The sequence below is a fragment of the Cohnella herbarum genome, from assembly GCF_012849095.1.
Classification (GTDB): Bacteria; Bacillota; Bacilli; order Paenibacillales; family Paenibacillaceae; genus Cohnella; species Cohnella herbarum.
Genome location: NZ_CP051680.1, coordinates 5,076,542 through 5,134,212, shown reverse-complemented (window position 1 = coordinate 5,134,212; position 57,671 = coordinate 5,076,542). Strand labels below are relative to the sequence as shown.

At 50.9% G+C, this 57,671-nt stretch carries 50 protein-coding genes and 3 pseudogenes (2 of these 53 running past the window's edge); 27 read left to right on the top strand and 26 right to left on the bottom strand.

Annotated features, from left to right (window positions below; translation table 11 throughout):
• On the bottom strand, window positions 1-879 hold the start of the coding sequence (locus HH215_RS22010) for a sensor histidine kinase (RefSeq protein ID WP_169281852.1). 963 nt of this gene lie to the left of the window's left edge; only the first 879 of its 1,842 coding nucleotides appear in the window; the start codon lies at window positions 877-879; the stop codon falls past the left edge of the window.
• 186 nt (window positions 880-1,065) lie between these two features.
• Between HH215_RS22010 and HH215_RS36470 the strand changes: the two are divergent.
• The 4 genes and pseudogenes from HH215_RS36470 (at window position 1,066) to HH215_RS21985 (ending at window position 5,942) form a co-directional block, all read left to right on the top strand.
• Window positions 1,066-2,238, top strand: a pseudogene (locus HH215_RS36470) (ABC transporter substrate-binding protein).
• Between the two features lie 149 nt (window positions 2,239-2,387).
• Complete coding sequence (locus HH215_RS21995) at window positions 2,388-4,082, top strand: extracellular solute-binding protein (protein WP_169281849.1); 1,695 nt, start codon at window positions 2,388-2,390, stop codon at window positions 4,080-4,082.
• A 69-nt stretch (window positions 4,083-4,151) separates the two neighbouring features.
• A complete protein-coding gene (locus HH215_RS21990) occupies window positions 4,152-5,048 on the top strand; it encodes an ABC transporter permease (protein WP_169281848.1) in 897 nt (298 codons plus the stop codon).
• An 18-nt stretch (window positions 5,049-5,066) separates the two neighbouring features.
• Window positions 5,067-5,942 carry a carbohydrate ABC transporter permease gene (locus HH215_RS21985; protein WP_169281847.1) on the top strand — a complete coding sequence of 292 codons (876 nt, stop codon included), beginning with the start codon at window positions 5,067-5,069 and terminating at the stop codon, window positions 5,940-5,942.
• A gap of 90 nt (window positions 5,943-6,032) precedes the next feature.
• Here the strand turns inward: HH215_RS21985 and HH215_RS21980 are convergent, their stop codons facing one another.
• The 6 genes from HH215_RS21980 to HH215_RS21955 are packed head-to-tail and all read right to left on the bottom strand — an operon-like array spanning window position 6,033 to window position 12,218.
• A complete protein-coding gene (locus tag HH215_RS21980; RefSeq protein WP_169281846.1) occupies window positions 6,033-6,869 on the bottom strand; it encodes a carbohydrate ABC transporter permease in 837 nt (278 codons plus the stop codon).
• A complete protein-coding gene (locus tag HH215_RS21975; protein ID WP_169281845.1) occupies window positions 6,866-7,795 on the bottom strand; it encodes a carbohydrate ABC transporter permease in 930 nt (309 codons plus the stop codon). Before HH215_RS21975 ends, HH215_RS21980 begins: the two co-directional genes overlap by 4 nt.
• 18 nt (window positions 7,796-7,813) lie before the next feature.
• Entirely contained in the window at window positions 7,814-9,139 is a 1,326-nt protein-coding gene (locus HH215_RS21970; protein ID WP_169281844.1) for an ABC transporter substrate-binding protein, read from the bottom strand.
• A gap of 46 nt (window positions 9,140-9,185) precedes the next feature.
• Window positions 9,186-10,214: an NAD(P)-dependent oxidoreductase gene (locus tag HH215_RS21965; protein WP_169281843.1), complete on the bottom strand. Its 1,029-nt coding sequence runs from the start codon at window positions 10,212-10,214 to the stop codon at window positions 9,186-9,188.
• 20 nt (window positions 10,215-10,234) lie between these two features.
• A complete protein-coding gene (locus tag HH215_RS21960) occupies window positions 10,235-11,080 on the bottom strand; it encodes a DUF6807 domain-containing protein (protein WP_169281842.1) in 846 nt (281 codons plus the stop codon).
• A 13-nt stretch (window positions 11,081-11,093) separates the two neighbouring features.
• Window positions 11,094-12,218, bottom strand: coding sequence for a Gfo/Idh/MocA family protein (locus HH215_RS21955; RefSeq protein ID WP_254450182.1), 1,125 nt, complete (start codon window positions 12,216-12,218; stop codon window positions 11,094-11,096).
• Between the two features lie 181 nt (window positions 12,219-12,399).
• On the opposite strand from HH215_RS21955, the gene HH215_RS21950 reads away from it, so the two are divergent.
• Complete coding sequence (locus HH215_RS21950; RefSeq protein WP_169281840.1) at window positions 12,400-13,602, top strand: AraC family transcriptional regulator; 1,203 nt, start codon at window positions 12,400-12,402, stop codon at window positions 13,600-13,602.
• Window positions 13,603-13,637: 35 nt separating this feature from the next.
• Entirely contained in the window at window positions 13,638-14,510 is an 873-nt protein-coding gene (locus HH215_RS21945; protein WP_169281839.1) for a helix-turn-helix transcriptional regulator, read from the top strand.
• Between the two features lie 73 nt (window positions 14,511-14,583).
• Here the strand turns inward: HH215_RS21945 and HH215_RS21940 are convergent, their stop codons facing one another.
• Complete coding sequence (locus HH215_RS21940) at window positions 14,584-15,729, bottom strand: Gfo/Idh/MocA family protein (RefSeq protein ID WP_169281838.1); 1,146 nt, start codon at window positions 15,727-15,729, stop codon at window positions 14,584-14,586.
• Between the two features lie 184 nt (window positions 15,730-15,913).
• On the opposite strand from HH215_RS21940, the gene HH215_RS21935 reads away from it, so the two are divergent.
• Window positions 15,914-16,651, top strand: coding sequence for a uracil-DNA glycosylase family protein (locus HH215_RS21935; RefSeq protein WP_169281837.1), 738 nt, complete (start codon window positions 15,914-15,916; stop codon window positions 16,649-16,651).
• Window positions 16,652-16,774: 123 nt separating this feature from the next.
• Here the strand turns inward: HH215_RS21935 and HH215_RS21930 are convergent, their stop codons facing one another.
• From HH215_RS21930 to HH215_RS21920, 3 genes are read right to left on the bottom strand one after another with little or no spacing between them, the layout of a single operon-like run.
• On the bottom strand, window positions 16,775-17,887 hold the full coding sequence (locus tag HH215_RS21930) for a Ger(x)C family spore germination protein (RefSeq protein ID WP_169281836.1): 1,113 nt from the start codon (window positions 17,885-17,887) through the stop codon (window positions 16,775-16,777).
• On the bottom strand, window positions 17,884-18,984 hold the full coding sequence (locus HH215_RS21925; protein ID WP_169281835.1) for a GerAB/ArcD/ProY family transporter: 1,101 nt from the start codon (window positions 18,982-18,984) through the stop codon (window positions 17,884-17,886). Before HH215_RS21925 ends, HH215_RS21930 begins: the two co-directional genes overlap by 4 nt.
• Entirely contained in the window at window positions 18,981-20,510 is a 1,530-nt protein-coding gene (locus HH215_RS21920) for a spore germination protein (RefSeq protein ID WP_169284521.1), read from the bottom strand. The genes HH215_RS21925 and HH215_RS21920 overlap by 4 nt, the downstream gene beginning before the upstream one ends.
• A gap of 97 nt (window positions 20,511-20,607) precedes the next feature.
• Between HH215_RS21920 and HH215_RS21915 the strand changes: the two genes are divergently transcribed.
• Window positions 20,608-22,356 (top strand): sulfatase family protein, encoded by a 1,749-nt coding sequence (locus HH215_RS21915; protein WP_169281834.1) that lies wholly within the window; start codon window positions 20,608-20,610, stop codon window positions 22,354-22,356.
• 40 nt (window positions 22,357-22,396) lie between these two features.
• On the opposite strand, the gene HH215_RS21910 is transcribed toward HH215_RS21915, so the two are convergent.
• The 9 genes and pseudogenes from HH215_RS21910 to HH215_RS21870 all read right to left on the bottom strand — a co-directional run bounded on the left by HH215_RS21910 (window position 22,397) and on the right by HH215_RS21870 (window position 30,312).
• Window positions 22,397-23,248: a metallophosphoesterase gene (locus tag HH215_RS21910; protein ID WP_169281833.1), complete on the bottom strand. Its 852-nt coding sequence runs from the start codon at window positions 23,246-23,248 to the stop codon at window positions 22,397-22,399.
• 24 nt (window positions 23,249-23,272) lie between these two features.
• Complete coding sequence (locus HH215_RS21905; RefSeq protein WP_169281832.1) at window positions 23,273-24,658, bottom strand: sensor histidine kinase; 1,386 nt, start codon at window positions 24,656-24,658, stop codon at window positions 23,273-23,275.
• Window positions 24,651-25,301, bottom strand: a complete 651-nt coding sequence (locus tag HH215_RS21900) for a response regulator transcription factor (protein ID WP_169281831.1) — start codon at window positions 25,299-25,301, stop codon at window positions 24,651-24,653. The genes HH215_RS21905 and HH215_RS21900 overlap by 8 nt, the downstream gene beginning before the upstream one ends.
• A gap of 346 nt (window positions 25,302-25,647) precedes the next feature.
• Window positions 25,648-25,788 (bottom strand): annotated as a pseudogene (locus HH215_RS21895) (glycosyltransferase); the annotation flags it as partial.
• Window positions 25,785-26,771 (bottom strand): SDR family NAD(P)-dependent oxidoreductase, encoded by a 987-nt coding sequence (locus HH215_RS21890; RefSeq protein WP_169281830.1) that lies wholly within the window; start codon window positions 26,769-26,771, stop codon window positions 25,785-25,787. The gene HH215_RS21890 and the pseudogene HH215_RS21895, both read right to left, overlap by 4 nt.
• Before the next feature lie 120 nt (window positions 26,772-26,891).
• Window positions 26,892-27,641 (bottom strand): ABC transporter permease, encoded by a 750-nt coding sequence (locus HH215_RS21885; RefSeq protein WP_169281829.1) that lies wholly within the window; start codon window positions 27,639-27,641, stop codon window positions 26,892-26,894.
• A complete protein-coding gene (locus HH215_RS21880; RefSeq protein WP_169281828.1) occupies window positions 27,634-28,554 on the bottom strand; it encodes an ABC transporter ATP-binding protein in 921 nt (306 codons plus the stop codon). The genes HH215_RS21885 and HH215_RS21880 overlap by 8 nt, the downstream gene beginning before the upstream one ends.
• 118 nt (window positions 28,555-28,672) lie before the next feature.
• A complete protein-coding gene (locus tag HH215_RS21875; RefSeq protein ID WP_169281827.1) occupies window positions 28,673-29,608 on the bottom strand; it encodes a sensor histidine kinase in 936 nt (311 codons plus the stop codon).
• On the bottom strand, window positions 29,608-30,312 hold the full coding sequence (locus tag HH215_RS21870; protein WP_169281826.1) for a response regulator transcription factor: 705 nt from the start codon (window positions 30,310-30,312) through the stop codon (window positions 29,608-29,610). The genes HH215_RS21875 and HH215_RS21870 overlap by 1 nt, the downstream gene beginning before the upstream one ends.
• 155 nt (window positions 30,313-30,467) lie before the next feature.
• Between HH215_RS21870 and HH215_RS21865 the strand changes: the two genes are divergently transcribed.
• The 3 genes from HH215_RS21865 to HH215_RS21855 all read left to right on the top strand — a co-directional run bounded on the left by HH215_RS21865 (window position 30,468) and on the right by HH215_RS21855 (window position 34,404).
• Window positions 30,468-31,943 carry a protein adenylyltransferase SelO gene (locus HH215_RS21865; RefSeq protein WP_169281825.1) on the top strand — a complete coding sequence of 492 codons (1,476 nt, stop codon included), beginning with the start codon at window positions 30,468-30,470 and terminating at the stop codon, window positions 31,941-31,943.
• Window positions 31,944-32,115: 172 nt separating this feature from the next.
• Window positions 32,116-33,147: an ROK family transcriptional regulator gene (locus HH215_RS21860; protein WP_169281824.1), complete on the top strand. Its 1,032-nt coding sequence runs from the start codon at window positions 32,116-32,118 to the stop codon at window positions 33,145-33,147.
• A 27-nt stretch (window positions 33,148-33,174) separates the two neighbouring features.
• Window positions 33,175-34,404 (top strand): MFS transporter, encoded by a 1,230-nt coding sequence (locus tag HH215_RS21855; protein ID WP_169281823.1) that lies wholly within the window; start codon window positions 33,175-33,177, stop codon window positions 34,402-34,404.
• On the opposite strand, the gene HH215_RS21850 is transcribed toward HH215_RS21855, so the two are convergent.
• The gene (locus HH215_RS21850; RefSeq protein WP_169284520.1) at window positions 34,354-35,433 is read right to left on the bottom strand and encodes a saccharopine dehydrogenase family protein; all 1,080 of its coding nucleotides are present in this window, start codon (window positions 35,431-35,433) and stop codon (window positions 34,354-34,356) included. The genes HH215_RS21855 and HH215_RS21850 overlap by 51 nt on opposite strands.
• 74 nt (window positions 35,434-35,507) lie before the next feature.
• Window positions 35,508-35,963: a MarR family winged helix-turn-helix transcriptional regulator gene (locus HH215_RS21845; RefSeq protein ID WP_254450180.1), complete on the bottom strand. Its 456-nt coding sequence runs from the start codon at window positions 35,961-35,963 to the stop codon at window positions 35,508-35,510.
• 163 nt (window positions 35,964-36,126) lie between these two features.
• Here HH215_RS21845 and HH215_RS21840 point away from each other — a divergent pair, with 163 nt between their 5' ends.
• The 4 genes from HH215_RS21840 (at window position 36,127) to HH215_RS21825 (ending at window position 40,212) form a co-directional block, all read left to right on the top strand.
• On the top strand, window positions 36,127-36,552 hold the full coding sequence (locus HH215_RS21840) for a MerR family transcriptional regulator (protein ID WP_169281822.1): 426 nt from the start codon (window positions 36,127-36,129) through the stop codon (window positions 36,550-36,552).
• A 19-nt stretch (window positions 36,553-36,571) separates the two neighbouring features.
• On the top strand, window positions 36,572-37,834 hold the full coding sequence (locus HH215_RS21835) for an MFS transporter (protein ID WP_169281821.1): 1,263 nt from the start codon (window positions 36,572-36,574) through the stop codon (window positions 37,832-37,834).
• A gap of 111 nt (window positions 37,835-37,945) precedes the next feature.
• On the top strand, window positions 37,946-38,413 hold the full coding sequence (locus tag HH215_RS21830; RefSeq protein WP_169281820.1) for a heme-degrading domain-containing protein: 468 nt from the start codon (window positions 37,946-37,948) through the stop codon (window positions 38,411-38,413).
• Between the two features lie 299 nt (window positions 38,414-38,712).
• Window positions 38,713-40,212 carry a GNAT family N-acetyltransferase gene (locus HH215_RS21825; RefSeq protein ID WP_169281819.1) on the top strand — a complete coding sequence of 500 codons (1,500 nt, stop codon included), beginning with the start codon at window positions 38,713-38,715 and terminating at the stop codon, window positions 40,210-40,212.
• Window positions 40,213-40,292: 80 nt separating this feature from the next.
• On the opposite strand, the gene HH215_RS21820 is transcribed toward HH215_RS21825, so the two are convergent.
• Window positions 40,293-41,141, bottom strand: a complete 849-nt coding sequence (locus HH215_RS21820; protein WP_169281818.1) for an alpha/beta fold hydrolase — start codon at window positions 41,139-41,141, stop codon at window positions 40,293-40,295.
• Window positions 41,142-41,404: 263 nt separating this feature from the next.
• Here HH215_RS21820 and HH215_RS21815 point away from each other — a divergent pair, with 263 nt between their 5' ends.
• The 5 genes from HH215_RS21815 to HH215_RS21795 all read left to right on the top strand — a co-directional run bounded on the left by HH215_RS21815 (window position 41,405) and on the right by HH215_RS21795 (window position 46,214).
• Complete coding sequence (locus tag HH215_RS21815) at window positions 41,405-43,054, top strand: FAD-binding dehydrogenase (protein WP_169281817.1); 1,650 nt, start codon at window positions 41,405-41,407, stop codon at window positions 43,052-43,054.
• Window positions 43,055-43,348: 294 nt separating this feature from the next.
• Window positions 43,349-44,059, top strand: a complete 711-nt coding sequence (locus HH215_RS21810; protein ID WP_169281816.1) for a hypothetical protein — start codon at window positions 43,349-43,351, stop codon at window positions 44,057-44,059.
• Window positions 44,056-44,508, top strand: a complete 453-nt coding sequence (locus HH215_RS21805; protein ID WP_169281815.1) for a hypothetical protein — start codon at window positions 44,056-44,058, stop codon at window positions 44,506-44,508. The genes HH215_RS21810 and HH215_RS21805 overlap by 4 nt, the downstream gene beginning before the upstream one ends.
• A 93-nt stretch (window positions 44,509-44,601) precedes the next feature.
• On the top strand, window positions 44,602-45,369 hold the full coding sequence (locus HH215_RS21800; RefSeq protein WP_169281814.1) for a DeoR/GlpR family DNA-binding transcription regulator: 768 nt from the start codon (window positions 44,602-44,604) through the stop codon (window positions 45,367-45,369).
• A 548-nt stretch (window positions 45,370-45,917) separates the two neighbouring features.
• Complete coding sequence (locus HH215_RS21795) at window positions 45,918-46,214, top strand: transposase (RefSeq protein WP_169281813.1); 297 nt, start codon at window positions 45,918-45,920, stop codon at window positions 46,212-46,214.
• Window positions 46,215-46,301: 87 nt separating this feature from the next.
• On the opposite strand, the gene tnpC is transcribed toward HH215_RS21795, so the two are convergent.
• Window positions 46,302-47,774, bottom strand: a complete 1,473-nt coding sequence (gene tnpC, locus HH215_RS21790) for an IS66 family transposase (protein ID WP_169281269.1) — start codon at window positions 47,772-47,774, stop codon at window positions 46,302-46,304.
• Between the two features lie 119 nt (window positions 47,775-47,893).
• Here tnpC and HH215_RS21785 point away from each other — a divergent pair.
• Together HH215_RS21785 and HH215_RS21780 are read left to right on the top strand one after the other, a co-directional pair.
• Window positions 47,894-48,691, top strand: a pseudogene (locus tag HH215_RS21785) (IS3 family transposase); the annotation flags it as partial.
• Window positions 48,692-49,326: 635 nt separating this feature from the next.
• Entirely contained in the window at window positions 49,327-50,184 is an 858-nt protein-coding gene (locus HH215_RS21780; protein WP_169281812.1) for a DMT family transporter, read from the top strand.
• An 80-nt stretch (window positions 50,185-50,264) separates the two neighbouring features.
• Here the strand turns inward: HH215_RS21780 and HH215_RS21775 are convergent, their stop codons facing one another.
• Together HH215_RS21775 and HH215_RS21770 are read right to left on the bottom strand one after the other, a co-directional pair.
• Window positions 50,265-51,230 carry a metallophosphoesterase family protein gene (locus HH215_RS21775; protein ID WP_169281811.1) on the bottom strand — a complete coding sequence of 322 codons (966 nt, stop codon included), beginning with the start codon at window positions 51,228-51,230 and terminating at the stop codon, window positions 50,265-50,267.
• Window positions 51,223-52,071: an alkaline phosphatase family protein gene (locus HH215_RS21770; protein ID WP_169281810.1), complete on the bottom strand. Its 849-nt coding sequence runs from the start codon at window positions 52,069-52,071 to the stop codon at window positions 51,223-51,225. The genes HH215_RS21775 and HH215_RS21770 overlap by 8 nt, the downstream gene beginning before the upstream one ends.
• Before the next feature lie 201 nt (window positions 52,072-52,272).
• On the opposite strand from HH215_RS21770, the gene HH215_RS21765 reads away from it, so the two are divergent.
• From HH215_RS21765 to HH215_RS21745, 5 genes are all read left to right on the top strand, one after another.
• Window positions 52,273-53,238, top strand: coding sequence for an ABC transporter permease (locus tag HH215_RS21765; RefSeq protein WP_254450179.1), 966 nt, complete (start codon window positions 52,273-52,275; stop codon window positions 53,236-53,238).
• 20 nt (window positions 53,239-53,258) lie between these two features.
• The gene (locus tag HH215_RS21760; RefSeq protein WP_169281809.1) at window positions 53,259-54,149 is read left to right on the top strand and encodes a carbohydrate ABC transporter permease; all 891 of its coding nucleotides are present in this window, start codon (window positions 53,259-53,261) and stop codon (window positions 54,147-54,149) included.
• A gap of 52 nt (window positions 54,150-54,201) precedes the next feature.
• Window positions 54,202-55,734, top strand: a complete 1,533-nt coding sequence (locus tag HH215_RS21755; protein WP_375140456.1) for an ABC transporter substrate-binding protein — start codon at window positions 54,202-54,204, stop codon at window positions 55,732-55,734.
• Window positions 55,735-55,866: 132 nt separating this feature from the next.
• Window positions 55,867-57,624 (top strand): cache domain-containing sensor histidine kinase, encoded by a 1,758-nt coding sequence (locus HH215_RS21750; protein WP_169281808.1) that lies wholly within the window; start codon window positions 55,867-55,869, stop codon window positions 57,622-57,624.
• Between the two features lie 25 nt (window positions 57,625-57,649).
• Window positions 57,650-57,671 carry the 5' end (the start) of a helix-turn-helix domain-containing protein gene (locus tag HH215_RS21745; protein WP_169281807.1) on the top strand. It continues 1,574 nt past the right edge of the window, so 22 of the gene's 1,596 nt are visible here — the first part of the coding sequence; its start codon is at window positions 57,650-57,652; its stop codon lies off the right edge, out of view.

Here is a 57,671-nt window from a genome sequence, read left to right as displayed (position 1 = left end):
AGCGAAGCGGGACGTCGACCGGGCTTCGCCGGTAACCGCGTCCAGCGATACGGCGATGACCATATGCCAGTCGTATTCCGAGAACGTATTGTTCAGAACGAGGGTGTTGCTTCCGGTGTCTATTCGGTTTCCGGCGCCAACGGAGGCAGTTGCCCATTTGTCGACGAACTCGCCCTCTCCGAATAGCCGGTTTCCAATGCCGTTGAGGAGAAAAATCCGTTGCTGGGCAAGCATTCCCTCCTTAAGCTCATCGAAGAGGTTCAAGCTGCAATTAATAAGCAGGACCCCGATCCGACGATTGGTTACCGGTTCGTACAGAGCTCTTGAGAAAGCGATGGATGGATTGCTTGATAGCAGAAAATCCTGACGCTCGACCTCCCCGACGATCATCTTGCCTTTCGCGCGAATCGTATCGCGGTACCAGGAAGACGAAAGAGGGAGATAGTCGGTTTTGAGCTCGGAACCTTTGGTATTGGCGAATACCGTGCCGTCTTCCGCGAACACGTAAAGGCCTTCGATATAGTCATGGTTGAGCAACAAGCTCTCGGTTGCCGCCTTGAACTCGCGCGTATGGCGCAGCCGGTCGTAAGGGAGGATATTATTCCCCTCGGCATGCTGCCCGAGGAAGGAAAGCACCGTATCCGAGTCGGACGTCTGCCTATAGGCTAGATAGGAGGAAACCCTCCCGATCTCTTCGAGCCGGTTCGTCATCCGGATGGAAGAACGGTCCAGCAAGTTAAGAGAGACTTCCTTCACTTGGCTCTCCACGAGAGCGGCGTAATTCCGGTTCGTTACGACGACGACGATGACGATCGGAATGAGGGAGAGCAGCAGGAGTGCGACCAATAATCGGTTTTTGAGTCCCCAGGCAAACTTCATTCTTATCTTCTCCGACCTAGCATTTTTAATTATAATAGTAGCATATTTCGAGTCTGCCGAGGTGAGACATTGAAACGAACATGGACGAGCCTTCTCCAATTGATTATAGGGTTGTCCGTCGTAACCGGTTGCGCGGAGCAATCTGGAGAGAACCGTCCGGAGCCGAACCCCGTTACGTTGAAATTCATGCATATGGGCGTTTCCTCCGACGGTAGGGACAACAATCGGTACGTGATGCAGTTGTTCCCTACGCTAGTCGAGGAGCGCTTCCCGAATATCCGAATCGAGACGGAGATGCTGCCAGAAGACGCCTATACCAAATCTTTGCTCATGCAGCTCTCCGCGGGCGAAGGTCCGGATTTCTTCGAGTGGTGGCCGATGCAACAGCTGGAAGGTCTGGCGCGCGCGGGATACTTGCAAGACTTGACGGGGCTCGAGATTCTCGAATCCTTCTCCCCGGAAGCGCTCGAAGGCTTCACGGTCGACGGCCGGGTATACGGTCTCCCCAAGGGCTTCAGCATGATGGGCGTATGGTACAACAAGGATGCTTTGGAACGTTACGGTATCTCGGATTGGCCGAAGGATTGGAGCTCGTTTCTGGTCGCGTGCGAGAAACTAAAGCGGGCAGGGATCACGCCGATCGTTATGCCGGATAAGGATTGGTGGTTTTTGTAGTTCGGCTTGTATCCGCTCGCGGCTTCGATCGTCTATCCTGACGATCCCGACTTCGACCGGCGCCTGCTTGACGGCACCCGAACGTTCGCCGGATCGAAATGGCGAGACGTCCTGAACATGTACAAGTTGTTGTACGATCGCGGATATATAAGCGAAGGTTCTCTCGAGACCGGCGAGGCCCAGGCGGCCGCTTGGTTCAACGACGGCCGGGCGGCGATGATCTTCGGCGGCAATTGGGACTATGGCAGCCTCACCCAGCAGGGAGCCGACACGTTCGAGAGGGGTTTCATGCCCATGCCCGGCAACGCGCCGGGAGCGGACTTAATCCTGTCGGTAGGTCCCGCGGGAGGCACGGTTATTAACAAGAATACCGGCAATCTGCCCGAGGTGCTTGACGCGATGGCCTACCAATTCAACAGGACTTCCCCTTTGTACCAAGAGTTCAAACGGCAGTATCAAGTGTTCCCCGCGTTCAAGGGGGAAGACGTCGGAATAGCGGAATTCGATGAGTACGCGGCGCTTATGCAAACGAACGAGTCCGTGGTCTTCAGCAATCAGGCTTGGCCGGTCGGGGTAGCGGAGGCTTTGTGTACCGGATTTCAGGACTGGATCGCCGGACAAGGGGACGCGGACGACATTCTGGCCGCGATGGATCGCGTGCTGGATCGCGCTAGAGAGAAGTGACCTTTGGAAAGTATACTTCAACTCCTTAAAAGAATAGACTCCCGTCCTTTTATAATGATGACCATGAACACGTTAACGTGTTTGCGGTCATCTTTCGTTAAGAGGGGTCGGAATCCAGTCTGAAAAAAGAACATAACGGAGGTAACGGTATGAGAGGTCAAAAGATTCGCGGCATGATTATGGTAGCAATGGCATTGCTGTTGGTTTTCGCTGCAGCCTGTTCGAAGAAGGACAATACCCAGGCAAGCGGTTCGCCCGCGGCGCAAACCGGAAGCGCTTCCCCGAGTGCGGAAGCGACGACGCCCGCGGCGGAAGTAAAGGCGGAGGACCCGCTCGGCAAATTCGATCCCCCGATCGAAGTATCGGTCGTCGGTACGACGGGTACGAACGTCCTGTTCGCGGACGGAGAAAGCATCAACGACAATATCATGACCCGTACTTACAAGGACATTCTCGGTATCCAGTTCGTAAACAAGTGGGTATCGGACGCTTCTCAAACCGTAGAGAAGATGAACTTGTCCATCAACACGAACAATTTTCCGGATATTTCGAAGGTGGACGTGAACCAGCTGCACCGAATGATCAAACAGGATCAACTGGCGGATCTGACCGAAGCCTACGAGAAATACGCGTCTCCTTTGCTGCGCAAAGCTATGGAGTATGGTGGAGGAGAAGGCTTCGAGGCAGCGAGCGTAGACGGCAAAATCTACGGAATGCCGGTACCGGTCGACTATTTCGAGAACGCGGCGATCATGTATATCCGTCAGGATTGGCTGGATAAGCTGAAGCTCCAAGCGCCGAAGACGATCGATGAGCTTGTGACAGTCGCGACCGCTTTTGCTCAGCAGGATCCCGATGGCAACAATAAAGCAGACACATACGGCATCGCGTTGGACAATACGTTGGGAATGGCTTTCGATGGAGTAGCCGCCGCCTATAAGGGATATCGGGCGATCTGGATCAAGGACGGCGAAGGCAAGCTAGCCTATGGAAGCGTCCAGCCCGAGATGAAGGCCGCGTTAGCGAAGCTGCAAGAGCTTTACAAGGCGAAAGCGATCGATCCCGAATTCGGAGCCAAGGATTGGGGCAAAGCGGCGGATGATATCGGCGCGGGCAAGGGCGGCATCTATTTCGGAGCCTTCTGGCAGCCGCTGTATCCGCTCTCGACGACCAAGACGCATACTCCCGAATCGGACTGGACAGCTTATCCGATTCCGGCCGGAGCGGACGGAACGATCGTTCCGAAGCGACCGACGAACGTCTATAACTGGATGGTTGCCCGGAAAGGCATGGCTAACCCCGAAGCTCTCGTGAAGTCGATGAACTTGTGGGCGGAGATGTGGATCGAAGGCGGCAAGTACAATGATTTGTTCTATAAAGAAATCCAGGGTAGCGATAAATACAAGGGCAAAGAAATCCACCAATACGCCAAACCTTACTTCTTCGACGATCCCGGCAAGAACATGGTCATCGGGAAACAATTCAGAGCGGCCATGGAGAAGGATGACGGTTCTCTCGTCACTCATCCGGACGGCAAATGGAAATGGGACGCTTATAAGAACAACGAGCCGAACGGCTGGGCGTTCATGAAGTATCTCTCCGAGTCGGAAGCGGTGCTGGAGCAATACGGCGAGAACTTCGTTCACCAATCGTTCCTCGGAGCGCCTACGGACACGATGGTCAAGCGACTGGCGAATCTGAACAAGATCGAGTCCGAGACGTTCACCAAGATCATTATGGGCACCTCGAACATCGATGAGTTCGATAAGTTCGTCAAGCAGTGGAAACAGTTGGGCGGAGACGCCATTACGGAAGAAGTCAACGCTTGGGCGTCGGCCAAGTAACGGGGAGAGGAAGCGCGGGACTTGCCGTCGGGCAGGTCTCCGCTTCGCTGCTCGCGGGAGGTACTGTACATGAAGATCACGAGGAAAGACAGGGCGTTCTTCCATTTGCTGCTGGCGCCCGGAATGCTCATTCTGTTCGTATTCGCCTATTTGCCGATGGTGGGCATCGTTATCGCTTTCCAGGAATTTAATCCGACGAAGGGTTTTTTGTTTTCCGAATGGGTCGGGCTCGAGCATATTCGCTTTTTGTTCGAGTTGCCGGACACGATGCAGACCGTTAGGAACACCGTTGAGATCTCGCTGATGAAGATCGCCGCCGGGCTGCTCGTGCCGATCGTCTTCGCTTTATTGCTGAACGAAGCGAGAATCGTATGGTTCAAGCGCACGGTGCAAAGTCTCGTTTATTTGCCGCATTTCCTATCTTGGGTCATTCTGGGCGGCATCCTGATCGACGTTCTCTCCATTAACGGAGGAGCGTTTAACCAAGCCCTGGGGACGCTGGGCATTCAGCCGATCTTCTTCTTCGGCAACGAAGCTTGGTTCCGCGTCATGCTGATCGCCACCGACGTCTGGAAGGAATTCGGCTTCTCGACGATCGTCTATCTAGCCGCGCTTACGGGAATCAATCCCGCCTTGTACGAGGCTGCCTCGATCGATGGCGCAAGCCGCTGGCAGCGCGTCGTCTATATTACGTTGCCCGGGATTCTTCCCGTCGTGGTGCTCATGTCGACCTTGAGTCTCGGCAACGTGCTCAACGGCGGCTTCGATCAAATTTTTAACCTATACAACCCGATGGTGATAAGCTCGGCGGATATTATCGACACCTATATTTACCGGATGGGACTTATTCAGGCGCAGTACGGACTCGCCACCGCAATCGGATTGTTGAAGTCGCTGATCGGTTTCGCCTTAATCGTGACCTCTTACCGGTTGGCTTACCGCTACGCGAACTATCGCATTTTCTAAAGGACGGAGCGACTCGTTATGAGAATACGCCTGCAACGCTTTCAGGCTTTCGATATGTTGAATTACGTCGTTCTAGCCGCCGTCTCGCTGCTCTGCTTGGTCCCGATCTGGCATATCGCCATGGTCTCGATAAGCGGAGAAGGACCGGCGAACCAATACATCGTCGGATTAATTCCGATCGAATTCAATTTAAGCTCTTACGCGAACATATTGCGGTTGGATAAATTCTGGGACGCGTTCGGCGTGTCCGGTCTGCGGGTCGTTCTTGGCGGATTGCTGAACTTCCTTCTTACGGTTATGATGGCGTACCCGTTGTCGAAGGAAAGCTCTTACTTTAAAGGCCGGAGCGTGTACGTCTGGGCGCTCGTCTTTACGATGCTCTTCAGCGGCGGACTCATTCCAACTTATATGATTATTAACGAGCTTCACTTGATCGATACGATCTGGGCTCTTATCATTCCGGGAGCCGTACCGGTGTTCAATGTCATTCTTATGGTTAATTTCATGCGCCAGTTGCCCAAGGAGCTGGAGGAAGCGAGTCTCGTCGACGGGGCGCCCCAGTGGACGATCATGACGCGGATTTACGTCCCGTTGTCCTTGCCGGTCATCGCGACCGTAACGCTGTTCAGCGTTGTCGGTCATTGGAACTCCTGGTTCGACGGGCTGATCTACATGAATCAGACGGAGAATTATCCGTTGCAGACTTACCTGCACGTCGTGCTCGCTTCTCGCAATCTGGTGAATGCCGACGAGAACTCCGTTATGGCTTCGCTCACGAATCGATCCGCCATTTCGGCTCAGATTATTCTTGCGTCGTTGCCGATTCTCATCGTATATCCGTTCCTTCAGCGGTTTTTCATCCACGGCATCGTGATGGGGTCGGTGAAGGAATAATCGACCGCGTCGCTGCACGGAAAAAGGCCCGATTAGCCAATAGGAGCTAATCGGGCCTTTGGTGCAACTATCGAAAGTAAGAGAACGATGTTACCCTTTAACGCCCATGCTGGCAATGCCGCCAATCATGTTTCTCTGAGCGTAGTAGTAGATCACCAGAAGCGGCAAGACAATTACGGTGGACGCGGCCATTAAGAGATTCCACTCGGCGCCGCGGCTAGACAAGAAATTGGCCAAACCGACGGCGATCGTAAACTTCTCCGACGAGTTCAAATAAATCAACGGTCCCATAAAGTCGTTGTATACGTTAGTGAACGTAAAGACCACGATAATCGTCATGGACGGGCGCAAGATGGGAACTAACACCTTCCACAAGATTTGCAGTTCGTTTGCTCCGTCTATTTTGGCCGCTTCGTCTAGATCCTTAGGAATGGTCAATAAATACTGTCTCATTAGGAATACGAAGAACGGACTGGCGAAATAGGCAGGCACGATGAGCGGTAAATAGGTGTCGATCCAATTGAGCTCGCTATACAGCAAGAAGGTCGGAATCATCGTTACCTGTTCCGGAATGAGCATGGTCGCGAGCATAACCATGAACAGGACTTCCCGTCCGCGAAACCGGAATCGGGAAAAGCCATAGGCGACAAGCGTACAGGACACCACCTGGCCGACGATGACGAACACCGCGATCGTCATCGTATTCGTAATATAGGTACCGAACGGCGCGAAAGAAAACGCATCGACGTAGTTGCTCCATTTCGGATCATCCGGAATCCATTGCGGCGGAATCTGGAAGGTTGTCGCCTTCGTCTTCAGGGAAGTCGAGATCATCCAGAAGAAGGGGATCAGGCATACGAACGACAGCGCGATCAAGACAACATACGTCGTTCCCTTGGTCAGCGATTTGTAACTCTTCGTATTCATTTCTCCACCTTCTTCCGTTGCGTAGGCTGTTCCGCTTCGTAATAGACCCATCTGTTTTGCGTCGTATACACGACTAGGGCCAATACGAGCGACAACAATCCGCCGATCCACGCCATTGCCGAAGCATAGCCCATATCGAACTGTTTGAAAGCGTTCTGGTACAAGTAAAGCATATAGAAGAGTCCCGCATTATCCGGTCCGCCCGCGCCTCTGCCGTTAATCACATAAGCCTGCGTAAATACTTGGAACGAATCGATAATGCCCATTAGCAATAGGAAAAACAATGTCGGAGTCAGTAGGGGAAGCGTAATTTTCCAGAATCGTCGGAAGGTTCCGGCTCCGTCGATCTTTGCCGCTTCGTAGAGGTGCTCGGGAATGTTCTGCAATCCGCCTAGAAACAGAATCGCGCTGCCTCCGACTCCCCATAAACTCATAACGACGTAGCTGGGAAGGATCCATTTCGGATCTTTAAGCCATTGAGGTCCTTCAATGCCGATCCAGCTTAGAAAGTTGTTCAACAAACCGTACTCCGCGTTAAGGATCCATAACCATATCATGGACACCGCAACGCCCGTTAGCACGGACGGCAAATAGAAGAGAGTGCGGAAGAAGTTGATCCCTTTTAACTTCAGATTAAGCATCAGCGACAGCATTAAGCCTAATATCAAGCTAAGCGGAATGGACATCGCGCTATAGGTCAACGTCACCTTCATCGATTTGTAGAACAACTCGTCCCGAAATAATCGGGTGAAATTATCGAGTCCGATCCAACTCGGCGGCTGATAGATATCCCAATGCATAAAACTCAGAGCCAATGATGCGATAATTGGGAATGCGGCGAAAGTCAGAAAGCCGACGATCCACGGTGAAATGAATGCATATCCCAATCTCTGCTCTCGCCGGGCACTTTTCGAAAGATTCGCCATGGCTAGTTTGCCTCCTAATTATTTGCGACCCTTGGTCTCGTCCAGCGTCTTCTGGATTTCATCGGCCGCTTTCGACAATACTTCCTGCGGGTTCTTCATCGGAGTCCCCTTGAGCGGAAGCAAGGTGTCGGTTACAATCCCGAGTATGGAGTTCTCGATCGCTTGCCAGCTGTTGCTTCGGACATAAGTGGGCGTTTTTGTCGGCCTTTTTCCTTGTTCGTAGAATACTTTCAACACTTCGTCTTCGACCAGCTTCTGATCTTCCCAGATGCTAGGGATCGGAGGCCCCCATGTCATCTCTTCTACGACTTCTTGGGCAATTTCCGTGCTGGACATAAATTTCATGAATTGCCAGGTTTCCTGTTTGTGTTTCGATTTGGAGTTCATAAACCAGCTGACGATATCCGACCAGCCGTAATTCTCGACTCCGGGAATTTGCGGGTACGAAACGGCGCCGAATTTGAACGGCAGATCTTTAAGCGAGTTATATCCCCACATGGAGCCTATGGATATGGCGACTTTTCCGGAACCGAAGGGACCGTTATCCCCGGTCATCGTCTCGGCTATGGACGAGGGCAGGTTGCTGCCATCATTGACGATTTGCTGACCTAACTCGAACCACTTCACCGTCTGCGGCGAATCCAATATCCCTTTCACCGTCCAGCCGTCATCGCTAATCATATCGCCGCCCAGACTCCATAACAGAGGCGAATCTCCCCATCCGTCGGTAACGATATCCGTGCCGTATGTTTTGCTGTCCGTGTCGGTAAGCTGTTTCGCTATCCTGCGGAAGTCGTCGAACGTCCAGTTATCCGTCGGATAAGGAATTTGGGCTTTATCGAACAAATCCTTGTTGTACAGCATGACGTAATTGGAAAAATCGCGCGGCAAGCCGTAGTATTTATCGTCCGATCCCTTGAGCCTTAAATCGGTGATCGGTTGAAAGTATTGCGACATATCCCAATTGTCGGCCTCGATGAATTCATCGATCGAAGCGATATATCCGCGATCGAATTCATCGGTTGCATACCAACCGACCCAGAGATCGGGACCTTTTCCTGCAGCGAATGCCGTGTTTAGCTTCTCGAAATAGCCTTCCTCCGGAATATTCGTCATTTTGACCTTGATATTCGGATGGCTTTCCTCGAACTTCTTCACTAATTTGTTGTAGAGCGGTTGCCAGTTAGCCAGATCCGGTTGCCAAAATACGATTTCGGTTTTACCGCCTGAATCATTCGAGGAATTGCCTGAGTTTGAACCGCTTTTGCCGTTCGAGCAGCCAGACAATGTTCCAAGGACTAGAGCAAGGATGAGAAGCAGGGCGAACCCCATTCTCTTCTTCATTGAGTACATCCCCTTTTTATCGATTTTAGGTGTTGGGTAACCGCTTTCATTTCGCAACCGGAAGAAACTGTTCGGCAAGCTTCTCGGCCCAGCTATAGTTGGCATCGATCGTCCGTCCGGCATTATGCGGCGTATGCACCACGTTGTGCCTTCCAAGCAACGGATCGTCCAGCGTCACCGGCTCAATATCGAATACATCCGCCGCAAGGCTGATCTCATCGTTAAGCACTCTTCGACGAATGGCGTCCATGTCGCATATCGTCGCCCGGGTTACGAGGACGACCAGACATCCTTTAGGTAACGCATTAATCTGTTCCGCCGTTATAAGTCCTTCGGTTTTCTCCGTTAGAGGAAGCATAGGGACGAAGATTTCCGCATCCTTAATCAACTGATCCAGATGATGCTCTCTTCGAGCACCGGCTCTGTGGAAGGACGGTTCGGTTGCAAACGGATCCCAAGCGGCAACGTCCGCCCCGATCATGTGGACGAAGCTGGCGTATCGCGATGCGATATTACCGGCGCCGACGATGCGGATACGTTTGCCCGCAATCGTACCGTTCGTGAAATTCGCATCGTCCCCGAATTGCTCGCCTCTCGTATGAGGGCGGCCGATGCCGTCTGCCGGGTTATAATCCCAAGGGGCGAGGCTGCTAATCATCTCCAGATGCGTTTGAGGAATTCTGCGCAAGCCGCATAACGTTAGCGCAAGGCCGAACTCGGATACGGATTGCCCCCAGAAGCCTTCGCTGAGTTGGGTGTAGGCTTTCACTCCCGCATCCTTCAATAATTGCCCCAATTCCTCCGGCATTTTCAGTTGATAGGGCTCGGTAATGATAGCGGTTTCGCGCAAGCGGACGAAAGACCGCAAGCAGTCCGCCGTAGCGGGGACGGCAAGCGAAACCAATCGAGTAACCTCATCCTGCCGAGTTACGATCTGTCCTAGCGTTCTTTCGTCCCCGGGCGACAGTCGAATAAATTCCACCGGACCTTGCGCTTGCCATAATGCATGTAGATGTCCAGCGGCCCACGGCCAGGTGACTTCAAAATTCGGATGTACAACGATAACGCTGCTCATGTCGATTCCCCCATTGGTGATTAATCTATGAATTGACTGAATGATAACCAGCTATCATTTAACGACTGCGAATTAGCGGCGCCGGAGAATACGACGATTCGATAACGATATTTCTCCGAATTTCCCCGTTTAAGCTCCCGCGACCCTACGATGCATGGGCTTGGCGCAATTCCCATCTGCCCGTCGACGCGCCAGGGAACGGGATGCTCCAAGTTGCCCGAATGATCCATGAAGGCAATGCCCGCCGGTCCGTCTCTGCCCTCGATCGGCATGCTGCATGCCACCCAACGGGCGCGTAGCCCTTCGGCCTCGCTATTCTTCAGACCTTCGCTATTCAGCGCCTCGCCTCCCCATTCTTGCCGGTAAGGCATGCGAAGGAATAATCCGCCATACTCGTATTGGCCGAAAACCAGGTCGATCTCCGCCCGCAGCGTCCACTCGAGGTCAAGCTCGTAGGTGTCGCCCAGGTCCTTCAGCTTCCATTGCTGAAGCTCCGTCAGCATGGAGCCGCCTTGCGGATCTTGCCAATCCGTCTCGACCTCCCAGCTTACCGTGTTTCCCTTCACGATGGCTTCCTTCAAGGTTTTCGGATGGAAGCTGCCGTCCGCCGGATTGCCGCGTATGCCCTCTTCCCAGAAACCGACGCCGTTCACATCGTTCAGACCGACGTAAATGCCATGCTGCCAAGGATGGTGCGGCGGAGCGTTCTCGGTGAGAATCCCTTGGCCATCCGGAGCGACTACCGGATGGATGTACGGGCGGCTATTCGGCTGCGCCTGCTGTACAAGGAACGGCTCCGTCTGATCGGCGCGATAAATCCGGATGCTGCTGTCCGAGCTTGATGCTTTAAGCTCTGCAATGCTCATGCTGATCATCTCCTTACTCTGGGATTATACTGCCTTGCCGATAATCGGGGATCCTAACTTGCTTTCCTTCGTTCATCGCCGATTCATGCGCGCATATGCCGGCGGATGTCCAGTTTGCGGATGTATATACATCCGGGAAAGGAGCCCTCTGCTCAATGATACTCATAATGAATTCATGGGCAAGATGCGGATGGGAGCCTCCGTGTCCGCTTCCCTGAGCGAAGGATAAGTGCACGTTCTCCGCGGCATCGTAAACGCCTTCCGTCGTATACTTGCGAATGCCTTCCGGCAGTAATCCCGCATAATCGGGAACCTCGACCCGCTCGGCTTGCTCGCCGCGGAAGACGACGGGATGTTCTTTTTCCGTCTGTTGCCATTCGAAGCTCATAAGATCGCCGTATACATTAAAGCTTTCTACGTATTCCCGCGCGGTTTCGAACAACGAACGGGAAACTTCCATCGCCAAGTTGGAATCCCGCAAGCGGAAGGATGCCGACTCTACCGCGAAGGGAGATCCGTACTTGGACGCGAGCTGATCGGCAATCTGGCCCGAGCCTAGGCACGATACGAAATCCGCTTCTTTGCCTGCGAGCGCGAGCAACGGACTGAGGGCGTGCGTGGCGTAATGCATCGGGGGAAGCCCTTCCCAGTAACCCGGCCAGCCTTTCATTTCCTGATGATGCGCGCCGCGCAGGAATTGAATTCTTCCTAGCTGGCCGGAGTCCCGTAATTCCTTCACGTACAAGTATTCTCTGGTGTACACGCAGGTTTCCATCATCATATAGATTTTTCCCGATTCCCGCTGCGCTTCTACGATCCGCCTGCAATCCTCTAACGTAGTCGCCATAGGCACGGTACAAGCTACGTGCTTACCCGCTTTTAATGCGGCAATGCTTTGTTCGGCGTGATTAGGAATGGGTGAATTAATATGGACGGCATCGATCTTATCGTCCTTCAGCATTTCGTCAAAGCTGGTATATCTGGCTTGAATGCCGAAATGATCGCCGATTTGATTTAATTTTTCCTCCGTTCTCTGACAGATCGCATACATTTCCGCATGGGGATGGTTCTGATAGATCGGGATGAATTCCGCTCCAAAGCCTAGTCCGACGATGCCGACTCGAATTTTTGTGCCCACGGTTGTAGCCTCCTCTTGTAATCGATAGCATGAGTGTAATTTGATTATATTTACAGACATGCCGATAGTCGATGCGAACTCTCGTTATTTAAATGAGAATTTTCACCGTACATTTCTTCTCGAAAACAGGCGTAAATCGCACTATAATTGCAGTATAGCTATTAAGAAGGGGGAGGCCACCATGGAATTATTTCCAGCGAACGAGAGCAAGAAGCGGTCGAGATCGAGCTTGCAGAGGAAACATGTCGCGCTCTTAATAGAAACCTCGAACGAGTATGCCCGAGGCTTGCTTAACGGCATACGGGCTTTTACGCGAGAACGGCGTCTTTGGTCCATTTATTTGAACGAATACAGCAGAGACAATACGGATTTAACTTGGTTGAACGACTGGCGGGGGGACGGGATTATTGCCCGGATAGAGAATGAACAGACCGCTAGTTACATTCTGGATGCCGGTTTTCCGACGGTTGATCTTAGCGCGTTCAGAATCATACCGAGTTTGCCCTATGTCGAAACCGACGACCGAGCCATTGCGAAGCTCGCGGCCGAACATTTTCTCGAACGCGGATTTAAGAACTTCGGATTTTACGGGGATTCCCGCTTTCCATGGTCTAAGCAACGAGGCGCTTATTTCGAAGACGAGCTCTCCGCGCAACAGTTTGACTGCCACACCTTCATATCCCAACAATCGCTCGAAAGAACCTCTAGGGTTTCGGAGAGAAATAAGTTGATTCAGTGGTTGCAAAGCCTTCCCAAGCCGATCGGCATTATGGCCTGTTACGACAGCCGCGGACAGCAGCTTCTGGAAGCTTGCCGATTCGCCGAAATTGCCGTGCCGGATGAAATCGCGGTGATCGGCGTGGATAACGACGAAGTTCTGTGCGAGCTTTCGGATCCTCCCCTCACCAGCATCCAGTCGAATGCCGTAAGAACGGGATATGTGGCGGCGGAATTGCTTGAACGCATGATGTCCGGCGCCGATATCGGCGCGGAAGCCCATTTAATCGAACCGTTAAGCATTCAAGTCCGGATGTCGACGGATGTGCTTGCCGTAGAAGACAAGGTCGTCTCGGATGCCGTACGGTTTATTCGGGAGCACGCCCATGAGGACATACAAGTTCAAGATATTCTTTCCGAGTTGTCCATTTCCCGCCGTATGCTGGATAGCCGGTTTATTAAAGCGTTGGGTAGAACGCCGCATGAAGAGATTATCGCGGTTAAAGTCAAAGACATCAAAAAACTGCTCGTCGAAACGAAGCTTCCCCTTTCGTCCATCGCCGAAATTACCGGATTCAAGCATACGGAATACATGAGCGTCGTTTTTATGAGAACGACCGGGATTAGACCCGGCCAATATCGGGAAGAGAATCGGCTGTCTAATTGACGTTAGATCAATCTTAGCGAGGGAGAATGTTGCGCATGCATGAAGTGTGTCTATCGGCCAGTCATTACCCGTATATTCGCGACGTCGGAACGACGCTTACGACACCGGGATGGATTCATCCGAACCGAATAACGGACTATCACGTTCTCATTTATTGCGTTACGGGTCAAATGCAAGTGGTCGAAGACGGAATTGCGTACGTACTGCGCGAAGGAGATCTTTTTTTTCTGAAAAAAGGCGTCCATCACTACGGAGAAGAAGGGACATTGACCGGTACGACGACTTTTTGGATTCACTTTTATGATGGGATGCATGATCTACCGGAGTCAAAGAGCGATTTACCTAACGCCCTGTCCGCTTCTTCTTCCTATCCGATATCGCCCAAGGATTACGAGTTGAGGATCGCTCTGCCCAAATCCATTAACCTTATCGCCCATCCCTCGATTCGGAAAAAACTCGCGTCGATCCACGAGTCGTACCGTACTTCTCGTCCTCTCCGTCACGTCCATCTCAGCATGGAGACGATGGGGTTGTTGCTTGAAGTGTTCGGGTATTCGCAGCAGAAGCAGTCCCAGAGCAAGTCCGATCTTCTAGTATTGAAATTGGCTCGCTTTCTGGAGGAACACTGCGAGCAACCGCTCGATACGAATCGAATCAGAGAAACGTTCCAGCTGAATTATGAATATTTGAGTACGCTGTTCAAAACGAAGTTAGGCACGAGCATATTCAAGTACCATGAGCAGCGGCGTGTTCAGAAGGCGGCCGAGCTGCTGAAGTATACGACGCTAAACGTAAGCGAAGTGAGCGATCGGCTCCAATTCAAGAGCGCTTATTATTTCAGCCGCGTGTTTAAGAAAGTGATGGGCGATTCTCCTTCCGACTACATGAAAAATATATACCGGGTCTAACAACCCGACATGCAAAAAACAGCCTCTTAGCGAGACGCTCCGGTACGGAGCCCCGACAAGAGGCCGTTCTATGTTAGATTTCGTCAAATGACGGAATCCTTACTTCCTGGCCGTCTTTCATGGCCGATTCGTGAGCGCATATCCCTGCCGCGGTCCAATTGGCCGCGGTTATCGCATCGATAGCCGGCCTGCGTTCTTCGACGATGCTACGGACGAATTCATGAACGAGATGAGGGTGGGAACCGTGGTGCCCGTTCCCTTGCAGCACGGATTGATGCGGATTGTCGGGATCAAGCTCGATCTGGTGCGTAATATAACGCGCAAGCTCCGGCGGGAGCAAATCCGGTCGGGATGCCGGCTTAATCCTCTCCGACGACATCGATCGGCCTCGCCCCTCCATGAGCGCCCCCATCTTAAACAAGATTTGCTCCTCGTCTTCCATGTGCCATTCCATGGATGCCCGTTCGCCATAAATGTTGAAGCTCTCCATGTAACTTCTAGCGGTATGGAACAGGGTACGCGTTACTTCCGCGCTCAAGTTCGGTTTGTCCAATTGGTAAATAGCCGTTTCTACCGGGTACGGATTGCCATATTGGCGACGAAGCTCTTCCCGCATGACGCCGGATCCGAAGCAGTGGACTTTAGTTGCGCGCGCGCCAGATATAGCGAGAAGCGGCGCGATCGCATGAGTGGCGTAATGCATCGGAGGCAAGCCCATCCAATAGGCCGGCCAGTTCTCCATGTCTTGATAGTGAGCCCCGCGCAAAAATTGGATACGGCCGAAGTCCCCTTGCTGCAGCATTCTTTGCGCATGCAAGAAGGGATACGTGTAGACTGCGGTTTCCATCATCATGTAGTTTTTATTGCTTTGTTTCTGCGCTTGGACGATCGATTTCAGCTCCTCGATCGTCGTAGCCGCGGGTACCGTGCAAGCGCAATGCTTGCCGGAGCGAAGGACGTCGACGGCTTGCTTGCCGTGTTGAGGAATCGGAGTGACGAGATGGATCGCGTCGTATTCATCCGATTGCAGAAGCTCATCCAGATTCGAGTGTCTGCGTTCGAACCCGAACGTATCGCCGTATTTCTTCAATTGTTCTTCATCGGGATCGCAAATCCCTACGTATTCCACGTCGGGATGAGCATGGTAGATAGGAGCGAACGCACCCCCGAATCGCAATCCTGCGACGGCGACTCTTATTTTTTTGCTTTGTTCTGCCATAAGTAGAGTTCTCTCCTATTCGTCATCAATGTTGTCCTGTAATCATTATGAGTAATCCAGGAGAGGCCGTGAATGAACTGGAAAGGAGAAAAGCTGTAATCTGTTCAGGTTTTGGGCGATACTTGTTTATATGCTTCCAAAATTAACGGGAGAAACCGGACGACTCTGGCGGGAGAGGGAACAGATGCGCAGTCAGTTGGAAAAATATAAATCGGCTATTCTTTCTCTTCCTAAGGATAGAATTCTATCCAAAGAAGATTTGCTGGTCGATGATTTCCTGATAGCTCGCGACGGCAAGCTGGAAATGTACTATGCGCCGCACAACGAGTATATCAACTCTTCGGCGAAGGTGATGATCATCGGATTAACGCCCGGTTTTACGCAAATGAGAACGGCCATGCAAGTAGCCAAAGCAGCTTTGGAACAAGGGCTACCCGACGAGGAAGCTTGTAAGCAAGCGAAAGAGGCGGCGAGATTCGCGGGGACGATGAAAGAGAATCTGATTCGGATGTTGAACGGAATCGGCCTGCACCGTCATTTGAACCTGTCCGGCTGCGAACAGTTGTTTCGGGAGCATCAGACGCTGCTGCACACGACTTCCTTGTTGCGGTTTCCGGTGTTCGTCGAGAAGAAGAACTATAGCGGAACGCACCCGAATCTTCTCTCTACCCCGTTTCTTAAGAATGCGGCGATGCCGTCTTTGCATGATGAGCTAGAAAGGATGAAACAGACGCTTATTATCCCATTGGGCAAAATAGTGGAGAGCGCGTTATGCGCGTTTGTACGTGAAGGAAAGCTGGATGACAAGCAATGCATATGGGGATTTCCTCATCCGTCAGGAGCCAACGGGCATAGACACAAGCAGTTCGCGGACCATCAAGAGCGGATGAGGAATCAATTGAAGGGTCTTAACTTACCTTAAATCATAGGCTGTGGGGGGATTCGCGGTAGCTTCAACGAATTTCCGCGCTTCGGGTTCAAGTATGATTTTATATGTTTATTACGGGTTAATCCATTAGTACCCGTAACGGAGAACCCTTAATCCTTATGTAGTCGAGCCGTTTGCCCGTATTTTGACTTTGACCTTTACGTTCACTGTCGCCTTCGAGAACGCTTCTTCCCAAGTGTCTTGAACCTTCTTCCATTCGGCATACTCGTAGGCTCTTGCGTACAGGCCGAGTCCGATCGGATCGATTTTGGCCGATTGGATTTTTTTGAGGAACTCTCGAAATTGATTTTGCAGCTCCTCCTGAAGTTGCTTTTCCAATTCGGGAGTGTTCTTGTTGCCGTTAAAGCGAAATAGGCGTTCGGATACGATGATTCCCATACTAACCTTAATATCGAAGACGAATCCGTTGTCTTTATAATCCGTCTTTGTCTTAACGCGAATGAAATCCGGAAAGAAGCTCATTTTGTTTTTTTGAAAAAAACCATCGCTAGGTTGATCGGGGAGGGTGACGGTAAAAGAGAATTCTCCCTTTGTTTCATGCTGCAGGATTCTTAACAACTTGGTTTGATCGGCGTTAAGCGTCATTTTGTATTGGCCGGAACGATTCAAGAGAGCCGTACCCGTTATTTTTATTTGATCGTCTTTTTTCAACTCCGTAATGCTAGGACTCATCCCTTTCTCCGTATATTGACGATGAAGCTCTTGAAGCGACGTTTTGACCGAAATATTCTGATCGCGGGCGGTATCGATTAGGGTTAACAAATATAAAGGCAGTCGCGGCTTATCCGCGGGCGTGAACTTGACCAGATCGCTAACCGAACCGTCTACGAGGGCGACCCTGGACATTGTCGTATTTTTACCGTCGCGATAGCTGGCGTCTAGGAGGCTATACCAGTCCGAATGCTCGACAACTCGTTTGCCGATGAGCATCACTTGGACTTTGCCCCGGCTAGTCAAAGCGGTAATCGTAGCGTCGAATTTGTCTCTAGATTGTCTAAGGGTGGAAGCTTGAACGACGCTTTTTTCATCTTTCTCTTTCGCTTCTTTATTAAAGATCGGATCCGATGAGGAAATAACGAGATGATCGTTCTCATCGAGATCGATTCCAAGCAGCAAGGACAGCGAAATGTCTTCGATGTTGGTTTGATCCCAGCAACCCGGCAGAATGGAAAGCGACAGCAGCAGACAAACGAGGTAAACGCGTTTCACAAGGACTCACTCCGTCGCAGTCGATTAAATACAAGAACATAGAGGTAAAGAAAAACCGGAAATACGTAAGCGAACCCGATTCCTGCCGTACCGATGAATAGCATCCATTCGGCGTTCTGATTCCAAGAGGGGTGAATGAAGAAGACGAGCACGACGATCAGCAGGAACAAGACGGAGGCGGAAGGCGCCGTATTCTTTGTTCCGAACAGAAGGCCTAGGCTTAATAACGTTCCGAACGTAAAAGGAAGCCAAGTCGTCGAAACTTCAAACAAATAAATGGCCAAAAACAACATGTCGATCCGTTCCAAAAAGTCAAAATCAATGATTTTCAATAAGTTGAATACGGGCTGGTTATATTCCGTGATTCCGTCGGGACTGAAGAAGGCGAAGCAAATGAGGGTGACTTCCAAGTAGTAGAGTAGCGTAATGGTGTTGGCGATGACGACTCCGCGTATCGCCATTTGCTTCTTCTGCAAATAAGGATAAATAAAAAAAACGATTTCGAAACCGAGGAAAGAATAAACCGAAGAACTGACCCCCTGAAAGACGGGAAACCAACCTTCCTTCAGAATCGGGAGCAAATGAATCCAGTGACTGTCTCCTATCGGGAACAAAAAGAGAAAGAACATCACCATCATGATGTAAAAGACCAACTCGCAATAGCGGCCTAATATGCGCAAGCTCTTGCGCGCAACCAGAAAGCCCGGGGCAATCAGTAGGAGCATGACGACAAAATCCGGCGTCATCGGCAGAAACCATTGCTTAATAAACATCATCGCGGAAGTGAGAATCGTCCATACGAAAAAAGCGAAATAAAAAATGACGGGGACGATCAGAACCTTCCCTATAATCTTGCCGAAAAGACGGATCATGAGCTCCGGCAACGTATCATTAGGGAATTTGCGAAAAATAAGCACGATGACAATGCTGGCGATCACGCTCAGGGACCATCCAAGGATGAGGGATATCCAGCCGTCCGTCCCTGCATGTTCGGCTAAATCTTTCGGAAGAGAAAATATTCCCGTCCCTAATTGGCTGCCATGAATAATAAAAATAAATTGCATGAACGTGATACCGCTCTTCGCATCTTTCTTCAAGAGTCTTCGTCACCCCGATGCTTGTTCTGTCTGATGGCTTGAATGTTATCCGTGCTCTTGGGTCGCTTGATCATTGCCCATATCGGGACGCGAATGAACATATCCTTCATATCCGCGAATCTCCAAGGCGCAAGCGGACTCCCGTAAGGGGTTCCGAAAGATTCGAGAGCAACGAGATGCGCGACTAAGGCGATCGCACCGATAACGATGCCCACGATTCCGAACATCGAAGCCAGTAACATCATGGGAAACCGAAGCAGCCGAATGGCTGCTCCCATATCATAGTTAGGCATAAGAAAAGAAGCGATGGCGGTAGTGGCAACGACGACAACCATAATATTGCTGACGATACCGGCTTGGACGGCCGCCTGGCCGATGACGATACCTCCCACGATGCCAATCGTTTGTCCGATCGGCGCCGGGAGACGAATGCCTGCTTCCCTCATCATTTCAATCGTGATTTCCATCAACATAGCCTCTAAGATGGGAGGGAACGGAACGCGCGATCTCGTCTCTGCAATCGAGAGAATGAGCTGCACGGGAATGACTTCGTAATCGAATGAAATCAACGCGATATAGACGGCCGGTAAAAACAAGGATATAAACGCCGCAATAAAACGAAGGATTCGGGTAAAAGAAGCAATCATCCAACGGCTGTTGTGATCGTCGACGCTGGTTAAAAAGGTGAAAAAATGAGCTGGAGCGGCCATGACGGTCGGCGACTTATCCACGACGACGATATACCTTCCCTGAAGGATATGGGAAGCCGCCGTGTCCGGTCTTTCCGTTAGAATAAGTTGGGGAAACGGAGAATAAGGATTATCCTCGATAAATTCGGCTAACTCCCCGGTATTCATGATCGCGTCGATATCGATCTTATTGATGCGGGTTTCGAGTTCCTTAAGAATATCCGGATTAGCGACGTCCCCTAAATAGAGAATCGAGACTTTCGTTTTGCCCCGGAGGCCAACGATAAGTTCCTTGATTTTCAGCTCCCGGTTGGGGATATATCTGCGAATCATCGCGATATTCTGGCTTCTGGTTTCTACGAAGCCTTCATGCGCTCCGCGAATAGAGGTTTCGACGGTAGATTCTTCAACCGCTCTTTGCGGCCATCCTTGCGTACAATAGACGGTAGCCTTCGGCTGCCCGTCGACGAACAGAACGCTCTGTCCATCCAAAATATCGTACTCGATCTGCTTCCATTCCGATGTCTGTTTAATACTTCCCACGCTGACCTCGTTCGGGGCCTTCCCCCTCGCGAGATCGCGCAAGATGTTGTTTTCTATCGAATTTTTATCCGTCATGCCGTCCAAATAGACGAGTGCGGCGTAAACGGCACCCTGATCCGAATGGATGTGCCGGATGACCAAATCGGGAGCCATATCAAACAATTGATTAAGGTATTGAAGGTTATCGGAGAGTTTTTTGCTAAGGGAATTATTTACTCTGGAAGCGACGGATTTGTTGGAGTCGCGATATTTGGAATTGCGGATTTTCCTCAAGAAGTGAAATATTCCGAACATCATCCCTCACCCTATTCTGAGCAGCTTATGACTTATCGATTAGTCCCTTCAAGGATGGGCAAATGGAAATCAAAACATACTTAGGGATGTGACTGCCATGAACAATTCCCGGTCTTCTCTTGAAAAGCCTAACTTTCTATTTCTGCTCGTCGATGAGGAGCGTTATCCTCCGGTGTATGAGAATTCGGAAATCAAAGAATGGCGTAAGCGCAATCTCATCGCGCAGGAGCGGTTAAGGTCTCACGGTCTGGAATTTCATAGGCATTATATTGGCAGCACCGCGTGCTCTCCTAGTCGGACGACTATCTTTACGGGTCAATACCCGTCTCTTCATGGCGTAAGCCAGACGACCGGAATCGCTAAGAGAGTTTTCGACTCGGATATGCATTGGTTGGATCGCAACACGGTGCCAACGATGGGAGATTACTTCCGTGAGGCGGGGTATCTGACGAGCTACCGAGGGAAATGGCATATTTCCTATGAAGATATCGTCATTCCGGGAACGCATAACGGCCTCATCAGCTATAATCCCGTAACGGGTGTTCCCGACCTGCAACGAGAAGCCTTATACAAGCATGCCGACCGGCTGGATAGCTTCGGATTCAACGGTTGGATCGGTCCGGAGCCGCATGGCCGCAATCCTCGCAATTCGGCTTCTTCCGCTTCGATTGGCCTGCGAGGCCGCGACGAGGTCTATGCTGCGGAAGCCGTCCGGCTTATTGAGTCGCTCGACCGTCAATGCATGCAGGGCGGGAATGTCCCGCCCTGGTTAATCGTAGCCTCTTTCGTGAATCCGCACGATATCGTGTTATATGGCGATCTTGCGGCGCGTCTGCCCGAATTTCGGTTTGACGTCGAACCGATGCCGGAAGTCGCCCCTCCTCCGACGTTAGACGAATCGTTAGCCGCGAAACCGCGATGTCAAACGAGTTATCGCGAACTATACCCGAAAGCCATGCAGCCCATAACGGATCAAGCGCACTACCGCAAGCTTTATTTCCAGCTCCAGAAGAATGCCGACTGGCAAATGAACCGGGTATTCGAAGCGTTAACCCGCTCTTCTTTCTATGACAACACGATCGTGATTTTTACGTCCGATCATGGAGACTTGTTAGGTGCTCACGGACGACAGTTTCAGAAAATGTACAGCGCCTACGAAGAGATTGTGCATGTCCCTTTGGTCATTCACAACCGACATCTATTTCCGCGGCATATAGATTGTCAGGCATTGACCAGTCATATGGATCTCTTGCCTACGATGCTTGGGTTAGCGAATGCGGATACGGAAGAGATTCAGGTCCGATTGAGGAGCCGATTCAGCGAAGTTCATCCCTTCGTGGGTCGTAATCTGGCTCCTTACGTGAGGGGACGGAATGGAGCCGGGATTGACGACGAACCGGTGTATTTCATGACGGACGACGATATTACTCGAGGCCAGCATCAGGTCAGTCCGCTCGGAATCGCTTATTCCTCAGTTATTCAACCCAATCATATCGAGACGGTTATTATGTCTATCATGCGGAATGGAAAGAAGGAATTGTGGAAGTATTCCCGTTACTTCGACAACGTCCAGTTCTGGAGTCAGCCGGGCGTTCAGGACGTAACCGTTCATCCCGTTGACGGAGAGGGGGCGAAGGAGGGGCAACTTACCGGCTGGGTCACAACGGTGAAAACTCAGCCGGTTCAGGACGAATACGAGCTGTATAACTTGTCCGAAGACCCGTTGGAAACACGTAATTTTGCGTATACGAATGTAACCGAGTATTCCCTGGGCATACAGCGGCAGATGATGAAGTTGCTGGATGAACAGCGGGCACGAAAACGGCTGTATCCTCGGCATAGATGAGACGGATTCGGAGTTCCGAATATCGTAATCTAGCGCCTGATTATTTCAAAGTTATTACCGTGAGTTCAGGCCGGCAATTAAATCGTATAGGAAGGCGAGTCATTCCTATCCCGCGCGTGGTATATACTTGCAAACGGCTGTCCGGAATGCGATAAAGTCCGTGCGGGTATTTGCTTCCGTAAGGAGGCGTATACAACGCTCCAATAAAGGGGATTCGCACTTGCCCTCCATGACTATGCCCCGACAATTGGAGATCGATCGGGAGTCGGCCGTATTCATCCGCGAAGTCTGGCTCATGAGCAAGGAGAATCTTGCAGGCTCCTTCAGGGATCCGAAGCAAAGCCCGATCGATATCGGGTTTGCCGACCCAGGGATCGTCTATTCCGGCGATATATAGCTTTTCTTCTCCCTTTGTTAGAGCGATATGCTCGTTATGGAGGACATGGAAGCCCGCTTGCGACAGCCCTTGCGTAACCGGTCGCCGATTGGCGAAAACATCATGGTTGCCAAGAACGGCATATTGTCCGTAGGGCGCGCGTAGCCGTGAGAATAAGGCTATCGCTTCTGAAATATAGCTTGTCGAATAATCGATCAGATCTCCCGTAAAGCAAATAAGATCGGGCTTTAATTGTTGAGTTTGCTTTACTAGCTCCGTTAATAGTTCCGGTTCCGAATATTCGCCGAAGTGTACATCGCTAAAATGAACAATTCGAAGCCGCGCAAAGGAACGGGGCAGATTGGAGAGCGTTACCTCTACGGATTTAACCTCAAGCCAAGTAGGTTCTATCCAACGGGAATAGGCGCCGGATAGACTAGCTAATCCTATTAACCCGCCTCCCCATTGCATACTCTTCTTCAAAAATTGCCGTCGACTAATCGGTTTTTGATGCATAATACCCCCCGATGATAGAATTGGTTAGGATAAGGCCACGGGTAAGGAGAAGCGAAAAACGATTTGACCCTTATGAATATGAAAACCGAATGGAGCGTTATGCTTTTGCAAAATCGTTCTAACGATCGACAGGCCTAAACCCGTTCCGCTGAGCTGTTTGTTGCGAGAGCTCTCCAATACGAAGAAAGGCTCCCATATGCTGTCCCATTGCAAGTCTTGGCCATCGGCGACGCCGTTGCTAATGGCGAACAACATCCGATCATCCTTATTTTCTACAGTGATATCGATCTGCCCGTCGGTCGTATATTTCAAAGCGTTGGAGATGAAATTGTTAATGACCATTTCGATTTTCCGCTCATCCGCCATTACCCGCGAATCGGTCAGCAAGCGGTCATGGACGGTAACGGCAATGTCTTGCTGCCGAAAAGAAATATCGTATTTCCGCAGCGTTCTATCGAGCAACGGAGCGAAATCAAAGGCGCTTATCTCATACGAATCGGTTTGCAACTTGGATAGTTCGAGTAATTGGTTCACCATTCTCGCCATATCATCGGTCTGTTGCCGGATAACATCCAGATAAGTGCCGTCGTCCATGCCGTCCTGAATTCCGGCGGAGTAAGCCTTGATCAGGGAAAGCGGCGTTTTGAGCTCATGGGAAATGTTTGCGATGAACGTCCTTAAATTCTCGTTTTTGCTTTCCAATGCGAGATGAGCCTGCTCTAACTTGTCGCTCATCCGATTAATGCTCTCCGCTAAAGACTCGATTTCATCGCCCGTTCGGATATGAACCTTCGCGAACGATAGCTTAGAGATGCCGTCCGCTGCTACCTGGATTGTGGCAAGCGGCCGAACGATCTGTTTCGTAAACACGAGAGACAGCACGATCAGGAGCAGCAGCCCGCCCGCATATATATACAGGTTAAAACGATTGACGATGGCCAGCGTTTCCGAGGAATACGAAATAGATTCTCCGATTACGAAAATCAGATTGTCCTTCTTCATGAAAGTAACAAGGAAGCTCGACTTTAATTTTTGCTGATGATAAATTTTTCGGACCGGCTTATTTTCATTCAGCTTTGCGATACTTTCATCGGTTATCCAGAACTTGCTCAATGTAATCTTCTTTTTGTTCAGTTGATCGAGGACGTCTTCATTTAGACGATTAATATTTCCGATTAGTTCCGTATGCACGATGGTTACCCCTTGCTCCCGCTCAAGAAGCTCCGCATCCCGGAGTAAATGACGAGTGTCCATCGTTTCGAGCTGCGCGGTTAAGGCAGCCTGCGTATGTTTTTTTTGGTACAACAAATATTTGGGTAAGAAGAACGTATTCATGGCAATTGAAAGAATAACGACGATGAGAAACATCAGAGAGATGCGCACGATCAACTTTCGATTCAGCTTATTCATGCGGCTCGTCCAGACTATACCCCATACCTCGATGAGTCGTAATGACATGCTCGCCGATCTTCGCCCGCAGTCTACGTATATGCGTATCGACCGTTCTTTCTTCGCCTAAATAATCGAACCCCCATACATGATCCAACAATGCTTTCCTCGTGATAATGACGCCTCTATTTTCAATCAAATATTTCATCAGGTGGAACTCTGTATTCGTTGCCTGTATGTCCTGGTTATTTCTGAAAATGCGTTGCCCGTCCATATCGATCTGTAAATCCCCAATGGTAATTCGAGAATCTATCCGTAACAGTTTTCTTACTCTTAGAATCAATATTCGCGGGTCGAACGGCTTGCTGATATATTCATCCGCACCGGACTGCAAGGCGATTAATTCATCCTCGGTTTCGCCTTTGGCCGTTAACAGAAGTACTTTCGTTGTTTTGCTTTGTTTTTTGATTTCTTTGCACACTTGAATGCCGCTTTGCTTCGGCATCATCCAATCGAGGATGGCCAAGTTAATTTTGTTCGTATAGAAGAGATGAAGAGCTTCTTCTCCATCTCGCGCCGGATAAGTCGTAAAGGACTCTTTCTCTAAATAAGCTTGTACGATCTTGAGCATGAAGGGCTCATCATCGGCAATTATTATATTCATAATGAGCTCCTTAACGAGGGTGACATAACGAATAACCTCTTACTAAAATGTACATCTTGTTTCTCTTTCATTCGGCAGTTCGTCCAGTCTTAAAGAGAGAGTCCATCGTCATCTCCGAAGGCTTACCGCTTTTATCAAATGCATGATTTTGTCCGCGCCTCCGCCGTTTACATGCTTCTTCATCGCGTCTCTGTAGCGGGAGCGGTTCTCGTATAGTCGCATAATCGCGGAAACGAAGCTATGAGCGGTCATTTGTTGTTCCGGCAGCATATCCGCGAAGCCGGCTTGTTGGAAATATCGCGCATGAGCAAGCTGGCCGGACCGGCTTCCGCCTTGGGTGTGCGGATATCAGCTTCCTCTCAATCCCCTGCTCCGAGCCGATATAGTGGATGCTCCAGTTTTCTTTGGCGCATTTCGGGATCAGTACGAGATTGCCTGTTACGTGGCCTGCCGAGCCTCCCCCGGTGAATAGAATGGTTTTGCTCATGCCAGCAGTCCGCCTTTAAGCAGCATTTCCCTTATCTCCGGCTTGCTCAGCAATGCATGATTAGAATGGTAGCCGCGAAAATCTACAGGAACGCTGCCCGCATAGTAATCTTGTAATCCTTCTATTGGATAAGGAGGTAAAATGACATAATACCGAACATCCAAGTCGATGGAATAAGTACTTTCAAACTCGGATATCAGAGATTCGGTTAGGCTTTCGCCAGGACGGGCGCCCGTTTCGTTAATACGGACGACTCCCGTCGCTAATTCCTCGATTAATACTTGCGTAAGATCCGCAATGCGGCAAGCCGACATTTTCGTTACGTAGATTTCCCCGCCTCTGCTGTCTTCCGTCGCTTTAAGCAACAGCGCTACGGCTTCCTCCAAGGTTAAGAAAAATCGGGTCATTCTAGAATCGGTTAGCGATAGATCCAGCCCTTGCGCGATTCTTTGTTTGAACAGAGGTACGACGCTGCCCGTCGATCCGAGCACATTGCCGCTTCTTACGCAAACGAATCGAGTGTTGCCTTCTCTTAAATTGGCATGAACGATTAGTTTTTCCGCGAGGGCTTTCGTCATTCCGTAGGTGTTGGAAGGGTGGGTCGCCTTGTCCGTGGATACGTAAATCACTTTCTCGACATCGTTCGCGATAGCGGCTTGAATGACATGCTGAGTTCCAATGACGTTCGTCTTCATCGCGCTATCCGGCTGTTGTTCGCAGATCGGAACATGCTTCAAGGCGGCTAAGTGATAGATATAATCCACCTGCTGGCAAGCTTGCATAACCTCGTATTTATCGCGAATATCTCCAATGATAAAATTTAATTTAGGGTGATGCTGAAATTCCTGCCGCATCTCCACCTGCAAAGACTCGTTCCGGGAAAAGATTCGAATTTCTTTAGGTTCCCTTTCCAGCAATTTTCCGACGAGTTCTCTTCCCCAAGAACCCGTTCCTCCGGTAATCAATATCGTTTTGTTCTGCAAGGCTCTTTCCTCCCTATCTATGTCGTGCTAACCAGGCAAGTATAATACCCGTATGTTACACGAATATGGCGATAGGAAGGGCGCGGGACGAGGGGCATACTAGAGGGGCCGAACTAAAGATCAAGAACCGCTGTGAACTTCCGACTTCGTATAATAGAACGCGTTGAAAACGAATAGAAGCAAGAACATGGCGGCATGGGGAATCAGCGCGTGGATGTGGTCTTCAACGCCGGGCTTCGTGATGTCTAGCAGCTGAATGATCATGGTGCCGAAAGGAAGGTAGCTAACGAACAGCACGCGTCCTGCCAAATGGTCTTCGACCCCGCTGATGGCCATCATGTTGACGAGGATGGCGATAATGCCGAGCACGACCGAAGGAATATAACTCTTGCCTACGATTCCCGTCGCCATCATGAGCGGCGTGAGTAACATTTGCAGCGCCGCCATCCAGATGAACGCTTCGGTATATTTTCCAATCAGATCATTAGGAATCGGTTGATCGCTCATGAGACTGCCAACCATCCATATCGCAGAATAATTTAGAACGATGACGGCCAGCGAGAGGAGCGCGACCACGAAGGTTTTGCCAAGCAAGATGGACATGCGGCGATAGGGATATACGAAAAGCTGATTAATCGTACTATCGCTATATTCCCGAGCCACGACGTAACCGGAGAGGAGAGAGAGAAGCAACGGGCTAACCATGACGTTCAGAAACAGAAGATTGTTTTTGTATAGATCGGTCCAGCTCATATTGCCCCATGCCGCGAAGGCCGAGATCAGGGCGGGCATTAAGGCGCCGATGATAACCAACCAAAACATTTTCGTACGTCTTAGTTTCAGGATTTCGGTATAGAACACGTTAAGCACTCAGATCGCCTCCCGTCAGGCTAAGGAAGTAATCTTCGAGCGTTTCGCGCACCATCGCGATTTCAGCCACATCGATGCCGTGTCCGACAAGGGTGCGGTTGATAAGGGCCGACTCCGACAACTGCTCGAATATTCGAATGACCCCCGGTTCGGGGACGGTATAATCGTGAATCCCCAGTTTCTGCTCCAGCAGCATGGCGGCTTCGCGATCGTTGCTTAGCTTGAACTCCATGCAATGCCGGTTTTTCATCTGAAGCGTGTGTTGTTCGATTTCTTCGACAAGGACTCCTTGATGAATAATCCCGATTTTCGTAGCCATCTGCTGAACTTCGCTCAGAATATGGCTCGATACGAGAATGGCGATATTGCGCTTCGAGGCCAGTTCGATAATGAGCTGCCGGACTTCCTTAATGCCGGCCGGATCCAAACCGTTCGTCGGCTCGTCGAGAATAAGCAACTCCGGATGATGCAGCAGGGAGCGGGCTATGCCGAGCCGTTGTTTCATGCCTAACGAGAAATTTTTCACTCTCTTGTTCCCGGTATCCAGCAGCCCCGCTTGCTCGAGCGCTTGGTCGATGCTTTCTTTATTGCCCATTCCCATCATCCGACGATGGATGTCCAGGTTCTCGACAGCCGTCAGGTTGGGATAAAAGCCGGGTATTTCGATCATAGAGCCGATGCGTTCGAATGCCGCTTTCCGGCCGGACTCCGCGTCCTGACCGAACAATTGAATCTGCCCCGAGGTTGGCTTGATGAGCCCCATGATCATCCGAATCGTCGTCGTTTTACCGGCCCCGTTCTGACCGAGAAAACCGTAGATTTCCCCCTTTTTCAAGGAAATGCTGACGCCGTCGACCGCCGTGTGCGTTTTGTATTTTTTGGTAAGACCGCTCGTCCTCAAAATGTCTTCCACTGATTCATCCTCCTATGAGCAATTGCCAAGCAATAGCGGCCGCATCGCGTCTTGCTTGGGTTGGATTGATTATACAATAGGAGCTTTACATGAGATTGAACGGTTTCTTACATATTTCTTAAGTCGCTTTGGGTAGGCAGAACGCAAATACGGTTTCGCCGTTCGGGACGCTTCTCGCAATAATTTCACCGTGTTGCTTCTCCACCAGTTTCTTGACGATCGTCAGCCCTAATCCGTTCCCTTGTTGCACGGAGTTTCTAGAGGCGCTGCCGGTATAAAGCCGTTCGAAAATATGCGGCATATCCGTTTGCGAAATGCCTTGTCCGCGATCCCAAACTTCGATCCATACGCGGTCTTCCTTATCCTTGACCCGGATGCCGACAACGCCGCCATCCGCTCCGTAACGAAGCGCATTGGACAGTAAATTGTTCATGATTCTCTCCAAGCTTTGCCGATTTCCCCATGCGTACAACGGCCGCTCCGGAAGCTCGAGCCGGGGGGAGAGCCGCGCGAGCTCGAACTGGTGATAGAAGGAGACGACGGCCTCCTCGACCTTGTCGATGACGTTTAGCTTTTCCGGCTCCATGGAGCCGTTGTCGGCTTCCAGCTTGGACAATTCGAAGAAATCCCGGATTAACGCATCGAGCTTATTTCCTTTGGCGACTACGATCCGGTAATAGTTCTGCCGCATTTCCTCCGACAAACTATTGTCCTTCTGCATGACTTCCACGTAACCGAGAATTGCCGTCAGCGGCGTTCGCAGGTCATGGGACAGGTGGGAAATCATTTTTTTGCGTTCGGTCTCGAGAAGGTTCACTCTCTCCAAGCTGATCTGATAGGCGTCGATAAGGCGGTTCATGCTGCCGCCAAGCTCGATTAAGGATTCCGGCGCATGATGAATACGGATTCGCTGATTGGGGGAGCCGCCGCGTATTTCGTTCAATCTTGCGGTTATCCACCCCAATTGTTGCTTGTAGCGCCATTGTTTGACGAGCAGAAAGCAGCTTGCGGCAAGCAGGAAGACGATAATGGCAGGCTGAACGTATCCCGGCATCAGTTCGCCGCCGCCCCGAGCTTGTAACCGATTCCCCATACGGTTTGGATGTAGACCGGTTGGGACGGATCGGGCTCGATTTTGGTGCGAAGCCGCCGAATATGTACCATAACCGTATTCTCGTCGGTCATGTAATCTTCGTTCCAGACGGCTTGGAAGATTTGCGATTTCGTGAATACGCGGGAAGGATGGGAAAGGAACAGCTTGAGGATGTCGAATTCCTTGGCCGTTAACGTTCTGCGGCCGGCTCGGGAAGCGACTTCGTACGTGTGCAGATCGATCGACAGCTCGCCATGGGTTAGCACGGACGAAGAACGGTCTAGAGGATTGGCGTTGAAGTAAACATATCTTCGCAGCATGGCTTTGACCCTCGCCGACAGCTCTCCGAGCCCGAAAGGTTTCGTCATATAATCGTCGGCGCCGAGCCCCAGTCCGATAATTTTATCCACTTCGTCCGCTTTGGCCGATAGAATGAGCACGGGGATATTTTGCTTTTCCCTGACGCGGCGCAGCACTTCATACCCGTCGATCACGGGAATCATCAAGTCTAGAATTAGGAGCTGAAAGCCAGTCTGCTCCAGCTTGCCGATCGCTTCCGCTCCGTCGTATGCGGATGACGTTTCGTAGCCTTCCCGCTGCAGATAAGCGGTCAGCATCCCGTGAATTTCCCGGTCGTCTTCGACGATAAGAATGTTAGTAGTCATGCGGTTCCCCCCTTACCGATCATCATATAGACGGGAGACATTATTTGTAAAGGGAATGTGCAAAACCAAATAGATGACGGCCAGATACCCATAAGGTCTTCGATTTTGGAATGGAAAGGGTATAATAAAAACAAAAAGGCAAAGTAGGAGATACGATGACGGAGATTCAGGCTACAAAAGAAGCGGGATGGAATTGGGACAACAGCTATGCCCGTCTTCCGGAATCCTTGTTTACCAGGCTCGACCCTACTCCCGTGCGCGCACCGCGGTTGATCGCGCTGAATGAGCCGTTGGCCATATCGCTGGGGTTGAACGTCCAAGCGCTGCAAAGCGATGACGGCGTGGCGACATTTGCGGGCAACCGGATCCCTGAAGGCGCCGATCCCCTCGCTCAAGCTTATGCAGGGCATCAATTCGGACATTTCAATCGCTTAGGCGATGGCCGCGCGATCTTGATTGGCGAGCAGATTACTCCGCATGGCGAGCGATTCGACATTCAGCTTAAAGGCTCAGGCGCGACGCCGTATTCCCGCAGGGGAGACGGTCGAGCGGCGGTTGGACCGATGCTGCGCGAATACATCATCAGCGAAGCGATGCACGCGCTGGGCATTCCGACTACTCGCAGCTTGGCGGTAGTGGCGACCGGAGAATCCATCTACCGCGAAACCGAGCAACCTGGTGCTATATTGACCCGCGTGGCCGCCAGCCATCTGCGCGTCGGCACGTTTCAATATGTCGCGCAATGGGGTACGGATGAAGATCTAAGGGCGATGGCGGACTATACGTTACGGAGACATTATCCGGAAGTCGATGCCGAGGGAGACCGCGGTCTTTTGCTGCTGCGGGAAGTGATTAAGCGTCAGGCCGCGTTAATCGCCCAATGGCAGCTCGTCGGGTTTATTCACGGAGTGATGAACACGGACAATATGGCTCTTAGCGGAGAAACGATCGATTACGGGCCGTGCGCTTTTATGGATGCTTATGATCCTGAAACGGTATTCAGCTCCATCGATACTCAGGGGCGCTACGCATACGGTAATCAGCCTTATATCGCCGCTTGGAACCTCGCGCGATTCGCCGAAGCGCTATTGCCGTTGCTGCATGACAACCAGGAGCAGGCGGTTCAATTGGCCCAGGAGGAGTTAAAGGGTTTTACGGAGCTGTATCGAACGAATTGGCTAGCGGGAATGAGAGCGAAGCTGGGGATCTTTAACGAAGAGCCGCAGGATGAAGCGCTGATCGAAGATCTACTCGGTATGATGCAGAAGACCGGCGCGGATTATACCAACACCTTCCGCGCCCTTACTTTCGATACGGCGGGGGATACGGTTGTGGCCGAGCACCCGGAATTCGGGCAATGGCAAGAGCGGTGGCGGTCGCGGCTAGGCAGGCAACAAGAATCGCAAGCTTCGTCGCACCGACTGATGCGCAGCAGCAACCCCGCACTCATTCCTCGGAACCATAGAGTAGAAGCTGCATTGAAGGCAGCTGCGGAACACGGGGATTACAGCGTAATGGAGCGGCTGCTCGACGTTCTCTCCCATCCCTTCGATCACACTCCCGAACAGGCGGAGTTCGCCGAGCCGCCCGTGCCGTCCTCTCGTCCATACCGAACGTTCTGCGGAACGTGATCCGACGGCTACAACCGCATAAATACTCAAGACGCCTGCAAAGGCGTCTTTGGCGTGCAAGGTTGATCTGCGACTTTTCACAAAAGGATTGGCATCGATTAGATTTTCTGTTACGATTGTCGTAACTTATTAAAGATGTTTAATAAGTTAATCTTCCAAGAGGTGAAACGAAGTGAATGAATTACCCGCGACTCCCAAAGAGATGAAGAACGTGATCCTTAGCGGCATACGCGCAGCGCTTCTTACGCTTGGGAGCGCGACTAAAGCGGAGCTGAGTCGCCAATTGGGTATCAGCTTCCCGACTACGAGCAAGTTTCTGGCCCAGATGGAGCAAGAGGGGGAGCTTATTCAAGTCGGCATTGATGATTCCAGCGGCGGGAGAAGAGCGATGAGATATGCTTACAATCCGGAATACATGCTGGGGTTGGCCATTTTTTTGGAGCAATCGGAAACGAACTTCGCGGTTTTTAATAGCGTGGGAGAAGTGAAAGAACAAGGTAAAACTTCGAGCGTTTTAAGGGATGACATTCATAGCCTTACGAAGCTGATCGAAGAGATCATCGTTCAATATCCCAAGATCGGTTCCCTTGCTATCGGAGTGCCCGGTGCGGTTAATCATGGCCGGATTATCCACATCCCTGATTACGAACAGTTCCATCTTTTCGACCTGAAGGGGACGCTGGAAGAACGATTCTCTATTCCCGTCGTCGTCGAGAACGATATGAACGCTGCCGTGCTGGGCTATTACGACAATATGAATAACAAAGACAACCCTTCCTTGATCTATTTGTATTTCGGTAAGAACGGTCCCGGTGCCGGCATTCTGATCAATGGAGTGGTGGTCAGAGGCAGCACCTTTTTCTCGGGGGAAGTTTCATTCGTTCCGCTATATGATCATTTGAATTTTCAACAAGCGTTGACCGAAGGTACGGGAGTGGAAAAAATAAAGCTTCGCGAGCAAGGGATCGATGCCGTTAGTCGGTTGATCGCGACTTGCACGGCTGTGATAAACCCTCACACGATTATTTTCTGTCATGACGAAGTGAACGAAACGATCCTTAACGGGATCGCGGCAAGGAGCGCCGCCTATATTCCGGCGGAACATCTGCCGCGGCTCGCGATGAGCGACTGGGAACAGGATTACTTAAACGGATTGCGGAATCTCGGGCTCGATCTGTTGATTTCCGCACCCGCCACGAAATGAATAACGGAAACGGGAGATTATTATACAATGGCTACTTATTTTTTATTGATTATCTACTTGGCCTTCATCAGCCTAGGGCTGCCCGATTCCCTATTGGGATCGGCGTGGCCCGTCATGCAATCCGACGTTAACGCGTCGCTGGGCACGGCGGGTTTGTTGTTCATGATCATTGCGTCAGGCACGATCGTGTCCAGCTTAGCGAGCGGAGCCGTATTAAAGCGGTTCGGAACGGGCAAAGTCACTCTCGTCAGTTGCATCATGACGGCAGGCGCCTTATTTGGTTTTTCCGTTGCTCCGTCGCTGGCGTGGCTTATCGTTTGCGCCATTCCGCTTGGCCTTGGCGGGGGTTCCGTCGATGCCGGTTTAAACAACTACGTGGCCGCGCATTACAAAGCGCACCACATGAGCTGGTTGCACTGTTTCTGGGGAGTAGGCGCGACTCTCGGACCGATGATCATGGCCCAATTCATCTCGGGGCAATCATCTTGGAGAGACGGCTACCTTACGGTCGCGGGTATTCAATTGGGATTGGTTGTCATCTTATTCTTAACGCTGCCCTTGTGGGATCGCGTCGCAAAATCAAGCAACGTTAGTCGCAGCGAACAAATCGAGGATTCAGACGGCTTGTCGAATGACGAGGAAGACGGCCAACCCGTTAAACCGTTGCGGATGAAGGGAATCAAGCTAGCTCTGGCATCCTTCCTATTCTACAGCGGAGTCGAAGCCACCGTGGGCTTATGGGGAAGCAGCTTTCTGGTTGACGTGAAGGGCTTGACCGCATCGTCGGCCGCGTTATGGGTTTCCCTGTACTTCGCGGGCATTACGATCGGGAGATTCGTTACCGGATTTATAACGTTTAAGTTAAGCAACCGCACGCTCATTCGCGGAGGTCAAATCATTGCTTTATCCGGAGCGGTGTTCCTAGTCCTGCCCTTGCCGTCGGGATTCGCGCTTGCCGGCTTGATGATTATCGGGTTAGGTTTGGCTCCGATTTTCCCTTGCATGCTGCATGAAACCCCGGTGCGATTCGGGAAAAAGAAATCCCAAACCATCATGGGTTACCAAATGGCCTTAGCTTATACCGGAAGCACGCTTTTACCTCCGTTGCTCGGGTTTATGGCTTCCCATACGACAATTGGAATTTTTCCGGCGTTTATCGCGTTATCGGCCGCGGCTATGCTCCTGTCTTCTGAGAAGCTGAATGTTTTATTGAAGATGAAAAGTTCGGGTCTCGAACATGGTCGACCGATCCATTGAGGCTAGAATGGGATTCAATTCAAACAATTGTTCAATGTGGTACACGCCATGCGGCAATTCGGCGCGATACGCTCTCTCGGCTACGAAAGCCGCGACTTTGGCCGTGATTTCGGCTTCGCTCGTTCCCTGCAAGAAGCTTTCCACCTTCACGTGCTCGTGGTCTCTTTTCCCCCAAGCATCGATTTTCACGGCGAATATCTCCGTACCGAATTTCATTCGCCCGAATAGTTGGACGGCGGCAGAGCGGACCGGCTTATATCGTAATAAACGGAACATTCCGGACGCTTTGAGCCCCGCCAACAATCCGGTTATCGCAACCGAATCGAAACAAAGCCGAGTGGAAACGGTAGGTACCCCTAACGTTAGCGGCAGCACATGTTGATCCGAGAAGTTGAACCGGTATGCCTTCCTGCTTCCCAGCGGCCCTCCGAAATTCGTTTTCTTGCCATCCGCGAAGCTTGCAACCGCAACCTTCTTGTCCCCTCTCACGACTTCGAAATCGTTGCCCAGGTTGTCGATCGTCCATTCAATGGCGGCTTTGCCATGATGATCTCCCATGCCGAGCATAATGGAGATGTCTAGAGCATCCGTATGATCCATTAGACTTTTGGCATGATAAGCCATCAGATTAGTCAGTCCCGGCGCAAGCCCGATACTCAAAATGGCCGTAGCTTCGTTAGCCTTAGCCTCCGCTTGCAGCTGTTCCACTTGAGCCAAGAAGGAATGGTTCGCGGAAACGTCTACGTAATCGATTCCGTTCTCGAAACAGAATCTGACGAATGAGGTATCCGTTTGATCGAGGCACATGACGACAAGCTTTACTCGATCCCGGAGGGTGCGGTCGAAACCTCCAGCAATATTAAGCTGCAGGGGCAGGACCTTCCCGTTGGTCGAGCGGCTGAATTGCTGGGCACGGCTTAGATTTCTACCCGCCGCGTATACTTTACCCGGAAAACATTCGCCAAGCTGTCTGCTTATCGATTGTCCTACATGGCCATATCCGCCAACGACGACGATGTAATCTTTCATAGAGGTCATCTTCTCTCCTCGTTAACGCGATGTCTGATTAAATAGTATAGATACTAAACTAAAAGGCAAAAAAATTACTTTTGCAGAAATTCGTTTAATTTTTCTATGCAGGTTTCGAAAATTTCGATTTCTTGCCGGCTTAGCCGCGAACGAAGCTGGTCGTAAAATTGAAGTTGAACCTCTTCATGAGCCTTGTATGCTTCCTTCCCTTTCTCGGTAAGCGAAATCAGCACCCCCCTCGAATCGTGGGGATACGGCGAACGCGTTGCCAGTTGCTTGGCTTCCAACCGAACGATAAGCTGGGAGACCGCGCCTTTCGTCACTTCGAGGCGAGCGGCGAGCTCGCTCATCAGAATGCTTCCCTCGTAACCGATCGCTTCGATCGTATGGATCTCGCTCGGCGTTAACGATCCGGCATTGCCGAAGGTTTGAGGGTGGCGTTCGAGACGTCGGAGCTGCATAATCAGTCGGCCGAGGTTGCGGCTTCCTTTGTTCATAGGGACGGGGTGGGAGTCGTTGTGATTATCCATGTTTTTAGTTTAGTATCTAAACCTACTTATTGTCAACTTTCAGTTTTGAAGACCGAAATTTGAGCTGAATCGGAAATAAGCAAAAGTTAACGTTGACGTTAACGTTCAAAAAGATTATTCTTATTTCATTCGCAAGGAAGCAAGATTCAAGCGGAGGGATGACGTGGATAAATTCAAGATCGACGACGTGGCCAAGGAGTGCGGATTGACCAAACGAACGATTCGGTACTATGAGGAAATCGGAGTGCTGTTCCCTCCGGAGCGAAGCGAAGGCGGGATGCGGTTATACACCCGCAAGCATATCGAACGGTTGAACCAAATCGTGAACGCGCGGGATGTTCTCGGATTTTCGCTTATGGAGATATTGAATTTCGTATCGGTTCGGGAGAAGCTTGGCGAGCATCGCGATAGCTATTCCAAATCCGAGGAAGCCGAGCATAAGCTGCAACAGTTGGTGGAAATGAAAGAGATGGCCAGTCAGCAACTGGCCATGGTCGATGAGAAGCTGGCCAAGATGATTGAATTTCGCAAGGAAATCGAGAAAATGCAACAACGGATCGACGAAGGCATAACCAAAATGTCGACTTAAAAAGGAGTCTTCCGTAACCATGCAACCCTCAACTAGGAAAGGGGCCAATCCGGCCGAACAGACTCAGCATAAAACGAGAGTCAGTATGTTTAATCAACCGATAGCGGTATGGGCTGTCGCTTTCGCCAGCATTATCGCTTTCATGGGGCTCGGTCTCGTGGACCCCATTCTGCCGATGATGAAAGACCAGTTAGGCGCGTCGGATAGTCAGCTTACATTGCTGTTCACGAGCTATAATGCGGTTATGGCGTTAGCCATGCTCGTAACCGGCGTTATCTCTTCCCGTCTAGGGATTAAGAAAATGTTGCTCGCTGGCATCGTCCTGATCGCCTTGTTCTCCGCGCTTGCGGGAACCGCGGGCAATGTCATGGAAATAGTCTGGCTTCGGGCTGGATGGGGACTCGGCAACGCGTTCTTCGTCGCGACCGCGCTCACGGCGCTCGTGTCGATGTCCAGAGTCGGCGTCGCGAAGTCGATTATTTTGTTCGAAGTGGCGGTCGGGCTTGGTATCTCCGTCGGCCCTCTCTTGGGCGGCGAGCTGGGCGCGATTTCGTGGCGCGGTCCTTTCTTCGGCGTCGCGGGGCTGATGGTTATCGCGTTCTGCTGCATCTTCTTCATGATGCCGAAGAAACCCGCGATGGCGGTCGCCGCGCCGGCAACGAAGAAGAAAGCTTCGATCCTCGATCCGTTCCGTGCGCTTAAGCATCGCTCGTTGCTCGTATTCGGCCTCGCGGCGATGCTGTATAACTTCGGATTTTTCACTTTGCTCGTCTACGCGGCGCTCGTACTCGGTCACTTGCACCACCTGGACGTACACCAGCTCGGATATGTATTCCTCGGTTGGGGTCTCTTGTTAGCCTTCACCTCGGTATTTACGGCTCCGAAGCTGCAGAAGGCGCAAGGCACGATCAGCGCGATGTGCGTGCAATTGTTGCTCTTCGCGGCAACGCTAGCCGCAATGGGTTATTGGACGACGGACAAAGTCGTCGTCATCGCGATGGTTATTCTTGCCGGCGCGTTCCTCGGCAATAACAATACGCTCATCACGACCGCGGTTATGAACGCCGCCCCCGTCGAGCGCTCCACGGCTTCCGCCGCATACAGCTTCCTTCGGTTCGTCGGCGGAGCTCTCGCTCCTTACTACGCGGTCAAGTTCTCGGAGTGGTTCGACTTCCATGCGCCGTTCTACATCGGCGCGGGGTTCGTGGTTCTGGCCGTCATCGTCATATGGCTGAACCGCAAACACCTGAAACACGTGGACGAGGTCGAAAGCGAGCATTAACGATAATAGAATGAACAAGCAGGTCTGATTCTCCGGCTTGCTTGTTTTCATTTTAGCGAAGCAAGATTATGATAAGAGACAAGCACATACGTATAGAAAGCAGGGGAACGCATGAATGAAATCATGAGCAAATTGCTAAGCCAAGAGGAAGAGCTGCAGTTCGCTTCCTTTACGAACGAAGATGCGCTGCAATTGGGGTTGTTGATCGTTGAAATCGCCAAAGCGGAATTCGAGAAGGGCATTGCCGTGCATATCGAGAACGATGAGCATCCTTTGTTCACGCATTACATGAAGGGAACCTCGCAAGGCAATAGGTATTGGATTCACACGAAGAAGAACGTCGTGAATCATTACGGGAATAGCTCCTTGTACGTGGGGGAGATGTTCAAAGACAAAGGGACTACGTTCAAAGAGAGTTCCGATTTGCCCGAGTCGGATTATCAAGGGGAAGGCGGATCTTTCCCGATAACGGTACGCGGGCAAGGGAAAGTAGGAACCGTCACGGTGACCGGGTTAACGGGCGAAGAGGATCATTATCTGGCGGTAGAAGGCATCCGCAAATATCTATCTCGCAAATAAGCGGATCAGTCTCAGCGTAGTCGCCGGAAAGTCGTTTACAACGGGGCAGGGATCTCCTAAAATAAAGAAAGCTTGAAGTTCGGAAGGGGAATTTATACTTATGCCAGCAACTTTGTAATGGAATAAGACAGCGCAAAAAATTTCGTTATTCGCTCGTATAACGGGATAGGTGCGTCCTCTTGACCCATTACAAGGAGCTTCGGGCTAAGTATGTTATTTATACTTGCGGAGTGCCTTTATTGAGGCACTCCGTTTTATTTTACGAAAATACAAATCGATCCCCAAAGAGGTGTTTAGAAATGAGCCATTCATTTACGATAGAGCTGGAATTCGTTAGATTGCGGACATTTACCGAACTGGATTATGAAGAATTATATGATCTCACGAGGCAAACGGAAATTACGGATCTTCTGCCGGATTGGAATATGACGGAGGAACAGCTGGAAGGTTTCCTTGGTTTCGTTATTGGGAGCTATGATACGTTCGATCCGTCGGACGTGAGAATTTTATTAGCCATGGAGCACAAGCGAGATAAGCGACTTATTGGATGGTGCGGCGTTTTTCCTAACGACTTGTTGGATCCGATAGCAAGGGAAATCGCTTATGCGATCTCGAAGGATTATCGCAATCAGGGTCATATCACGGCCGCGGTTCGGGCTATGGCTTCCTTCGTCTTCCGTCACACTCAGTTGGAACAAATCGTTGCCATCGTTAAACCCCATAACCATGCATCGAGAAGAGTCGTGGAGAAAGCGGGTTTTCGTCATCTTGATCTCGTCCGGTTATCCGACCAACAGGACTATGATTATTTTGAATATCCAAAGACCGGCTCGGACGAATCGGAGATCGACAATCGATTGCTTGTTCGTAAAGCAAGACCGGAGGATGCCGAAACTTTAGCGGATATTATGAAAAGAACGTTTAATCGGGAGATAAACATTTGGCATCAAGCGGAGGGGCCTCCGGACAATAATCTTTGCCCTCCTGGCTACGACTCGGTGGAAATGCACAAGTATGCGATTCGAGAATCGCATTATTACGTCATTGTATACGAAAGACGAACGATTGGCGGCATTTGCATTAACTCTACGGGCAAGAGACATGCCAGGATAGATAAGCTGTTCATTGATCCGAGCTATCAGGGACAGGGTTTCGGGTCGAAGGTCGTTTCTCTGATCGAGAAGGCGTTTGCTACCGTAGAAGAATGGAGGTTGGAAACTTCAAGCAAGCAAGTTCACAACCATCGCTTCTATGAGAAAGCGGGCTTCGTCAGAACCTATGAGTCGGAGCGTGAGTATGGTTATGAGAAAATCATACCGAGGGTGAAGGATGCAATTGGGATCAAGCATATAGAAGGGGAAGCTTCCAGAATGGAGAACCGGAACTTCTCGGATACGGAGTTCGAGAACTGCTTCATGAAAGGAGTAGATTTCTACAAAATAAATTTAGAGGACGGTCGATACACCAATAGTAATCTGCAAAACAGTCAGTTTACCGACTGTAACCTAAGTGGCTCCAAATTCACGAATCTAAACCTCACGCATGTTCTTCTGGCCGACTTAAGGTTAAGCGGCAGCGAGATCGGATTGGTTTCTTTGGACGGAGTTTACTTTCACGATACGAATCTAGGGGCGGATAAGAAACCAATATTGTTCGAGAGATGCGATTTGAGCGGCAGCGAGTTGCGCGGGTGTAATCTTACGAACGTAAATATTCGTCAATGCGATCTGTCGGGAATGAAAATTAACGATATCCCCGCTGATGAACTGTTGAGCGCTTATTACAAAGCGGTCAAGTAAACAATCTGATAGGCCGCCGGATTCCGGGCGGCACTCCGTTTCGCATTCGACAAGCCCGGGTGATTAAGCCCGGGCTTTCGTTATTCGCGGGGTAAATTCGCGTCTAGCCATGGACGAAGGATAGGAAGAACGCGGGCCGCTTGCATAGCTTGCGTATGATCGAGCCCCGCAAGCACGGACACATCCCAGCCCAGCGCTTCTAGTTGCTGGCGTTGATGAATGAGCGGACCGGCAATGTCCACCTGAACATTCCCCCAACGCTCGCCGTAATCGATCTTGTCGGCCGATCCTGCGAAGCAAAGGCGAGGGCAAGCGATTCCGGATTGGGCGGTTCGATCGTCGAAGCGTTGAAGTTCCTGGTACAAGGTGACGAACTGTTTCGTCTGGGCATCGCTCATCGTTACTTCAACCGACGACCAATCGAATTCATCGGACGTTGCGGGGAAGTCGCTAGTGTTAACATACGTTGAAGCGGTCATTTCATGGGTCGCTTGCGTTACTCTTAGCATTTCCTTGTATGGACCGGCAATCGGAGGAAAACCTCCCATAACGAGTGCCGAAAGGCGAGAGGTTTGAATAGCTAACTGCATTCCGCTAAGCGCAAGCCAGGAATATCCGTAATAGGCGAATTGTCGTGCGTCCACCGCATCGGCAACGGACAGAAAATCTTTAGAGATGTTAGCCGGAGTTAAGGTGTCGGGTTTTGCCGCGCGTAAGACATGGCCTTCATAGTCGAATGCGATTACGCGATAGTTGTCGCTGAGTCCATCGATTAACGAACGTCCAAGGGCAGGATCCGCTCCCCATTTGAGCATCTCGTCGGCCTGCGGCCCCACGATCGGATGCGGATTTACCGGAAGCAATAGATCAGGTCCTTCTCCCTTAACTTCTACCTCGATCTGATGTCCATCATGCATTACGGCTTTCATACGGATCAATCCTCCAATTCAATGGTTATACAATCTACTGTACAACATGAAAGCAAGTGAGAAGGTAGATGTGTTATGCCGCGTTAAAATTGGAGGAGTACTCGATTCGAACCTTAGTATTGCGCTTTAATGTTTTTGGTTAAGGTTTGATGAGGTAGGCCGAACGCAAATACAAGATCCGCTTTTAATAGAAAGGGTATGTTAAAATTTAGGTGGATTATCAATGGGGATGAGTGGAGTATCAACGAGGGGAGGAATCGTCTGTGGAGCAGGACGTAATCGTAGTAGGAGCGGGGCTCGCAGGTTTAGTAGCGGCGGCGGAGATTGCGGACGCAGGCAAGAAAGTAGTGTTGCTAGACCAAGAGCCGGAAGCTTCGTTGGGCGGTCAGGCTTGGTGGTCATTCGGAGGTTTGTTTCTGGTCGATTCGCCTGAACAACGCCGGTTGGGCATTAAGGATTCCAAGGAGCTTGCGTTACAAGACTGGCTAGGGTCGGCCGGCTTCGATCGGGAAGACGATGAGGATTATTGGGGACGGCAATGGGCGGAAGCCTATATTGATTTCGCGGCCGGGGAGAAAAGGGCTTGGTTGCGCAAGATGGGCATAAGTTTCTTTCCGGTCGTTGGCTGGGCGGAACGAGGCGGATATTTGGCGGAAGGTCATGGAAACTCCGTTCCGAGATTCCATATCGTATGGGGTACGGGACCCGCTATCGTTGAACCCTTCGAACGTCGCGTTCGCGAGCATATGAACAACGGCTTGATCGACTATCGGCCTCGCCATAGGGTGAATCAACTCATTCGGCATCAAGGTGCGGTAGTAGGTGTAAGCGGTTCCATATTGGTTCCGAGCGATGCGGCCCGCGGGGAGCAAAGTTCAATGGACATAAGCGGGCCATTCGAGCTTCGCGCGCGGGCGGTGCTCATCACCAGCGGCGGCATCGGCGGCAATCAGGAGTTGGTTCGGGCAAACTGGCCTAAGCGGCTAGGCGATCCTCCGAAACAGATGCTTTCGGGCGTTCCGTCGCACGTGGACGGGCGAATGCTCTCGATTACCGAACAAGCGGGCGGCCGCATCGTGAATAAGGATCGGATGTGGCATTACACGGAGGGCATTCGCAATTGGAATTCGGTCTGGCCCGCTCACGGGATTCGTATTCTTCCGGGACCGTCTTCGCTCTGGTTGGATGCGCGCGGACGGAGGCTGCCGGCCCCGAATTTTCCGGGTTTCGATACCTTAGGTACGCTTGAGGCTCTTCGAGGAACGGGATACGACTACTCGTGGTTCATCTTGACGCAGAAAATCATCGAGAAGGAATTCGCGCTCTCGGGTTCGGAACAAAATCCGGACTTAACCGGTAAGAGCGTTCGGCAGGTGCTGGCCCGGGCGTTGCCTGGAGCAACGGGTCCCGTTAAGGCATTCATGGATAAAGGCGAGGATTTCATCGTTGCTAGCGATCTGGAAGAATTGGTTGCAGGAATGAATAAGCTTACGGGAGAGAATCTCTTAAGCTTCGAGGAAATCAAACGGCAAATACAAGCCCGCGATCGGGAAATGGACAACGCGTTTACTAAGGATCTTCAGATTACGGCATTGCGGGGAGCGCGCAATTATAAGGGAGATAAGTGGATCCGGGTAGCCCGGCCGCACAAAATACTCGATCCGAAGAACGGTCCCCTGATCGCCGTTCGGTTACACATCGTCAGCCGCAAAACGTTAGGAGGACTGCAAACGAATTTGTCCGGGCAGGTTATCGGCTCCGAGGGCGCAGCCATACCCGGTTTGTACGCGGCGGGAGAAGTGTCCGGATTCGGGGGCGGGGGCATGCACGGATATCGAGCGTTGGAAGGCACTTTTTTGGGAGGCTGCCTCTTCTCGGGGTTGGTAGCTGGTCGTGCGATATCGACAATTTAAGCGCGCTTGGGTGTGCCTAACCGTCAGGGGGGGTGCGCATAAGCTTTGTTATCGCGCTCATGCGTAGTTTATACCGGTCAAGGCTTCCGGATGGAAGCCTTGACTCGATTCAAGCCGAAGAACGGTCGTCCCTGCCTTAGTAGGCGGTTTTTTTGCGTTTGTCGGAATTTTTTTTACAAAACTCCCGGATAAATTCCCGACCCTTCGGGAAGGCGTCTCTTGTTGACGGGATAATAGGGAACATACGATAAGGAGGTCAATTTATTCGTCGAGATAAAGGAGATTCGATGGCATATGATCCGAGTACCCGATCGTTTCTTTAAGTTCTGTGGATGGATGTTGCTGTTGTCCGGGCTGCTTACGACAATCATTCAATATATTCATTTGGAGGACGTTCCTTCGGGAATGGAGCAAATGGATATCTTCGTCGATGTTGCCGTGTGGACCCATATCGGGCTGCTGATTTCTTTCACCATGTTCCTGATGGGATTTGTTGGATTGTATTTACGTCAAGCGGCGGGTCTGAAATGGTGGGGTTGGCTGAGTTTCGGCATGCTGTTCCTCTTCTTCATGTTGGATGGCACGCATTCGCCGGTGCAAATTTTCGGCTATCCGGTTTTCTTCGACAATATTCAGACCGAAGAGCAGTTGCAAGCCGCTTCCGACCTGGTGATGAGGATCGGATCGGAAGGGCCGGGTTTTGCGTTAATGATCCTGTTGATGCCGTTGATGCTCTTCGGATCGATTCTGATGGGAATTTCCATGCTCCGCGCGCGCATCCTCCCCAAGTGGCCCGCGATTATGACTCTCGTCTCCGTCATCTTTATTTTCCTGCCTTACGGCCCCGTGACGAAGTATATTTTCCCGTTGCCTTACTTGATCTATGCTTGGTACGGCTGGATTCTCGCATTCGAGAAGAGAGACGAGACGGCAGCTTTAATCGAAGAAATGAGAACCCGTGACGCGAAGGGAATACATGTCAAAGAAGTGGAGCAATCGATATGAAGAAGGCGATAAGATTCAGCGTATTGGCACTCGTGTTCGCCATAGCGACAGTAGCCTCGGGGTGTTCCGGGAGCAACAATGAGGAGGGGAGCCTAACGATTAAGACGGGCTCGGGCAAGACGGTACTCTCCTCCGAATCCGAATGGCCGAAAGGACTTCCCGCGGATATTCCCAAGATGGAAGGAATGGTCGTCACCGCTTCCTCCGTATCCGATTCGGGGAATATAACGGTCGCGGTCGAAGTAGAGAAGCCTCTAGACGAGGTGGTGAAGCTGTATCAGGATTATTGCCAATCGGCCGGATACACGCAAACTTTAGAGATGAAGGAAGAGTTCACGTATATGTATTCCGGTACTCGCGGCCAAGAGGTGTTCGTCTTCAATTTCAGCTTGGATCAAGAGGACGGTCGGACGGTCATGGGCTCGATCGTATATGAGAGCAAGGGATAACGCATAACCGTTAGTCTTCGTGACCGGATGTATGGTAGACTACTAATCAAGATGATGTGGTCGGGATCCATCGGCACGAAGGAGTGGAAGCGGGTGTTTGCGCAACAGCGGCATCAGTTAATTATCCATCAATTAAAAAGGGACAAATCGATCCGAACCTCGGAGCTCATGGAAACGTTCGGGGTCTCGTTCGAGACGATCAGGCGCGACCTGGAGTATTTGGAGAGCGAAGGTTTGATTCAACGCGTTCATGGGGGAGCGATTCTGAAGGAACCGGACTACACTCGGGAAATTCCGTTGCCGCTTCGCGAATCTATATACGTGGAAGAGAAGACGGAGCTCTCTCAGATCGCTTCCAGGTACGTGACGGAAGGAATGTCCATCGCCCTTGACGTGAGCACGACCAACACGCAGATTGCGCGAGTGCTCAAAGACAAGTTTCAACGTCTGACGATCATTACGAATTCGTTGCCGATCATGAACGAATTGATCGACATGCCGAATTATACGTTGATTATGATCGGCGGAATGATTCGGAATTCGGAGCAAAGCATTATCGGCGATTTAGCCGAAGAATTCGCTTCCCGGTTTCATGCGGATTTATTCTTTATGAGCATGAGCGGAGTGACCATCGATGAGGGCATTACCGATTACGGGATAGGCGAGATCCAGGTGAAGAAGATTATGCAAGCGAACGCGAAGCATACGATCGCGCTTGCGGACAGCAGTAAATTCGATCATGTCTCTCTCATCAAAATATGCGCTTGTTCGCAGGTTGATCGGTTCGTAACGGACTCCAAGATCGATCGGGAGCTTGTGGAAAGGTACAAACGAAACCGAATCGAAATCGTCTACGAGTAGGCGTTAGAGACGGGACGGCACCGAAAGCAAATAAGCAGCAGACGTTGGATCGGCCGCGTCTGCTGCTTTCTTTTGTCCGCTATACGATGTTTCCTCCGTTTTTTATTCCTGATGCTCGCTTGTACAACTTCGCAACGGTCCGGTCCCTCGGCGAAGTCTTTGCAATCGAAATTAGTGCCTAGACCCCTACATTTCGAAATAAATTTCTGCGGCGATTGCGCAGGATGAAACCGCGAATTTCTCAGAGGAGGGGCTTCGTGGTTTTTTATTGCCTGTGTTTGTTTGCTGCTTAGGTCGATTTTTTTAGGGAGTAATACTAGGCACTTTTTAGTCTGCTTCTCCGTAGTCGTCATCCAGCCTAATGCTAAGGAACATTTCCGTGAATCGTTAGTCAACTTTCGAAGGGTGTAAGGTACTCTCAGTGCGCTTCCCGGTTCACTAGCCGAAATTTGGGAGGTGTAAGGTACTCTCTGCAGCTAGAATAGAAAGTGGACACCTCATAAGAACTAACAGATAATAAAAAACAATAAGAAGATGAGGTGTCCGGTATGGGTGAGAAGAGACAGCATTACAGTGAAGAGTTTAAAGAACAGACTGTTAAATACATTCAGGAACAGACAAAGACATTGCCCCAGATCGGAGAAGATTTAAACATCCCAAGTGGTACGTTAAAACAGTGGATGACCAAGTACCGCAAGTTTGAGAATGAACCGCTTGTAGATCGTGCGACCCTTCACCAGAAAGATAAGCAACTGATGGAGCAAGAACGCACGATTGAGGATCTCAAGGAAGAAATCGCTATCCTAAAAAAGGCCATGCACATCTTCAGCAAAGAAAGGAACTAAGGTTCCAGTTCATCGAAGATCATCGCTCCGAGTTTCGAATGGAGAAGATGTGCACAGTTCTATGTGTATCACGGAGCGGGTTACTACTTACGTAGCACTAAACTGAAACTGACCGCGAAGAACGGAAACGAGTGATTGGTGCAAAGGGAGGGATTGTTTCAGAAGTGTGGAAATAAACCCGCGAATGCTGGCAAACTGCTGTCCGCCGATAGCTGTCCGAAAGCAACCCGAGATCTTTTGTTTCACCTTGGACATGCGAATGTCTCGTTCAGCCAGATTGTTATCAAATGGGATTTGGTCATCGTAAAGAAAGCGGAGTACCGACGCCTTGTGGCGCGTAAGTCGGTCTCCAAGGTTCGCTGCAATACTTTTGCATTTCCGCCCTCGTGGCCCCGTTTTCTCGGGAACCTTATCTGTTGACCATTCGTTTGCTCCAAGCACCAGAATGTCGTCGTACTGACGGTCAATCTCAGCGAGGAGTGCATCTGACATTCGCGTGCCGGAGGCTCTAGCCGCTTTGGCCATTTTCCAACTTCGGCGAAGCAATTCTTTCATTTGGGCTGCCCATTGATGTCGATTGTGATCTACGATGCCCTGGCAGTCACGCAGGAGATGCGCATTACAGAGCGCATGGGAGAACGTTACGTCTGATTTGAAATACGAGGAAAAGCAGTCATGCACGACGATCCCCTTATAGGCAGGCAGCACATCCATTTCGGTGAACGCCGGCCCGCATCGTTTTTCGTTCATATGCAGTAACGTCCATTCGGCGCTCGAGTGCGTATGAAGATGTTGTTGTTTCCCGTTCAAACGCATGGGCGTTTCATCGCAGCAAATGAAGGGTTCTTTGCGCAGTTGCGCTTTGATTACCGGTTCATGCTCCGCTACACGGGATGCCATCGTATTCAGTTGCTCAAGCAAAGTGCGTTCGCTCGGGCGATACCTGGTCAAATCGAAAAAGAACTGAGCAATGCGCTTCAAGGGGAGCAACTGATAGACGCTCAGATACGTCGTCCAAGCAGCAAAGCTTTCCCCGTATTGAACAGGTGCTTTAACTGCGCTGGGAAACTCGGCTCTTTGCAGGGTGCGACAACAAGGACAGCGCTTCTCTTCGGCGCGATGCTCGGTGGTGATGAGCGGAGCTAGGGGTAGGTCAAGCACCTGCCTTTTGATCCAATCCTGCGCAGGTAGTTCAGCCATGGAATGATTGCAGTTTTTGCAGGTGGTAAGGGGATGGACGACAACTTCGTCCGGCTCCAGATGAAAACGAAGGGTATGCCCTTCATGCCCTTTAGGAGCGCCTTTCTTGCCTCCGGGCTCGCGTAAGTTGTTCTTTTTGCGCAGTCCATCACTCGAGGGTGGTTTGCTGCTGTTGTTGCTATTTTGACCGATCTGGCGTTCTAGCTCCTGTACGCGATTTTCGAGCTTCTTGATTTGCCGGGTTTGCGTTTCCACGATCTCGGTTAACTTTTCGTTTTGGGCTAGGAGCGCGGAAATAAAGCCAGCAATCTCGGTATCTCCTTTGCTAACGTGTAGTACCTGTTTCGATGTTAGCTTCACTGTACGCGCTCCTTCCACAAAATCTGATAAGAGAATACTTCTACATCGCCCACTGAAAATCCTTTAAAACAGAAAAAAATCTCCCCAGTTTCAGGGAGACGTAAGTAGTAACACGGAGCGGTTACTATAAATGGCTTCTGGAGAAGACCGTCCAGAACAGTTATCAGAAGCGTCGCAGAGCGCTATTGGCGCGAATCACCTGGCTTTTCCTGGACGCTCACAACAGGTATGGTAGCCCTAAAATCACAAAACTTCTACGAAAAGAAGGTTGGACAGTTTCTGAACGTTTAGTAGGGAAAATCATGCATGAGAATGGTTTACGTTCTTGTGTATCTAAGAAATTCCGAGTGACCACCACTGACTCGAATCACGATCAACCTATAGCACCAAACGTGCTGAATCAGAATTTTAAGACGACTGCACCTAACAAGATTTGGGTAACCGATATTACCTATATACCGTGCCGTGAAGGTCGTTTGTACCTCGCCAGCGTTCTGGATTTATATACCCGTAAGATTGTGGGCTGGAAGCTCGCAGACCGGATGACAACCGATTTAGTGCTTGCAGCTCTTGATCAGGCATACAGTACGCACAAACCTCCCAAAGGGCTTATACACCACTCTGATCGGGGTTCGCAGTATGCATCAGATGAATACCGTGAAAGGTTAAAGCAATATGGCATGGAAGCAAGCATGAGCCGCAAAGGTAACTGCTACGACAACGCCTGTATCGAATCGTTCCACAGCGTGCTGAAGAAGGAGTTTATTTACTGTACGAAATTTCAAACGAAGGCGCAGGCGCAACAAGAGATGTTTGTATATATTGAGCTCTTCTACAACCGTAAGAGAATACATGGTTCGCTAGGTTACTTATCACCTTCGCAATTCGAAGCTCAGTACTATAGCAGTATTAAATAAACGCTCTTATAGCGTGTCCACTTTCTTGACAGAGGTCCACTCAGTGCGCTTCGAGGATAGTTAGCAGAAATTTGGCTGGTGTAAGGTACTCTGAGTACGTTTCGAGGTTCGTCAGCCAACCTTCGGCAGCTGTAAGGTACTCTCAGTGCGTTTCGAGGTTCGTCAGCCAACCTTTGGCGGAGATAAGGTACTCTCAGTGCGTTTCGAGGTTCGTTAGCCAACCTTCGGCGGATATAAGGTACTCTCAGTGCGTTTCGAGGTTCGTTAGCCGAAATTTGGGAGGTGTAAGGCACTCAGTACGTTTCGAGGTTCTTCAGCCAACCTTCGGAGGGTAAGGTACTCTTTGTACTCTAATGGACTTGCCGTGGATAGAGAATGTTGAAGAACTTTTTTGGGCCATCGTACCCTCTGTTGCGAAGTTAGTTTCACGGTTTCATGCACGCCTTACTAGCAAAGTTTCTTGAATCATTACTTCACTATAAGAAGCTCGAATTCCTTTAAAGAGTCAAAGAAAGAATCTCTCCGAATTTGGGTTGACCTGGACAGTAGCCTGTGTTTGTTTTTATTATATTGAATTTGTGTGTGTTTGTGTGTTAGTATGTTGGATATTCCAATGTGAGAAGAGTGCTTCCAAGATGATCATCCTTCCGCTAGTCCTAGTGTTATGTTCCGGTTTGGCGCATGCCGTATGGAATTTGTTCGCGAAGCAAAGTACGGATAAACCGGTGTTTCTATGGGTTATCTATGCCCCGGCAACTCTGCTTCTATTGCCAACGTTATTAACCGAACTGGCGGCGCATTCCTTCACGCCGTTCGAATGGTTGATGATGGGGCTATCGCTTATCATGCAAGCGGTATATGCCATGTTGTTAGCCTTCACGTATAAGGCGGGGGACCTGTCGCAGGTGTATCCGATTATGCGGGGGACGCCCACGTTGCTGACTCCCGTTGCCGGAGTCCTCTTGTTAGGGGAGGCTTTACCGATATGGGGTTGGGCGGGTTTGTGCTGCATGCTAGTCGGATTCGTCGTTATGGTCGGAAGAAGCTCTCGGAACGTGGATCAATCCTCTTATAACAAACCCGTCTGGTTGGCGTTATGCGTCGGCTTGTGCATTACGGCGTATACGCTGGTCGATAAGGTGAACTTAGAGCATCTATCTCCGCTTGCTCTGTTAGATTTGACATGTATCGGGTTTATGCTGGGACTCACGCCCGCCGTCCTTAAATTTGACCGGTTGAAAAAGGTCGTTCGCGAGAACAAGAACATTATTTGGTTAGGCGCGATCTTGTCGCCGGGTTCGTATTTGTTATTCTTGTTTGCTGCAAATATCGCGGATGTATCTACGGTCGCCCCCATGCGCGAGGTAGGCATCGTGTTCGGTACGCTACTTGGATTATTCGTATTGAAAGAGTCGCAAGGGGCTCGAAGATTAACGGCATCGGTCATTGTCGTGACCGGGATTGTCATGATCGCTTCTTCTTCGGGGAGTTGAATAGCGATACGTCAAAAAGCGGAACGCTCGTCGATAGGATGAGCGTTCCGCTTTCGTGCGAGTTTTTGACATTCTTAGATTCAACGCATCCCTCTGGCCCCGATAGCCGGAGTGCGCCCTTCGGGTTCGTGTCGCGCTTGTTCCGAATAAACGGTACCATCCTCCAAGTGTATCCACGTATCGAAGTTCCGCTCGCCTTCTTTCATCGCGATTACCCGGGCTCCGGTGGGGAAGGACCGGTCTAAATACGCATTACGCGTCGTTCGGCCGTAGCAGAGACGGATCCCATGCCAGTCTCCCCAATAGTCGTTGCCATGGTCATGTCCGACGAAGATCCCCATGACGTCTCCCATTTCGATCATGGCGGCGAACATGCCGGAGTTGATCCAAGGCGCGCAGCAAGTATCGTAACGTTCCCCATAACAGACGCCGAAGTCCCATGCATCGTTATATTCGGGAAGGGGAATGTGGAAGAAGGCGAGGGATGGCAGAGTCGTGCCGCCGTTGTCCCCGGTCAGGCGATAGGATTGTCGCGTATACCAGTCGATCTGATCGCGGCGGATCCAATCGTAGAAACCCATACGGCTATACTCCAGCGGCGAATAGCTGCCGGAATCCAGAAAATAAAGGGCGGCGGAAGCCCGCCGGTCCTTGTCTCCCACGGTCAGTACGTAATTGCCGACTCCGTGTACGCCCTGTGGATCGGGCTTGGCGAAATTATAAGGAAAGGTCAGCTGCAGAGCATGCAGTTGCTCCCGAGTAATCGTTCCTTCCGAATCGTGGTTGCCGAATACGGCCGCCCACGGAATTCGCATGCGTTCCGGAACCGAGCAAGCCCGGCGGAATGCGTCCGCCGGATTCGGGTGGGAGGCGGAGGCGATAATGTCTCCCGTATAGACGACCAAATCCGGCTGTTCCGCTTCCAGAATGCGGAGCATCATCGCTTGCATCCGCTGTTCTTCCTCGTCGTTAGCGGCGAATTCGGGATCCGTGAATTGCACGATTTTGAAGGCTCCATCTTCCCGAAACCGCAGCTCCTTAGCCATCGTTGTTCTCTCCGCCCTCAAGAAGTCCCTCGGGTATTCGCGCATCCCAGTACTCCGGAATCGTTATACCCAACGCTAACGCGGCGATCGCGGCCGTATTGGTTATCGTTACGGTGCCGGACAAGCGCCCTTTCTTAATGCCAGGCCCGATGCAGCCCCAGAAGACGTTGCGGTCCATCGGATGGTCGCTGCCGTGGCTGTGCTTGTCCGCTCCGCCTCCGCCATGGTCGGTGAGCAGGATGATGAGGCTATCTTCGACAAGACCTTGCTTCTCCAATCGTTCAAGCACGCTGCCGATCCGTTCGTCGCAGACGCCGATCGCGGCCAAATACTCGCGCGATTCTTCGCCGTACCCATACCGGTGCCCGGAGCCGTCCGGTTCGTCCAGTTGCAAGAACAGTAACCTAACGTCGGGATTCTCATCTAAATATCCCAGAAGAGCAGGGACAAGCTCAGCATCCGGCAGGGATACCTTATGTACGCCGAGATTTTCTTCGATGATGCCCGAATTAATAGGGTTCCATCCGGTAAAAGAAGCCAGCTTGGCCTCCGGAAACCGATCTCTAACTAGCCGGAAAAGGGAGGGGAACGGGGAGTCGGTAGGGTAGGACTCGCTTGCCGCCTTGTCGTTGGTCAGTCCGTGTTTGTCGGGGGTCACTCCGTGAAGCACGGAGCCCCAGCATTCCGCGCTGATCGTCGGGAGTTCCGCTTGCGCTTCATAGGTATACGCGCCGCGGTTGAACCAACGATCCAGATGCGGCGTATGGGCCTGTTGCACGAAATTGCCCGCCCCGTCCATGCCAAGAATAAACACGCGCCGAATCGCATTCGGTTGTCTCATTTTCCACAGCTCCTAATCGTAGTCGGATCATTGCTTCCCTAGCATACGAATGGCTCCTAGAGGCGTCAATACGCGAAACCCGCCTTAGCGCTAACAAGTCACCAGCGTTACAGGGATAAGTCATCATCCTAGTAGTTGCCATATTCGGAGCTCCACTATAATGGGGAACATGAGGAAAGCAACCAGAGGAGGATGAAGCTTATGGCAGCGCTTGCACCGGCAGATTCGGTTATTCGTCCGCCAAGTCGGTTAAGAACATTCGGCAAACAAATCAAGAAGTTCAGAATATTGCTGTTGATGATGATCCCGGGACTAGCGTATTTGTTCGTTAACAATTACATTCCCATGTACGGCGTCATTCTTGCCTTCAAAAATCTAAACTACGTGGACGGGATTTGGGGTAGCCCTTGGGCGGGCATGGACAACTTCAAGTTCCTATTCAATTCTCCGGACGCGTATCTTATTACGCGCAATACGGTTCTGTACAACGTGGTGTTCATTATCGTGAATTTGATTCTCGCTCTGTCGACCGCGCTGTTGATTAACGAGATCAGGGATAAAGTCGTCGCTCGTTTCTACCAAAGTACATTCCTGTTGCCTCATATTATCTCGATGGTTGTCGTTGCCTATCTCGTGTACAGCTTCCTGAACACGGAAAGCGGTCTTGTCAATCGGCAACTCGTCAACCTGTTCGGCTCCGAAGCGATCTCATGGTACAATGAGGCCCGTTATTGGCCTTATATCTTGGTTATCGTTCATGCTTGGAAAGGCGTCGGTTTCCTAGCCATCATCTACTTCGCGGCGATCATCGGCATCGACAAGGAGTATTACGAAGCGGCTACGATCGATGGCGCAAGCAAATGGAAGCAGATGACGCGGATCACCATTCCGCTGATCGCGCCGGTCATTATCGTGATGACCTTGCTATCGATCAGCTCCATCATGCGTTCGGATTTCGGACTCTTCTACCAAGTGCCGATGAACTCCGGTCCGCTAATGCCGACGACGAACACGATCGATACGTACGTGTACAGGGCAATGACTAAGCTGGGAGACATCGGAATGTCATCCGCTGCCGGCCTATACCAATCCGTCGTTTGCTTCTTCCTGATCCTCGGGGCCAATTTCGCCGTCCGCAAGATTAGCAAGAACGACGCGTTATTCTAGGAAGAGGAGGCAACCAGAAGATGACGATCGCAACACGAATTCGCACGCCGTTGATTCATGTATTCTTCATATTGTTCGCCATAGCCTCGCTGTTTCCGTTTCTGCTGGTGTTCATGGTGTCCGTATCGGACGAGAGTTCCATCATCAATAACGGATACACGATCTTTCCGAGCAAGATCAGCTTTGCCGCTTACGAATTTCTATTTAACGATTTCGCGCAGATTGCCCGCGCCTATGGAGTAACCATCTTGGTCACGTTCTTCGGAACGATCGGAAGCGTGTTGATTACCGCGCTCTTCGCTTACCCGTTGTCGCGCCGAGACTTGCCGCTGCGCCGTACGTTCTCGTTCATCCTGTTCTTCACCATGCTGTTCAGCGGAGGAATGGTGCCTTGGTACATTACCTACGTGACGATGTTCGGGCTCAAGAATACGCTGCTCTCCATGATCATTCCAAGTTTGCTGCTCAGCGCGTTTAACGTACTTCTGATGCGAAGCTTCTTCGCCAACACGATTCCGGAATCCATCGTCGAGTCCGGCACGATCGATGGCGCCGGCGAATTTACGATTTTCCTTAAGCTCGTAGTTCCGCTGTCGGCGCCGATCATGGCGACGATCGCCCTATTCAATCTACTGGCTTATTGGAACGATTGGTATAATTGCATGCTCTTCATCGACAAAGCGAACCTTATGAACATTCAGTATCTGATGACCAAGACGCTTAACAACGTTCAATTTCTATTGATGAAAGCCGACACTTCCAGCCAAGTCGGAGATCTGGTGGCCAAGATGCCGACCGAGACGGTTCGCATGGCGCTTGCCATCGTAGGCGTCTCTCCGCTCTTGCTCGCTTATCCTTTCTTCCAGAAGTTCTACATTAGCGGTATTACCAGCGGCGCGGTTAAAGGCTAAGTCGCGCAGCTGTTTTAAGCAATAATAGAGGGTCATACATCAGCAGAAGGGAATGGTACATGTGAAGAAAAGGATTATGAAAGGTTTGACCTTGCTCATGGCGGCTTCGCTGGTATTGTCCGCATGCGGCCAGAACGACAACGGAGGTTCTAAAGACGCTTCCAAAGAAACGCCATCGGCATCGGGAAGTTCGTCGGCCAATCCTTCCGAAACGAAGCTTGAGCCTTATAAGATTACGTTAGCCTACCCTGGCACCGCTCCACGCGACCTTGCGCTCGTACAAGAAGAAATGAGCAAGTATTTGACGGAAAAAATCAATGCGACCGTCGAACTCCAGCCTATCGATTGGGGCTCTTGGACGGATAAAACGAACTTGATGAAAATTTCCGGAGAAGCGTTCGATCTCATCTTTACCGCGGGCTGGTACGGTTACGCCCAGGACGTGTCCAAAGGGCAGTTCCTGGAACTGACGGACCTCATGGCAGAGTACGGCAAGGATATCCCGGGCGTTCTGGGCGAGGATTACATTAAAGGGGCGCAAATCAGCGGTAAGCTCTACGGCGCGCCGACCCATAAGGAATTCGCGCAAGGCTTCGGTTTCTTATTGAACAAGGATCTGGTGGAGAAGTACAAGTTCAATACCGAAGGCGTGAAAACGCTAGAGGAAATGGAAGAAATGTTCAAGACGATCAAAGAAAACGAGCCTGATGTCGTTCCCGTCGTAAGCAACCGTTTCGCGAACACTTGGGGTGCGGCTAACTACGATCTATCCGGCAAGTTGCCTCGCGACAGCAAAGAGCTTAAACTCGTTGACGATCTCGAAGACCCGAAATATATCGAATTCATGAAACGCATGCGTCAATGGAACTTGAACGGATGGTTCGATAAAGACGTGATCACTTCGGACGACAGCGACCAAGCGATGAATATGATTAAAGCTCGCAAAGCGTTTGCTATCGGACAATCTTTGAAACCCGGCAAAGACGCGGAAATGTCCGTAACGACGGGCGTTCCTCTAGTACAAGTCGAAACGGCAACGCCTTATACGACTACGGGGGAAGCCAACGGCGCGATGCTTGCGATCTCCCGTACTTCCAAGGATCCCGAGCGCGCGATGATGTTCTTGAACCTGCTCTACACGGATGCCAAGCTGCTTAACATGCTTGTGTGGGGGATCGAAGGCAAGCACTACGTTAAAGTTTCCGACAATGTAATCGACTATCCGGAAGGCGTAACGGCCGAGAACCAAGGTTACCCGAATCCGGGCGGTTGGATGTTCGGCGATCAGTTCAAAACGTATCTATGGGCTAACGAAGACCCGAACAAGTGGGAGCAGTTCAAAAAATTCAATGACAGCTCGGAACGCTCCATCGCTTTAGGTTTCGTGTTCGACGAAACGCCGGTCAAGGCGGAGGTCGCGGCAACGAACAACGTTAAAGATGAGTTCTATAAAGTTCTAAACGCCGGCGCGGTCGATGTAGAAGAGACCCTAGCGAAGTATAAGGCGAAGCGGGACGCTGCGGGCATGCAAAAAATCATTCAAGAAATGCAGCGTCAATTAGATGAATGGGCCAAAACGAAATAGAGAGCAATACGGAGCTGGAAGGGGATTTTCCAGCTCCTCCTTCCTTTTCCTCAACGACGAGATATGTCACAATAACTTGTGCGAGGGATACTCTTCGCTAATCGATATGAAGGAACGGGCGGGAGAACTGCGATGAACCCCAAGAGAACGCTTCGCTTTAAATTAATCGTCGGTTTCGTTACCATTACGCTGCCTTTGATTTGCCTTCTGCTATACAGCAATTATACGGGATCGAATTCCGTGCGCGAACAGGCGGCGGAGTCCAATAAGAGCATGATTGCTCTATATTCCAATCAAATCCAGACCGCGCTCGGGATCGAAACCAATTTTTTGTACGATCTGGCCTCTTACGATGCGGATATCCTGTCTCTGGACAGAATGACCTACAATTCTACGGAATATATCTTGACCAAGATGCGAATTTTGGAGAGTCTGAGCCAGTATCATCGGTTCGAAAGCAGCGTCGACATTCAGTTTGCCTATTCGATCGCGAATCGCGATCTGATTCATACTTTGATTAAAAGCGATACTTACGACGAGGTGATCGGCATTCGGTCGTGCATCGAGGATCGGCTGCAAGATGCGGTAAAACCGGATAGCGGTTTCAACTCGGAGTGGGGAACGATGAACTGCGGGGATACCTACGGATTAATACGCATCGTGGATTCAGGCTATGGCGTCTACTTGGGAGCATGGGTCAGGCTCGATCATCTCATGACTCCATTGGAGCAGATTCAGCTTGGAAGAGAAGGCTTTTCCGCTTTTGCGGACCGCCAAGGGAGATTAATTGCCGGGAGCTCGGGCGAAGGGGGCTTTGCCGACCCTCCTCTCATTGATTACGCCGCGAGTTATCAGAGAATCAGAGGGCTGGAAGATACCTATATCGTAGTCAGCCATCCGATCGAGATGACGGACGTTACCCTGACCGCCTTCATCCCGGAAGAAGGCATGATGCAGAATTTGTCCCGTTTCCGCGCGTTGCTCGCTTGGATTCCGCTATTTGCGTTCGTACTGCTCTTTCTATACTTAATCTATCTTAACAGCATCATTATCAGGCCGATGAACGAACTGCTCAAGGGGATGCGCACGCTCAAAAGAGGGGACTGGACGTTCCGGTTGGATAGGTCCCCCTCTAAGGAGTTTCATTCCTTTAACGAAACCTTCAACGACATGACGCATCAAATTCAAAAGCTGAAGATCAGCGTCTACGAAGAGCAGATCCGAGCCCACAAGGCGGAGCTTAAGCATTTGCAGTTGCAGATCAATCCTCATTTTCTGCTGAACAGCATTAACGTCGTCTATAATCTAGCCCAGATCAAAAATTATGCCGTCATCCAAGCGATGTGCCTCAATCTGGTGAAATACTTCCGGTTCACGACCAAGACGAGCCAGCCCTTCGTCACGCTGTCGGAAGAGATGGAGCATATGGACAGCTATCTGCGTATCCAGCAGCTTCGGTTCCCGGGGCGGATTACGTTCCGAATCGAGATGGAGGAGCATACCCGGCAGGTTCCGATTCCGCCGCTGATCGTGCAGCCTTTTATCGAGAACGCCGTCAAATACGGCTTCGACTTCATGGACGAGCCTTTTCATATCGAGATCCAAGCGATATGGGACGACAGCGCCAAAAAATGCCGGATTCTGATTGCCGACAATGGCTCCGGTTTTCCGGCGGACGTGCTGGAATCGTTGCAGAAAGAAACCTATTTCCAAAGGAACGATGACCAGCATCTAGGCATATGGAACAGCTATCATCGACTTCAACTCTTGTACGGGAACGCGGCGAGATTGGAATTCGGCAATGGTCTGGAATCCGGTGCCATCGTTAGGGTCGAGATACCGATCGATGCGCCCGCCCAATCTGAATTGCGGTTGTATCCGAGCAGCTAGCTTACTAACGCAGGAGGTGCCGAGCATGCAGGTATTGATCGTTGACG

Excerpts from the sequence above, each read along its gene's own strand:
- HH215_RS21995 (WP_169281849.1), top strand. The coding sequence starts at position 2,388 with ATGAGAGGTCAAAAGATTCGCGGCATGATTATGGTAGCAATGGCATTG.
- HH215_RS21990 (WP_169281848.1), top strand. The coding sequence starts at position 4,152 with ATGAAGATCACGAGGAAAGACAGGGCGTTCTTCCATTTGCTGCTGGCG.
- HH215_RS21985 (WP_169281847.1), top strand. The coding sequence starts at position 5,067 with ATGAGAATACGCCTGCAACGCTTTCAGGCTTTCGATATGTTGAATTAC.
- HH215_RS21980 (WP_169281846.1), bottom strand. The coding sequence starts at position 6,869 with ATGAATACGAAGAGTTACAAATCGCTGACCAAGGGAACGACGTATGTT.
- HH215_RS21975 (WP_169281845.1), bottom strand. The coding sequence starts at position 7,795 with ATGGCGAATCTTTCGAAAAGTGCCCGGCGAGAGCAGAGATTGGGATAT.
- HH215_RS21970 (WP_169281844.1), bottom strand. The coding sequence starts at position 9,139 with ATGAAGAAGAGAATGGGGTTCGCCCTGCTTCTCATCCTTGCTCTAGTC.
- HH215_RS21965 (WP_169281843.1), bottom strand. The coding sequence starts at position 10,214 with ATGAGCAGCGTTATCGTTGTACATCCGAATTTTGAAGTCACCTGGCCG.
- HH215_RS21960 (WP_169281842.1), bottom strand. The coding sequence starts at position 11,080 with ATGAGCATTGCAGAGCTTAAAGCATCAAGCTCGGACAGCAGCATCCGG.
- HH215_RS21950 (WP_169281840.1), top strand. The coding sequence starts at position 12,400 with ATGGAATTATTTCCAGCGAACGAGAGCAAGAAGCGGTCGAGATCGAGC.
- HH215_RS21945 (WP_169281839.1), top strand. The coding sequence starts at position 13,638 with ATGCATGAAGTGTGTCTATCGGCCAGTCATTACCCGTATATTCGCGAC.
- HH215_RS21940 (WP_169281838.1), bottom strand. The coding sequence starts at position 15,729 with ATGGCAGAACAAAGCAAAAAAATAAGAGTCGCCGTCGCAGGATTGCGA.
- HH215_RS21935 (WP_169281837.1), top strand. The coding sequence starts at position 15,914 with ATGCGCAGTCAGTTGGAAAAATATAAATCGGCTATTCTTTCTCTTCCT.
- HH215_RS21920 (WP_169284521.1), bottom strand. The coding sequence starts at position 20,510 with ATGTTCGGAATATTTCACTTCTTGAGGAAAATCCGCAATTCCAAATAT.
- HH215_RS21915 (WP_169281834.1), top strand. The coding sequence starts at position 20,608 with ATGAACAATTCCCGGTCTTCTCTTGAAAAGCCTAACTTTCTATTTCTG.
- HH215_RS21910 (WP_169281833.1), bottom strand. The coding sequence starts at position 23,248 with ATGCATCAAAAACCGATTAGTCGACGGCAATTTTTGAAGAAGAGTATG.
- HH215_RS21905 (WP_169281832.1), bottom strand. The coding sequence starts at position 24,658 with ATGAATAAGCTGAATCGAAAGTTGATCGTGCGCATCTCTCTGATGTTT.
- HH215_RS21900 (WP_169281831.1), bottom strand. The coding sequence starts at position 25,301 with ATGAATATAATAATTGCCGATGATGAGCCCTTCATGCTCAAGATCGTA.
- HH215_RS21875 (WP_169281827.1), bottom strand. The coding sequence starts at position 29,608 with ATGCCGGGATACGTTCAGCCTGCCATTATCGTCTTCCTGCTTGCCGCA.
- HH215_RS21870 (WP_169281826.1), bottom strand. The coding sequence starts at position 30,312 with ATGACTACTAACATTCTTATCGTCGAAGACGACCGGGAAATTCACGGG.
- HH215_RS21865 (WP_169281825.1), top strand. The coding sequence starts at position 30,468 with ATGACGGAGATTCAGGCTACAAAAGAAGCGGGATGGAATTGGGACAAC.
- HH215_RS21855 (WP_169281823.1), top strand. The coding sequence starts at position 33,175 with ATGGCTACTTATTTTTTATTGATTATCTACTTGGCCTTCATCAGCCTA.
- HH215_RS21850 (WP_169284520.1), bottom strand. The coding sequence starts at position 35,433 with ATGAAAGATTACATCGTCGTCGTTGGCGGATATGGCCATGTAGGACAA.
- HH215_RS21845 (WP_254450180.1), bottom strand. The coding sequence starts at position 35,963 with ATGGATAATCACAACGACTCCCACCCCGTCCCTATGAACAAAGGAAGC.
- HH215_RS21835 (WP_169281821.1), top strand. The coding sequence starts at position 36,572 with ATGCAACCCTCAACTAGGAAAGGGGCCAATCCGGCCGAACAGACTCAG.
- HH215_RS21830 (WP_169281820.1), top strand. The coding sequence starts at position 37,946 with ATGAATGAAATCATGAGCAAATTGCTAAGCCAAGAGGAAGAGCTGCAG.
- HH215_RS21825 (WP_169281819.1), top strand. The coding sequence starts at position 38,713 with ATGAGCCATTCATTTACGATAGAGCTGGAATTCGTTAGATTGCGGACA.
- HH215_RS21820 (WP_169281818.1), bottom strand. The coding sequence starts at position 41,141 with ATGAAAGCCGTAATGCATGATGGACATCAGATCGAGGTAGAAGTTAAG.
- HH215_RS21810 (WP_169281816.1), top strand. The coding sequence starts at position 43,349 with ATGATCCGAGTACCCGATCGTTTCTTTAAGTTCTGTGGATGGATGTTG.
- HH215_RS21805 (WP_169281815.1), top strand. The coding sequence starts at position 44,056 with ATGAAGAAGGCGATAAGATTCAGCGTATTGGCACTCGTGTTCGCCATA.
- HH215_RS21795 (WP_169281813.1), top strand. The coding sequence starts at position 45,918 with ATGGGTGAGAAGAGACAGCATTACAGTGAAGAGTTTAAAGAACAGACT.
- HH215_RS21780 (WP_169281812.1), top strand. The coding sequence starts at position 49,327 with ATGATCATCCTTCCGCTAGTCCTAGTGTTATGTTCCGGTTTGGCGCAT.
- HH215_RS21775 (WP_169281811.1), bottom strand. The coding sequence starts at position 51,230 with ATGGCTAAGGAGCTGCGGTTTCGGGAAGATGGAGCCTTCAAAATCGTG.
- HH215_RS21770 (WP_169281810.1), bottom strand. The coding sequence starts at position 52,071 with ATGAGACAACCGAATGCGATTCGGCGCGTGTTTATTCTTGGCATGGAC.
- HH215_RS21765 (WP_254450179.1), top strand. The coding sequence starts at position 52,273 with ATGGCAGCGCTTGCACCGGCAGATTCGGTTATTCGTCCGCCAAGTCGG.
- HH215_RS21760 (WP_169281809.1), top strand. The coding sequence starts at position 53,259 with ATGACGATCGCAACACGAATTCGCACGCCGTTGATTCATGTATTCTTC.
- HH215_RS21755 (WP_375140456.1), top strand. The coding sequence starts at position 54,202 with ATGGTACATGTGAAGAAAAGGATTATGAAAGGTTTGACCTTGCTCATG.
- HH215_RS21750 (WP_169281808.1), top strand. The coding sequence starts at position 55,867 with ATGAACCCCAAGAGAACGCTTCGCTTTAAATTAATCGTCGGTTTCGTT.